Source organism: Euzebyales bacterium, from assembly GCA_036374135.1.
Lineage (GTDB): Bacteria > Actinomycetota > Nitriliruptoria > Euzebyales > JAHELV01 > JAHELV01.
The window spans coordinates 1-48,543 of the sequence record DASUUK010000103.1 but is presented as its reverse complement, the minus strand read 5'-3'; the positions used below and the strand labels follow the sequence as shown (position 1 = coordinate 48,543).

General features: G+C 70.7%; 43 protein-coding genes. 38 read left to right on the top strand and 5 right to left on the bottom strand.

The features are described 5' to 3' along the window. The 31 genes from VFZ70_16935 to hflX form a co-directional block, all read left to right on the top strand. Nucleotides 1-969: M50 family metallopeptidase (locus tag VFZ70_16935; GenBank protein ID HEX6257498.1), on the top strand; the 969-nt coding region annotated here is incomplete at its 5' end. A gap of 99 nt (nt 970-1,068) precedes the next feature. Beyond that, nucleotides 1,069-2,229 (top strand): flavodoxin-dependent (E)-4-hydroxy-3-methylbut-2-enyl-diphosphate synthase, encoded by a 1,161-nt coding sequence (gene ispG, locus VFZ70_16930; GenBank protein ID HEX6257497.1) that lies wholly within the window; start codon nt 1,069-1,071, stop codon nt 2,227-2,229. 49 nt (nt 2,230-2,278) lie between these two features. Continuing rightward, nucleotides 2,279-2,710 (top strand): PPOX class F420-dependent oxidoreductase, encoded by a 432-nt coding sequence (locus VFZ70_16925; protein HEX6257496.1) that lies wholly within the window; start codon nt 2,279-2,281, stop codon nt 2,708-2,710. A gap of 243 nt (nt 2,711-2,953) precedes the next feature. Further along, nucleotides 2,954-3,946: a potassium channel protein gene (locus tag VFZ70_16920; protein HEX6257495.1), complete on the top strand. Its 993-nt coding sequence runs from the start codon at nt 2,954-2,956 to the stop codon at nt 3,944-3,946. 217 nt (nt 3,947-4,163) lie between these two features. Next, nucleotides 4,164-4,625, top strand: a complete 462-nt coding sequence (locus VFZ70_16915; GenBank protein HEX6257494.1) for a hypothetical protein — start codon at nt 4,164-4,166, stop codon at nt 4,623-4,625. Between the two features lie 102 nt (nt 4,626-4,727). After that, nucleotides 4,728-5,822: a transcription termination factor NusA gene (gene nusA / locus VFZ70_16910; GenBank protein HEX6257493.1), complete on the top strand. Its 1,095-nt coding sequence runs from the start codon at nt 4,728-4,730 to the stop codon at nt 5,820-5,822. Nucleotides 5,823-6,290: 468 nt separating this feature from the next. Then, nucleotides 6,291-9,179, top strand: a complete 2,889-nt coding sequence (gene infB, locus VFZ70_16905) for a translation initiation factor IF-2 (protein HEX6257492.1) — start codon at nt 6,291-6,293, stop codon at nt 9,177-9,179. Nucleotides 9,180-9,244: 65 nt separating this feature from the next. Continuing rightward, on the top strand, nt 9,245-9,541 hold the full coding sequence (locus VFZ70_16900) for a DUF503 domain-containing protein (protein ID HEX6257491.1): 297 nt from the start codon (nt 9,245-9,247) through the stop codon (nt 9,539-9,541). 38 nt (nt 9,542-9,579) lie between these two features. Next, nucleotides 9,580-10,026, top strand: a complete 447-nt coding sequence (locus tag VFZ70_16895; protein ID HEX6257490.1) for a ribosome-binding factor A — start codon at nt 9,580-9,582, stop codon at nt 10,024-10,026. Continuing rightward, complete coding sequence (locus VFZ70_16890) at nt 10,023-11,060, top strand: bifunctional oligoribonuclease/PAP phosphatase NrnA (protein ID HEX6257489.1); 1,038 nt, start codon at nt 10,023-10,025, stop codon at nt 11,058-11,060. The genes VFZ70_16895 and VFZ70_16890 overlap by 4 nt, the downstream gene beginning before the upstream one ends. Beyond that, the gene (gene truB, locus VFZ70_16885; GenBank protein HEX6257488.1) at nt 11,057-11,998 is read left to right on the top strand and encodes a tRNA pseudouridine(55) synthase TruB; all 942 of its coding nucleotides are present in this window, start codon (nt 11,057-11,059) and stop codon (nt 11,996-11,998) included. Before VFZ70_16890 ends, truB begins: the two co-directional genes overlap by 4 nt. A gap of 22 nt (nt 11,999-12,020) precedes the next feature. Further along, the gene (locus tag VFZ70_16880) at nt 12,021-12,992 is read left to right on the top strand and encodes a bifunctional riboflavin kinase/FAD synthetase (GenBank protein ID HEX6257487.1); all 972 of its coding nucleotides are present in this window, start codon (nt 12,021-12,023) and stop codon (nt 12,990-12,992) included. A gap of 253 nt (nt 12,993-13,245) precedes the next feature. After that, nucleotides 13,246-13,518, top strand: coding sequence for a 30S ribosomal protein S15 (gene rpsO, locus VFZ70_16875; GenBank protein HEX6257486.1), 273 nt, complete (start codon nt 13,246-13,248; stop codon nt 13,516-13,518). Between the two features lie 181 nt (nt 13,519-13,699). Beyond that, nucleotides 13,700-16,111, top strand: a complete 2,412-nt coding sequence (locus tag VFZ70_16870) for a polyribonucleotide nucleotidyltransferase (protein HEX6257485.1) — start codon at nt 13,700-13,702, stop codon at nt 16,109-16,111. Between the two features lie 90 nt (nt 16,112-16,201). Then, nucleotides 16,202-17,521, top strand: coding sequence for a pitrilysin family protein (locus VFZ70_16865; protein HEX6257484.1), 1,320 nt, complete (start codon nt 16,202-16,204; stop codon nt 17,519-17,521). A gap of 3 nt (nt 17,522-17,524) precedes the next feature. Continuing rightward, on the top strand, nt 17,525-18,235 hold the full coding sequence (gene dapB / locus VFZ70_16860) for a 4-hydroxy-tetrahydrodipicolinate reductase (GenBank protein HEX6257483.1): 711 nt from the start codon (nt 17,525-17,527) through the stop codon (nt 18,233-18,235). 309 nt (nt 18,236-18,544) lie between these two features. Beyond that, complete coding sequence (gene dapA, locus VFZ70_16855) at nt 18,545-19,441, top strand: 4-hydroxy-tetrahydrodipicolinate synthase (protein HEX6257482.1); 897 nt, start codon at nt 18,545-18,547, stop codon at nt 19,439-19,441. Further along, nucleotides 19,438-21,090 (top strand): ribonuclease J, encoded by a 1,653-nt coding sequence (locus VFZ70_16850; GenBank protein ID HEX6257481.1) that lies wholly within the window; start codon nt 19,438-19,440, stop codon nt 21,088-21,090. The genes dapA and VFZ70_16850 overlap by 4 nt, the downstream gene beginning before the upstream one ends. Then, nucleotides 21,087-23,480 carry a DNA translocase FtsK gene (locus VFZ70_16845; protein ID HEX6257480.1) on the top strand — a complete coding sequence of 798 codons (2,394 nt, stop codon included), beginning with the start codon at nt 21,087-21,089 and terminating at the stop codon, nt 23,478-23,480. The genes VFZ70_16850 and VFZ70_16845 overlap by 4 nt, the downstream gene beginning before the upstream one ends. Before the next feature lie 7 nt (nt 23,481-23,487). Further along, nucleotides 23,488-24,564: a UDP-N-acetylglucosamine--N-acetylmuramyl-(pentapeptide) pyrophosphoryl-undecaprenol N-acetylglucosamine transferase gene (locus VFZ70_16840; GenBank protein ID HEX6257479.1), complete on the top strand. Its 1,077-nt coding sequence runs from the start codon at nt 23,488-23,490 to the stop codon at nt 24,562-24,564. Between the two features lie 88 nt (nt 24,565-24,652). Next, a complete protein-coding gene (pgsA, locus tag VFZ70_16835) occupies nt 24,653-25,207 on the top strand; it encodes a CDP-diacylglycerol--glycerol-3-phosphate 3-phosphatidyltransferase (protein ID HEX6257478.1) in 555 nt (184 codons plus the stop codon). Continuing rightward, nucleotides 25,194-26,477 carry a competence/damage-inducible protein A gene (locus VFZ70_16830; protein ID HEX6257477.1) on the top strand — a complete coding sequence of 428 codons (1,284 nt, stop codon included), beginning with the start codon at nt 25,194-25,196 and terminating at the stop codon, nt 26,475-26,477. The genes pgsA and VFZ70_16830 overlap by 14 nt, the downstream gene beginning before the upstream one ends. 1 nt (nt 26,478) lies before the next feature. After that, nucleotides 26,479-27,039 (top strand): RNA 2',3'-cyclic phosphodiesterase, encoded by a 561-nt coding sequence (gene thpR, locus VFZ70_16825; protein HEX6257476.1) that lies wholly within the window; start codon nt 26,479-26,481, stop codon nt 27,037-27,039. Nucleotides 27,040-27,238: 199 nt separating this feature from the next. Continuing rightward, nucleotides 27,239-30,640, top strand: a complete 3,402-nt coding sequence (locus tag VFZ70_16820) for an LAGLIDADG family homing endonuclease (GenBank protein HEX6257475.1) — start codon at nt 27,239-27,241, stop codon at nt 30,638-30,640. 68 nt (nt 30,641-30,708) lie between these two features. Next, nucleotides 30,709-31,284 carry a RecX family transcriptional regulator gene (locus tag VFZ70_16815; protein ID HEX6257474.1) on the top strand — a complete coding sequence of 192 codons (576 nt, stop codon included), beginning with the start codon at nt 30,709-30,711 and terminating at the stop codon, nt 31,282-31,284. A 136-nt stretch (nt 31,285-31,420) separates the two neighbouring features. Beyond that, nucleotides 31,421-31,693, top strand: coding sequence for a hypothetical protein (locus tag VFZ70_16810; protein HEX6257473.1), 273 nt, complete (start codon nt 31,421-31,423; stop codon nt 31,691-31,693). Between the two features lie 22 nt (nt 31,694-31,715). Then, nucleotides 31,716-33,125 carry a tRNA (N6-isopentenyl adenosine(37)-C2)-methylthiotransferase MiaB gene (miaB, locus tag VFZ70_16805; protein HEX6257472.1) on the top strand — a complete coding sequence of 470 codons (1,410 nt, stop codon included), beginning with the start codon at nt 31,716-31,718 and terminating at the stop codon, nt 33,123-33,125. Further along, complete coding sequence (locus tag VFZ70_16800) at nt 33,126-33,875, top strand: hypothetical protein (GenBank protein HEX6257471.1); 750 nt, start codon at nt 33,126-33,128, stop codon at nt 33,873-33,875. Further along, nucleotides 33,872-34,780 carry a tRNA (adenosine(37)-N6)-dimethylallyltransferase MiaA gene (gene miaA / locus VFZ70_16795; protein HEX6257470.1) on the top strand — a complete coding sequence of 303 codons (909 nt, stop codon included), beginning with the start codon at nt 33,872-33,874 and terminating at the stop codon, nt 34,778-34,780. The genes VFZ70_16800 and miaA overlap by 4 nt, the downstream gene beginning before the upstream one ends. A gap of 50 nt (nt 34,781-34,830) precedes the next feature. Further along, entirely contained in the window at nt 34,831-35,676 is an 846-nt protein-coding gene (gene dapF / locus VFZ70_16790; GenBank protein ID HEX6257469.1) for a diaminopimelate epimerase, read from the top strand. 23 nt (nt 35,677-35,699) lie between these two features. Continuing rightward, nucleotides 35,700-37,082 (top strand): GTPase HflX, encoded by a 1,383-nt coding sequence (gene hflX, locus VFZ70_16785; protein HEX6257468.1) that lies wholly within the window; start codon nt 35,700-35,702, stop codon nt 37,080-37,082. A 10-nt stretch (nt 37,083-37,092) separates the two neighbouring features. Here hflX and lexA read toward each other — a convergent pair whose 3' ends face one another. After that, the gene (gene lexA / locus VFZ70_16780) at nt 37,093-37,731 is read right to left on the bottom strand and encodes a transcriptional repressor LexA (protein HEX6257467.1); all 639 of its coding nucleotides are present in this window, start codon (nt 37,729-37,731) and stop codon (nt 37,093-37,095) included. A gap of 283 nt (nt 37,732-38,014) precedes the next feature. On the opposite strand from lexA, the gene VFZ70_16775 reads away from it, so the two are divergent. Further along, the gene (locus tag VFZ70_16775; GenBank protein ID HEX6257466.1) at nt 38,015-38,440 is read left to right on the top strand and encodes a hypothetical protein; all 426 of its coding nucleotides are present in this window, start codon (nt 38,015-38,017) and stop codon (nt 38,438-38,440) included. 31 nt (nt 38,441-38,471) lie between these two features. On the opposite strand, the gene nrdR is transcribed toward VFZ70_16775, so the two are convergent. Further along, nucleotides 38,472-38,945: a transcriptional regulator NrdR gene (gene nrdR / locus VFZ70_16770; GenBank protein HEX6257465.1), complete on the bottom strand. Its 474-nt coding sequence runs from the start codon at nt 38,943-38,945 to the stop codon at nt 38,472-38,474. A 407-nt stretch (nt 38,946-39,352) separates the two neighbouring features. Here nrdR and VFZ70_16765 point away from each other — a divergent pair, with 407 nt between their 5' ends. Beyond that, complete coding sequence (locus VFZ70_16765) at nt 39,353-42,139, top strand: vitamin B12-dependent ribonucleotide reductase (GenBank protein ID HEX6257464.1); 2,787 nt, start codon at nt 39,353-39,355, stop codon at nt 42,137-42,139. 153 nt (nt 42,140-42,292) lie between these two features. Here the strand turns inward: VFZ70_16765 and VFZ70_16760 are convergent, their stop codons facing one another. Continuing rightward, entirely contained in the window at nt 42,293-43,048 is a 756-nt protein-coding gene (locus VFZ70_16760; protein HEX6257463.1) for a GNAT family N-acetyltransferase, read from the bottom strand. Further along, nucleotides 43,045-43,887: a sulfurtransferase gene (locus VFZ70_16755; protein ID HEX6257462.1), complete on the bottom strand. Its 843-nt coding sequence runs from the start codon at nt 43,885-43,887 to the stop codon at nt 43,045-43,047. The genes VFZ70_16760 and VFZ70_16755 overlap by 4 nt, the downstream gene beginning before the upstream one ends. A 97-nt stretch (nt 43,888-43,984) precedes the next feature. Here VFZ70_16755 and VFZ70_16750 point away from each other — a divergent pair, with 97 nt between their 5' ends. From VFZ70_16750 to corA, 5 genes are all read left to right on the top strand, one after another. Further along, nucleotides 43,985-44,794, top strand: coding sequence for a hypothetical protein (locus VFZ70_16750; protein HEX6257461.1), 810 nt, complete (start codon nt 43,985-43,987; stop codon nt 44,792-44,794). Between the two features lie 230 nt (nt 44,795-45,024). Further along, on the top strand, nt 45,025-45,612 hold the full coding sequence (locus tag VFZ70_16745) for a hypothetical protein (protein ID HEX6257460.1): 588 nt from the start codon (nt 45,025-45,027) through the stop codon (nt 45,610-45,612). Beyond that, on the top strand, nt 45,609-46,349 hold the full coding sequence (locus VFZ70_16740) for a serine protease (protein ID HEX6257459.1): 741 nt from the start codon (nt 45,609-45,611) through the stop codon (nt 46,347-46,349). Before VFZ70_16745 ends, VFZ70_16740 begins: the two co-directional genes overlap by 4 nt. 97 nt (nt 46,350-46,446) lie before the next feature. Then, complete coding sequence (locus VFZ70_16735) at nt 46,447-47,112, top strand: lysophospholipid acyltransferase family protein (GenBank protein HEX6257458.1); 666 nt, start codon at nt 46,447-46,449, stop codon at nt 47,110-47,112. 97 nt (nt 47,113-47,209) lie between these two features. Then, nucleotides 47,210-48,181, top strand: coding sequence for a magnesium/cobalt transporter CorA (gene corA / locus VFZ70_16730; protein HEX6257457.1), 972 nt, complete (start codon nt 47,210-47,212; stop codon nt 48,179-48,181). A 15-nt stretch (nt 48,182-48,196) separates the two neighbouring features. Here the strand turns inward: corA and VFZ70_16725 are convergent, their stop codons facing one another. Then, nucleotides 48,197-48,400 carry a hypothetical protein gene (locus tag VFZ70_16725; GenBank protein ID HEX6257456.1) on the bottom strand — a complete coding sequence of 68 codons (204 nt, stop codon included), beginning with the start codon at nt 48,398-48,400 and terminating at the stop codon, nt 48,197-48,199. Nucleotides 48,401-48,543: the final 143 nt, after the last annotated feature.

Genomic DNA, 48,543 nt, shown 5'->3' with positions numbered 1-48,543 from the left:
AAGATCGCCGGCATGAACCGCTATGAGGAGATCGATCCCGCCGACCGGCCGCGGGCGTTCTTCTCCAAGCCGGCGTGGCAGCGCGCGATCGTGCTGGTGGCCGGCTCGTTCACCCACTTCGTGCTCGCGGCGGTGCTGCTGTTCGTGGCCATGGCGTCCTTCGAGCTGCCACGGCTGTCGGACGGCGCGCCGGTCCGGAGCAACCAGATCACCGAGATCGTCGCGGACTCGCCCGCCGCCGCGGTCGGCCTGCGGCCCGGCGATCAGGTCGTGGCGATCGACGGCCGGCCGACCCGCACCTTCGAGGACGTCCGCGACGCCGTCGAGTCGCGCCCGGGCGAGCAGATCGAGCTGACTTACGAGCGGGGCGACAGCACCCGCACGGTGGAGGTGACGCTGGACGAGCACACGGTCGACGGTCGCACCGTGGGCCTGATCGGCCTGGCGTCCAACCAGCTGGCGTTCCAGTCGTGGACGCCGGCGGAGGCGTTCGCCGGCGTCTGGTCGGGGGAGTACTCGCTGGGCACCCAGACCGCCCGGTCGATCGAGGGCATCATCGGCATCTTCACCCCTGACAGCCTCAGCTCGTGGCTCAGCCAGGCCAGCGGCGACGCACCGCGCACCGGTGACGGTCCGGTCAGCCTGATCGGAGCGGGGCAGGCGGCGTCGGCGCTGGCGGCCGTCGGCGCGTTCTCCTCGGTGCTGGTGCTGCTCGCGCAGCTGCAGATCGTCATCGGCACGCTGAACCTGCTGCCCCTGCCGCCCTTCGACGGCGGGCACCTGGCGGTGCTGGCCGTCGAGTCGGTCGTCAACGCGGTCCGCCGCCGCCGCGGCGCCGCGACCGACTGGCAGGTCGACCCTCAGGCGCTGATGCCATTGACGCTCGCGGTCCTGCTGTTCTTCGGCCTGTTCGCGCTGACGGCGATCTACGTCGACATCGTGAACCCGATCTCCGAGCTGATCCAGTAGCGCTCGGGGGGCACGGCGCTCGGCGTCGGCTCGGGCGCGCACGGCTAGGGTTGGTGCGGACCTACACCACCACCGCGTTCGACTGCGAGGACCGCGTCCATGGGCACGTCACTGCCGATCCTGAACTCCGCGCCGCCACAGCCGGCCGCGCACCAGCCGCCCGGGCGGCGTGCCTGTCGCACTGTCCACGTCGGTGACGTCGCCGTGGGCGGCGACGCGCCGGTCAGCGTGCAGTCGATGACGACGACCCCCACGCATGACATCAACGCCACGCTGCAGCAGATCGCGGCGTTGAACGCCGCCGGGGTCGACATCGTCCGGGTCGCCGTGCCCCGGCAGGAGGACGCCGACGCGCTCGTCGCCATCGCGGCCAAGTCCACAGTGCCGGTGATCGCCGACATCCACTTCCAGTGGAAGTACGCGATGGCCGCGATCGAAGCGGGCTGTGCAGGGGTGCGCATCAACCCGGGCAACATCCGCAAGCACGACAAGGTCAAGGTGATCGGTGACGCCGCCAGCCAACGTGGCATCCCGATCCGCATCGGCGTCAACGGCGGCAGCCTCGAGGACGTGATCCTGGCCAGGTACGGCGGTGTCACCCCCGAGGCCATGGTCGAGTCGGCGCTGAACGAGGCCCGCCTGCTCGAGGACGTCGACTTCTACGACATCAAGATCTCGGTCAAGCACTCCGACCCGTGGGTGATGATCCAGACCTACCGCCTGCTGGCGGAGTCGTGCGACTATCCGCTGCACCTCGGCGTCACTGAGGCCGGGCCGCCCAGGACCGGCATCACCAAGAGCGCCGTCGGCATCGGCACCCTGCTCGCCGAGGGGATCGGTGACACGATCCGCGTGTCGCTGTCGGCGGATCCCGTCGAGGAGGTCAAGGCCGGCATCGGCATCCTCGAGGCCCTGCACCTGCGCGAGCGCGGGCTGGACATCGTGTCGTGCCCGTCGTGCGCGCGGGCGGAGGTCGACGTCTACACGCTCGCTGAGAAGGTGCAGGATGGGCTCGAGGGCATCGACGTCCCGCTTCGCGTGGCCGTGATGGGCTGCGTCGTCAACGGCCCGGGCGAGTCGCGCGAGGCCGACCTCGGCGTCGCGGCCGGCAAGGGCAAGGGCCAGATCCTCAAGAAGGGCGAGGTGCTGTTCACGGTCCAGGAGTCCGACATCGTCGAGACCCTGGTGCACTTCGCCAACGAGATGGCCGACGAGATCCGCGCGGAGCGTGGCGAGGGCGCGCCAACCGTCTCCGCCTAGGCTCCGAGGTGCACGGACCGAGGTCCATGAGCGATCGAGGAGGACGGCAATGCCGCCGTTGACGACCGAGGACGCCCGCACGTTCGTCGCCGACCACCACTGGGGTGTGCTGGTCACGCTCAAGTCATCCGACGGACGTCCGCAGCTGTCCAACGTCGCCTATGCGCTGATCGGCGACGAGATCCGCGTGTCGTTGACCGACAGCCGGGCGAAGACGGCGAACGTGCGCAGCGACCCGCGCGTCAGCCTGCACGTGACCAGTGACGACTTCTGGACCTACGTCGTGGTCGAGGGCACCGCGCACCTCTCGCCGGTCGCCAGCGACCCCGGCGACGAGACGTGCCGGCGGCTGCTCGAGTTGTACGAGGCGGTCAGCGACAAGCCGCACGACGACCCTGACGAGTTCCACGCCGCGATGGTCGACGAGGGGCGCCTGGAGCTGTCGTTCGACGTCGGTTACATGTACCCGACGCGCGACTGACCGCGTGGTCGCCCGTCGTGATCCCGTGATGGCCGTGACCGTGGGCGTCCAGGCCGCCGCGGCGTGCCGCTGTGCGCGGCGCATCGGGCGCCCACGCCAGGCGCCCCGTCGTCCCTGCGCGATCGCCCGCTGGTAGAACTGGGGGGTCGACCACGCCGCGGACGACAGCTGCGGTCCGACCCGGATCCGACCTGCGACGGCTGCAGCAGCGACGCCGTCAGGCACACCACGAGGTAGCCATCGATGCGACGTTCCCCGATGCGCCGGCTGGTCGCCGCCTCGGGACTCGTGCTGGTCCTGACGGTGTTCGGGACGATCGGCTACGCCATCCTCGGCGACGCGTCGGTGCTCGACGCGCTGTACATGACGATCATCACGATCGCCGCGGTCGGGTACGAGGAGACCATCAAGCTGGAGGGCTCGGCCCGGCTGTTCACGATCCTCGTCATCGCCCTGGGCGTCGGGTCGATCACCTTCCTCGTGGTCAGTGCGCTGGACTTCGTGCTCGAGGGTCACCTGGAGGATCTGCTCGGAAGGCGACGAATGGATCGCGAACTGTCGCGGCTGGACGGACACACGATCATCTGCGGCTTCGGTCAGGTCGGCCGGCACGTCGCGATGTACCTGCTGGAGCAACGCGAGCAGGTCGTCGTGGTCGACATCGATCGCAGCCGCGTCGACGCCGCACGCTCGTTCGACCTGCTGACGGTCCAGGCCGACGCATCACAGGAGGACGGCCTGCTCAGCGCCAACATCGGCCGGGCCTCCGCGGTGGTGGCGTGCGCACATGACGACGCCGACAACGTGCTCATCTCGCTGACCGCCAAGGGCATCAATCCCGACGCGTTCGTCGTCGCCCGCATCAAGCGTGACGAGAACGAGGCCAAGGTGCGCCGGGCCGGCGCCGACCGCGTCATCGCGCCGGCGGCGATCGGCGGCCGACGGATCGCGGCGCTCGTGACACGGCCGGGGATCGTCGACTTCCTCGACGTGCTCACCCAGGGCAACGAACAGGACCTCATGCTCGAGGAGGTCAACGTCCGGACCGGTGGCTCCCTCGACGGGCGCAGCCTGCGCGATCTCGAGCTGCGCGAGCGCCACGGCGTGACCGTCCTCGCCGTGCAGGCGCAGGGGCGCAGCACCAACACGCGACCGACGCCCGACACCGTGCTGCACGGCGGTGACGTGCTGGTCGTGCTGGGTGGCCGGGAGGCGCTGACCACGCTGCGCACCTGACGGGGGCCGCGAGGCCTGTCTGACGCGTCGGCGGGTGGCGCTGCCCATTGCCCGGCACGGTCGCCGCTGCTACGTTGTGAGACACCACAGCGGTCTACAGGATTGGGCCGAACGAGCTGAACGTACAACGCGTGAACGCTGGACGGTAGAAGGTGCAAGTGGGCGCGGGCCGCCCACTTTTCTCTTCTGCCAGGCGGGTGCAGCGGAAAGGACGGCCATGGGCGACAGGCCAGCGTCGCTCATCCGCGACCTCGTCGAACGGCAGGCGGGCGAGCTGAACGTCGACGTGCTCGCCGTCGAGCACAAGGGCGCGGGATCGCGCCAGGTGGTGCGCGTCGTCGTGGACCGCAAGGGCGGGGTCGCGGTCGGAACGTGTCAGCGGCTGTCCCAGCGGCTGTCCGAGCAGCTCGACGAGCTCGACCCGATCGGCGGCCGCTACACGTTGGAGGTGACGTCGCCCGGCGTCGACTGGCCGCTGACGGACCGGTCGGCGTTCGACCGGGTGGAGGGCCGGCAGGTGCTCATCCACCGTCGCGTCGACGCGGACCGCGTCGACCAGGTGCGCGGGCGGGTCGTGCGCGCTGGTCCCGACGCGGTCGAGATCGACGACGGCGGCGACAGCGCGGTGCTCGTCGCCTACACCGACATCGTCACGGCGGCGCAGGCCCTGCCGTGGTAGCCGGCGGCAGGAACATGGACCGACCGGGGTAGGTCCTACGGACACCGACACCGACACCGCGAAGAGGGCGGGCAGTCGCAGACGAGGAGAGGAGCGCCGCCAATGCGTGTCGACATCCCAACACTGCGCATGATGGAGCGCGAGAAGGGCCTCGGGTTCGAGACGATCGTCGAGGCGCTCGAGAGCGCGCTGGCGAGTGCGTACAAGCGGTCCCACGCCGACGCCGAGGACGCGCGCGTCACGATCGACCGGGACAGCGGCGACGTGACGATCTTCGCCCAGGAGCTCGACGAAGCGGGCCATGTGGTCCGCGAGTGGGAGGACTCGCCGTCGGACTTCGGCCGCATCGTCGCGCAGACCGCCAAGCAGGTGCTGATGCAGCGCCTGCGCGAGGCCGAGCGGGAGCTGACCTACGGCGAGTACTCGGGCCGCGAGGGCGACCTGGTCACGGGAACCGTGCAGATCCACGACAACCGTGTCACCGTCCTCGACCTCGGCAACGCGGAGGCGGTGCTGCCGGTGGCCGAGCAGGTCCCGGCCGAGCGGACCGCGGGGCGTTACGAGCACGGCACACGCCTGCGTGCGTACGTGACCGAGGTCCGACGGACGCTCAAGGGTCCCCAGATCGTGTGCTCGCGCAGCCACCCGAACCTCGTCGAGGAGCTGTTCCGCCTGGAGGTCCCCGAGATCGCCGACGGGCTTGTGCACATCCGCGCCATCGCGCGTGAGGCCGGCTACCGGACGAAGATCGCGGTGGCGTCGAACGACGACACCGTCGATCCGGTCGGCGCATGCGTGGGTGCACGCGGCACGCGCGTGCTCGCCATCGTCGAGGAGCTGTCCGGCGAGAAGGTCGACATCGTTCCGTGGGCGGACGAACCGGCCGCGTTGGTCAGCAACGCGCTGTCACCGGCGAAGGTCTCCGAGGTCTACCTGTACGCGGACGAGCAGCCGCCCACCGCGGTCGTGGTGGTCCCCGACTACCAGCTGTCGCTGGCGATCGGACGGGAGGGCCAGAACGCCCGACTCGCGGCGCGCCTCACCGGATGGCGCATCGACATCAAGAGCGAGACCCAGTTCGCCGAGGAGCAGGCGGCGTTCGAGGCGGCCCTCGCCCGCGGTGAGATCGACGAGTACGGAAACCCGCTCGACCCGGGAGGGTCGACGTCGGACGTCGATCCGGAGCCGACGGGGTAGAGTGGATGTCCAGGGCGCGTCGTCGTCCACGGATCGCCCACGTCGCATGTGCATCGGGTGTCGCCGCCGCAGCCAGCAGCGGTCGCTCGTCAGGTTCACAGTCGCTGGGGGCGCGGTCGTGGTCGACGCCGACCAGCGGCTGCCCGGCAGGGGAGCCTACGTGTGTGGGCGGACGCAGTGCGCGACCCGGGTGATCTCCGACGGACGACGACTGGTACATGCGCTGCGAACCACTCGCGACCGCGTCATCGTCGACACGGAGGCACTGCTGCAAGACTGGAAGGTCAACCGGCGCGACGACGCCGCAGGATCGGCTCCGCCGAACGGGATGACCGTCGCGGAGCACACACACAATGCGGAGCGTGCGCAGGACCGGCTGCGCCGGACAGATGATCAATCGCAGGGCGACGAGCGCCGTCCCGACAACGGGCACGACCACGGCGCAGATCGCCGCGTAGGAGATGGCACGTGAGCAAGGTTCGAATCTACGAGCTCGCCAAGGAGACGGGACTTCCCAACCAGGAGGTCATCCGTCGGCTGTCCGAGCTCGGCATCGCGGCGCGGTCGCACTCGTCGACCGTCGAGAGCGTCGACGCGACGCGTTTCCGTGAGAGCCTCGGCCAGCAACGGGAGGCTCGGCGTCGCGCCGAGGAGGAACGTGCCCGCCGCGAGGCCGAGCAGTACGACGTGGAGGCCGTCCGCCAGGCCGCCGCGGAGTCCAAGGCGCGCCGGATCCTGCCGCCACACCTGCGCAAGGCTCGGGAGGCCAGGCAGCAACAGCCGGCGGCCGCGGCGCGGCGGTTCCGCCCACCGACGACGGCCTACCGTCCGGAGTCCGGCGGTGGCGTCAGCGTCGGTGGCGATGCGGCACCGACCGAGGCGCCCGTACCGCCGCAGCAGCCAGCGGCGCCCGCGCCGCTGGCGCAGTCCGCGCCGCCTGCGCCGCCGGCGCAGGAGCAGCCTGCCGAGACCAGCGAGCCGCCGGCCGCCGAGGCGCCCGTCACGCCCACCCAGGCGACGCCCTCCCAGCCAGAGCCCGCGCAGCCGACGGCACGCGCCGCGGACGCCGCACGCGCCGGCCTCGTGCGTCCCGCGCCACCCGCCAGCGAGGTGCGGCAGACACAGGAGCAGCCGGCGGCGCCGGCGGCACCGCCGGCGCCGGCCGCCCGCGCGCCGCAGCGCACCGATGACGAGCCGGTCGGCCAGCCCGGCGTCCCCCGGCCAGGAACGCCACCCCGGCCCGGACAACCCACGGTGCCGCGTCGGCCGCTGAGCCCGGCCGCGACCGGACGTCCCGTCGAGCCCCGGCGTCGCGTCGAGCACGAACTTCCCAAGGAGGGCACGGGACGCCGGGCCATCCCGCCTCCCGTCCGCGAGGCCCCCAAGGGCGGTCCCAGCCGGGCGCCGGGACGTCCCGGTGGCCCAGGCGGCCCCCCCGGTGGCCCAGGCGGCCCCTCCGGTGGCCCGGGTGGCCCCGGCGGTCCCGGCGCTCCCGGAACCCGCCGCAAGAAGGGCAAGAAAGGCCGGCGCAAGAAGGAGCCGACGCTCCAGGACCAGTTCGAGGAGCAGGCCCAGCCGCGGCGCCGTCGTGGCGAGCCGGTGCAGGCCGGCGTCGAGGGTCCGGTCGATGTGCTGCCGGGCATCACGGTCGGCGAGTTCGCCAAGCTGATCAACGTCAACCCGACCGACATCGTGCGGGTGCTGTTCGGCATGGGCGAGATGATCACCGTCACGCAGTCGATGTCGCAGGACCTGATCGAGGTGGTCGCGGCGGAGATGAACGCCGACCTCAACTTCGTCACGCCCGAGGACCTCGAGTTCGGCCCTGAGATCGAGGACAAGCCCGAGGACCTCAGGCCGCGTCCGCCGGTGGTGACCGTGATGGGTCACGTCGACCACGGAAAGACGCTCCTGCTCGACGCGATCCGCCAGACCGACGTCGTGAGCGGCGAGGCGGGCGGCATCACCCAGCACATCGGTGCGTACCAGGTGCGCCGTGACGGCCGGCCGATCACCTTCATCGACACGCCGGGTCACGAGGCGTTCACGCAGATGCGCGCCCGCGGCGCACAGGTGACCGACGTCGCGATACTCGTCGTCGCCGCCGATGACGGCGTCAAGCCGCAGACGGTCGAGGCGATCGACCACATCCGCGCGGCCGAGGTGCCGATCATCGTCGCGGTCAACAAGATCGACAAGGAGACGGCCGACCCGACCCGCGTACGCAGCCAGCTCACCGAGCACGAGCTGGTCGCCGAGGAGTTCGGTGGGCAGACCACCATGGTCGACGTGTCCGCCAAGACGGGTGCGAACCTCGACGAGCTGCTCGAGATGGTGCTGCTGCAGGCCGACGTCAGCGAGCTCCAGGCCAACCCCGACCGGGAGGCCCAGGGGGCCGTGATCGAGGCCAACCTCGACCGCGGCCGCGGCGCCGTGGCGACGGTGCTGGTGCAGACCGGCACGCTGCGCATCGGCGACAACCTCGTCGCGGGGATCGCCGACTGCAAGGTCCGGGCGATGTTCGCCGACGACGGCAGCCAGGTCACCGAGGCAGGACCGTCGCGTCCGGTGCAGGTACTCGGGTGGAGCGAGGTGCCGGCCGCCGGTGACGAGTTCCGTGTCGTGGCCGACGAGCGCACCGCGCGGGAGATCGCAGAGAACCGGCAGGCGCGCGAGCGGCGGATGGAGCTGGCAGAGCGGCGCACGCTGTCGCTGGAGGATCTGTCCGGTGCGATCGCGGAGGGCAAGCTCGAGACGCTGAACCTGATCGTCAAGGGCGACGTGGCGGGATCGGTCGAGGCTGTCGCGGACGCGATGGAGAAGCTCGAGCTGCCGGAGGTCAAGATCCGCATCATCCGCAAGGGTGTGGGCGCGGTGACCGTCGACGACGTCAACTTCGCCGAGGCGTCGGACGCGATCGTGATCGCGTTCAACGTGCGGCCGGAGGCCAACGCCCGTGCGGCGATCGAAGAGTCCGGGATCGATCTGCGGCAGTACTCGGTCATCTACAAGGCGGTCGAGGACATCGAGCGCGCGGTGGCCGGCATGCTGGCGCCCGAGTTCGAGGAGGTCGTCACCGGCCGGGCCGAGGTCCGGGAGGTCTTCAAGATCCCGCGTGGCTTCGTGTTCGGCTGCTACGTCACCGACGGCGCCGTCCGGCGCAACGGCGCGGTGCGGGTCATCCGCGACGGCGTCGTCGTCGCCGACGACAAGGTGGCGTCACTGCGCCGCTTCAGTGACGACGTCACCGAGGTCAGCGCCGGGTACGAGTGCGGCGTCGGTCTGGACCGCTTCCAGGACATCAAGGTCGGCGACGAGTTCGAGCTCTACGAGGAGCGCGAGGTGGACCGCACCTAGCCCGCGGGCAACGGGTAGGCGTCAGGCAGCCGACGGGTCGGCGGCAGACAGGAGGTCGGGCGGACGTGGTCGTCGCGATGGTCACCGTCTTCCTGCGCCTGCCCGCCGCGGGTTCGCTGAAGGACAAGCGCGGCGTCACGCGTCGGCTGATCGCTCGCCTGCGCCGCGAGCTGAACGTGTCGGTCGCGGAGGTCGGTGGTCTGGACTCGTGGCAGCGCTGCGTGCTGGGTGTCGCGGTCGCCGCCGGCAGCGAGACCGGCGCGCGCAAGGTCGCCCAGCAGGTCGAGAAGATCGTGCTGCGTGAGCATCGCGTCGAACTTCTCGACATCGTCGTCGAGATCACCGCTTCACAGCCCGCCTGACCATCGCCACCACGTCCACGACCCGAAAGGCACAGCCCGTGGGTTCCCCCCGAGCCAACCGCGTCCCCGAGCGGATCAAGGAGATCCTCGCCGAGCTCGTCGGCACGCTGAAGGATCCCCGTGTCGGGTTCGTCACGATCACCGACGTCCGCACGACCGCCGACTTCGGCAAGGCGACCGTCTACTATACGGTGCTCGGCGCTCCTGATGACAGTTCGCCTTCTGACCGCTCAGCCGCCCACCCTCCAGGGTCCTCCGGCGACCCGTCATCAGTCGCGGTGGTCGCGGGTGACGACAAGGAGGCGGCACGGGCGCAGGAGCGGACGGCCGAGGGGCTGGCAAGCGCGACACCGTTGCTGCGGCGCGAGCTGGGCCGGCGGCTGCGGCTCCGGCAGGTCCCGGTGCTCGAGTTCGTCCACGATCCCGTCCCGGCGCGTGGTCGGCGGATCGAGGCGTTGCTCGACGAGGCGCGACCGGACAAGTGACCGTCAGCGAGTCCGCGTGGCGTCAGGCCGTCGACGCGCTGTCGGCTGCGAACGAGGTGGCGCTGGCGTGCCACGTCGACCCCGACGGTGACGCGCTCGGCTCCATGCTCGCGCTGCAGCGCTTTCTGAGCGGTCGCGGGGTGAGGACGGCCGCAAGCTGGGGAACCGTCGACGCCGATGCCGGCGACGAGCTCGCGGTCCCTCCGCAGTACGCGTTCCTTCCGGGCCTGGACACGCTCGTGGTGCCGGAGCGCTTCCCGGCCAGCCCGTCGCTGATGGTGGCGTTCGACACCGGGGCACCGGGACGCCTGGGATCGCTGCGGGCCGCCGCCGAGGCGGCCGACACGCTGATCGTGCTCGACCACCATGCCAGTGGTGAGGAGTTCGGCGACATCCGGCTGGTCGATGGCTCGCTGGCCGCGACGGCCGTGCTCGTCGACGAGCTGATCAGCCGGCTCGGCGGTGAGCTGGACCGCGAGACGGCGATCTGCCTGTACACCGCGCTGGTCACCGACACCGGACGGTTCCAGTACGCGAGCACGACGCCGGGGGTGCTGCGGCTGGCGGCACGGCTGATCAGCCTCGACATCGAACACGCGGAGATCAACCGACAGGTGTGGAGCACGCACAGCTTCGGCTACCTCAAGCTGCTCGCGAAGGTCCTGGAGCGCACGACGCTCGATCCGAGCACGGCGCTGCTGTGGACGGCGGTGACCCGCGAGGACCTCGAGCGGTTCGGGGTGTCGTGGCAGGAGACCGAGGGTCTGATCGACGTGCTGCGCAGCGTGGGCACGGCTCGTGTCGCGATGATCGCCAAGCAGCAGTCGGACCTGGCGTGGAAGGTGTCGCTGCGCAGCCGGGGCGATGTCGACGTCGGAGTGATCGCACGGGATCTGGGCGGCGGAGGTCACGCGTTCCTGGCGGGACTGGTCGCAGATGGACCGATCGAGGACATCGTGGAACGGGTGTCGGCGGCCATCGCCGCCCACGACGAGGTGCCGGCGGCCGCCATGTCCGGGAGGGGCGGCCGATGAGCGCGGGTACGTCGATGCCTCCCGACGGCGTGCTGGTGATCGACAAGCCCGTCGGGTGCACGTCGCACGACGTGACCAACCGCATCCGCCGCGCGCTGCGGCACGCGTACGGTGCGGCCGGTCGGCGCCACGGGCACAAGGTCGGTCACACGGGCACCCTCGATCCGTCCGCCACCGGCGTGCTGGTGGTGTGCCTGGGCAGGGCGACCCGCCTGGTGCGGTGGTTGCAGGCCGGGACGAAGACGTACGAGGCCCGCATGCAGCTGGGCCGGGCGACCACGACGCTGGACGCCGACGGTGAGATCACCGAGGAGCATGATGCGTCGCACCTCGACGAGCGCACGGTGTGCGAGGCGTTCAAGCGCTTCGTCGGTCCGATCGAGCAGATCCCTCCCATGGTGTCGGCGGTGAAGGTGGACGGCGAACGCCTGCACGCCCGCGCGCGGCGCGGCGAGGTGGTCGAACGGGAGCCGCGTGCCGTCGTCGTCCACGATCTGGTCCTCGTGGACTTCACCGCCGGGGTCCTGCCCGAGGTCGAGTTCCTGGTGAGCTGTTCGGCGGGCACCTATGTCAGGTCGCTCGCGGACGACGTCGGCCGCGCACTGGGAGTCGGCGGACACCTCACCGCGCTGCGCCGCCTGGCGTCGAGTGGCGCACGCATCTCACAGGCGGCGGCGCTCGATGACGCCCTGGCCGCCATCGCGCGCGGGGACATCGGCGAGCTGCTGCTGACCCCGGCGGCGGCCCTGGCGCAGGCGCACTACCCTACGGTCGTGATCGCCGCTGACGCCGTCTCCCAGCTGTCCCGCGGTCGTCCCATCGACCCGACCGGCCACGACGGTCCGGTCGCGGTGGTCGACGGTGCGGGCGAGCTCATCGCCGTCGTGGAGGAAACCGACGGCCGGGCGCGTCCGTTGATCGTCTACTCGCCGGCATGACCGCGCACGACAGGCACACCTCATGAGCGCGCCCGACGTGGTCGTCGGTGACCTGTCAGCCGTCGCCCTGACACCGTCCGCGGTCTCGGTCGGCTTCTTCGACGGCGTGCACCGGGGCCACCAGGCGATCATCGGTCGTTCCCAGGACCACGCCGCCCGTCACGGACTGCGCAGCGTGGTGGTCACCTTCGACCGCCACCCGCTGCAGATCGTGCGGCCGGACAAGGTCCCGCCGCTGCTCATGACCACGCCGCGGCGTGCGCGCACGCTGGCCGACCTCGGGGTCGACGCCGTCGTCGTCCTACCGTTCGATGAGCGGCTGCGCATGCTGTCGGCCGAGACCTTCATCACCCGGGTGCTGCGCGGGGCGTTGGATGCGCGTCACATCGTGGTCGGAGGCAACTTCCGCTTCGGGCACGGCGCGGCGGGCGACGTCGATCTGCTGACCCGGGTCGGCGCGCGTGACGGGTTCACCGTCGACGGCGTCGACCTGCTGACGGCCGATGGCGAGGAGATCAGCTCGTCGCGCATTCGCGCCGCGCTCGGCGACGGAGACGTCGATCTGGCCGCGCGCCTGCTCGGCCGTCCGTTCGGCATCGACGGGACCGTGATCCACGGCGACCACCGTGGCAAGGGCCTGGGCTATCCGACCGCCAACCTCGAGGTCGACGACCGGGTCGTGGTGCCCGCCACGGGCGTGTACGCCGGGGTGCTGACGCACCCGGACGGGCGCGAGTTGCCCGCCGTGACCAGCATCGGCACGAACCCGACGTTCAACGGTGCGACGCTGCGGGTCGAGACGTACGTGCTGGACTTCGATGAGGACCTGTACGGTCTGGACGTCATGGTCGACCTGCGCCGGTTCCTGCGCGGTCAGCAGCGCTTCGACGACGTCGCCGCGCTGATCGCCGCGATGGACGGCGACGTCCGCCGGGCGCGACGGGTGGGCGCCGACGACCACCTGCCGGGTGGCGTCGGCGGCCGGATGACCTGACGCGGGCGGTGGCCACACGACCGTCGCCCGACACGCCTCCGTGTGGCGCGGTCCGCGGGCCATCGATGGTGGTGCGGCGAGGGTGCTAGCATTGGACGCTGTGGTGTGCTCGGAGCTTTTCTGAGCGCGTGACAATCCCACCGGGCCCTCGGACGGGCCACTGGCGTGCGCCGACACCGCAGCCACGACGCCGACGACCGGGCACGCACCGGCGCGCAGGCGTCCACCGACGAGGAAAGCAAGAAGACGAGACATGAGCAGAGCGGTCATCGCTGACAAGCGCAAGATCATCGAGGAGTACGCGACCGACGAGCACGACACCGGCTCGCCGGAGGTGCAGGTCGCGCTGCTGACGGCGCGGATCAACCATCTGACCGAGCACCTGAAGACCCACGCCAAGGACCACCACTCGCGCCGCGGCCTGCTGCAGATGGTCGGCCGCCGCCGGCGCCTGCTGGGGTACCTCCAGCAGACCGACGTCGAGCGGTACCGGACGCTGATCAAGCGTCTCGGCCTGCGTCGGTGACACCCACGCCGAGCCCACCGACGGGCTCGGCGTCATCGCATTCCCGGACCGTTGTGTCGTTCCCGCGTGCGCGTCAGCTGTCAGTGGAGGGAGCAGTGCCGTCGGTACTGGTCGGTCCACTGGGAACTGGCGCGGTCGGGGGCGCACCGGCCACAGCCACAATGAGAGGTTCCCACGAATCATGAGCAGACTCGGCAGTACAGATGTCGTCGGCACGATCGGCGACGCACAGATCCGCTTCGAGACCGGCGCGGTCGCCCAGCAGGCCGGAGGCGCGGTCGTCGCGTCGATCGGTGAGACGATCCTGCTCGTCACGTCCACGGCGTCGGGCCGTCCCAAGGACCACCTGGACTTCTTCCCGCTGACGGTCGACTACGAAGAGCGCATGTACGCCGCCGGCAAGATCCCCGGCGGGTTCTTCAAGCGCGAGGGTCGTCCCAGCGAGCAGGCGATCCTGACATGCCGTCTGATCGACCGCCCGATGCGGCCGACGTTCGCCGACGGCCTGCGCAACGAGGTCCAGATCCTGATCACCACCCTGTCGGCCGATCAGGTCAACCCGCCGGACGTGCTGGCGATCAACGGCGCGTCGTTGGCCACGCTGCTGGCCGGCATCCCCTTCGACGGGCCGGTCGCCGGCGTGCGCATGGCCATGGCGCGCGACGGCTCCTGGACCGCGTTCCCGAGCTTCGCCTTCCTCGAAGAGGAGGCGGTGTTCGACCTCGTGGTGGCCGGACGGCTCAACCACACCAGCGACGAGATCGACATCCTGATGGTGGAGGCCGAGGCGACCACCAACGCCGTCGACATCATCGAGACCGGTGGCACGAAGCCGACCGAGGATGTCGTGGCCGCCGCGATCGAGGAGTCCAAGACCTACCTGCGCCAGCTGTGTGACCTGCAGATGAGCCTGGCCAAGCAGGCCGGGCGGTCCGAGGACACCTTCAAGCGGTTCCTGGCGTACGACGACAAGGTCATGGCCGCCGTCGACAGCGCCGTGTCGGCGGACCTGCAGGCGCTGCTCGCCGACGGCGAGCTCGACAAGGCGACGCGCACCGAGCGCACCGTCGCGCTCCGCGAGCGGGCGCTGGACGCCGTCTTCAACGAGGCCGGTGACGTCGACGTCACCGACGAGGAGCTCGAGAAGCAGGGCCGCAACGCGTTCCGCTCGCTGGAGAAGCGTCTCATCCGTCAGCGCATCGTGCGCGACGGCGTGCGCATCGACGGCCGTGGGCCGCGCGACATCCGTCCGCTGTCCGCCTCCGCCGGCGTCCTGCCGCGTGCGCACGGGTCGGGCCTGTTCTCGCGGGGCGAGACACAGGTCCTCAACATCCTCACCCTGGGCATGCTGCGGGAGGCGCAGCGGCTGGACAACCTCTCGCCCGACGACGAGAAGCGCTACATCCACCACTACAACTTCCCACCGTTCTCGACCGGCGAGACGGGGTTCATGCGTGGCCCGAAGCGCCGGGAGATCGGGCACGGTGCCCTCGCCGAGCGTGCGCTGCTGCCGGTGATCCCCGACGCCGACGCGTTCGCCTACGCGCTCCGGCTGGTCAGCGAGGTGCTGAGCTCCAACGGCTCGACGTCGATGGCCAGCGTCTGCGCCTCGACGCTGTCGCTGATGGACGCCGGGGTGCCGATCCACGCGCCGGTCGCGGGCATCGCGATGGGGCTGATCTCCGAGGACGACAGCTACGTGACCCTGACCGACATCCAGGGTGCCGAGGACGCCTTCGGCGACATGGACTTCAAGGTCGCGGGCACGCCTGAGTTCGTGACGGCGCTGCAGCTGGACACCAAGCTGTCGGGCGTCCCCGCCCGCGTGCTCGGTGACGCGTTGAGCCAGGCCCGCGACGCGCGCATGGAGATCCTCCAGGTCATCACCGACGAGATCGCCGAGCCCCGCAGCGAGATGAACCCGCACGCCCCGCGGGTCATCGTCGAGTACATCCCCGGCGACAAGATCGGCGAGGTGATCGGGCCGAAGGGCAAGATCATCCGCGAGATCACCGAGGAGTCCGGTGCCGACGTCGACATCGACGACGTCGACGGACGCGGCGTGGTCAAGATCTACGCCGCCGACGCCAGCAAGGCCGAGCTCGCGCTGCAGCGTGTGCGGGCCATCGCCAACCCCGTGATCCCCCGCGAGGGCGAGCGCTACTTCGGCACGGTCGTCAAGACCACCGACTTCGGTGCGTTCGTCACGCTCACGCCGGGATCCGACGGGCTGCTGCACATCTCGAAGCTGGGCGGCGACAAGCGACTGGCCCACGCTGACGAGGCGGTCAGCGTCGGCGATCAGCTGTGGGTCGAGGTCGTGCAGGTCCGCGACGGGCGGAAGTTCTCCCTCGATCTCGTCGAGGACGGCGGTGACGACGACGTCGCCACCGGCGACGCCGCCACCGGCGACGCCGCTGCCCAGGCACCGAGCGAGCCGACGGCGAGCCGGACCGACGACGCCGGCGGACGCCCACGCACCCGCGGCCGTGACGGCGACGGGGAGGGCGACGAACGTCGGCGCACACGGGAGCGCACCCGCGGTGACGACGACGGGTCGACCGTGCGTCGGCGGCGCCGCCGACGCATCTGAGCCGGCCCACGGATCGGGCGGCGGGGCGCGCGCGTCCCCTCCGCCCGGGCAGACGATGACGATCTTGCCGTAGCGACGACCAGGACGACGATGCACGACGACCCAGCGCAGGGACAGACCCTCGCGCGGCAGGACATCCGCCAGGTCACGCTCCCGTCGGGCGTCCGGCTCGTGACCGAGCGGATGCCCGATGTCCGCTCGGTCAGTGTCGGCTTCTGGATCAACGCCGGTGCGCGTGACGAGGAGCCGCAGGTCGCCGGAGCGAGCCACTTCCTGGAGCACCTGCTGTTCAAAGGGACGTCCCGGCGCTCGGCCGCCGAGATCGCGGGCGCGTTGGAGGCGGTCGGTGGTGACCTGAACGCCTTCACCAGCAAGGAGTACACCTGCTTCTACGCGCGGTGCCTCGACCGCGACCTGGCGTTGTCCGTCGACGTGCTGGCGGACATGGTCACGTCCGCGCTCGTCGCGGCGCCGGATGTCGACGCCGAGCGGTCGGTGGTGCTCGAAGAGATCCGCATGCACCGCGACACGCCCGACGACCTGGTGCACAGCGTGTTCAGTGAGGCACTGTTCGGGACGCATCCGCTCGGGCGCGAGGTGCTGGGCACCGCGGGCACCATCTCATCGGTGCCCCGCGACGACATCTACGCCTACTACCGGTCGCGGTACGTGCCGTCCAACGTGGTCGTGGCAGTCGCGGGCAACATCGAGCACGACGAGGTGGCCCGTCTCGTCGAGGCCGCGCTGACCGGCTGGGCACCCGCGGACGCGCCGCCCCGCCGTCAACTGCTCACGATGGACCGCCCGGCCCGGCCCGTCGGGCTGCGCAGCCGTCCGACCGAGCAGGCGCACGTGTGCTTCGGCGGCGTCGGCTTCGCCCGCGACGACGAGCGCAGGTTCGCCGCGCGCGTGCTGGAGCAGGCGGTCGGCGGTGGCATGGCGTCGCGGCTGTTCCAGGAGGTCCGTGAGCGCAGGGGGCTGGCCTACTCGGTGTACAGCTACCTGTCCTCGCAGGCCGAGGTGGGCTACCACGCGGTCTACGCCGGCACGGCCGTCGAGCGGGTCACCGAGGTGCTCGACGTCGTACGCGAGGAGTTGGCGAGGGTCCTCCGGGCCGGTCTGGGCGATGACGAACTGGCGGCCGCGAAGGGCGCGCTGACCGGATCGTTGATCCTCGGCCTCGAGGACACCGGCAGCCGCATGACCCGCCTGGGCCGCGCCGTCGTGTGTGACCTGCCGCTGCTGTCGCTGGATGACATCATGGCGGCGATCGATGCGGTCGACCACGCGGCGGTCGGTGACGTCTCCCGCGCGTTGTTCGGCCACGACTGGTCGCTGGCGATCGTCGGCCCGTTCGAGGATCGCGACATCGATCGCTTCACCGGCTACAGCGACCGCCTGGCGGCCTGACCGATGCGTGTCGCAGTGATCGGTGCCCACGGCCGGATGGGCTCGCTGACGTGTCAGGCGATGGCCGAGGCCGCGGACCTCGAACTGGTCGCCCGCGTGGGATCGGGTGACGCGCTCGACGAGGTGGTCGACGGCGGCGCCGACGTGGCGGTGGAGTTCACGACCCCGGCCACGGTCCACGACAACGTCGTGTGGCTGCTCGACCGGGGGATCCACGCGGTCGTCGGTGCGTCGGGCCTCGACGCCGCCCAGCTCGAGGACCTGTCGCGGCGGACCGGCACGGCGCACTGCCTGGTCGTGCCGAACTTCGCCATCGGTGCCGTGCTCATGATGCGCCTCGCCGAGCAGGTGGCCGCGCACATGCCCCAGGCCGAGATCATCGAGGCCCACCACGAGCGCAAGGCCGACGCGCCCAGCGGCACCGCGCTGCGCACCGCGGAGCGCATCGCCGCGGCCCGCCGTGGAACCGTCGCGGTACCGGGGCCGGTCGACAACGTCGCACGCGGCATGATCCGTGACGACGTGCCGGTCCACAGCGTCCGGCTGCCCGGCGTCGTGGCGAGTCAGGCGGTCGTGTTCGGCGCGACCGGGCAGACGCTCACGATCCGCCACGACTCGATCGATCGGCGGTCGTTCATGCCGGGCGTGCTCATGGCGGTGCGCGCGGTCGGCGATCTCCCGGGCCTGACCGTCGGGCTCGACGCGCTGCTGTGATGTGACCGCCGGGGAAGATCCTCAACGCCCGGCGCGCACATGTTCCCCAGTCGCCGTAGCCGGGCGCGTCGATGCGCCGGCGTCGTGCACGCGGGTGGGGGGATGGCCCGCCGGCCGTGTGGTCCAGCCGGGATCGTGGTGAGGTGCACCGGTCGTGGAGGCGCCGCCAGCTAGACTGCGGGACGCGGCGGAGCGGCGTGCGACAGCCGTCGGGCCGACCGGCGAGGTCCGCGGAGCCGGGTTCCGCGGGACATGCGGCGGGCCGGAAACGCCGGACCACGAGCGACACAGTGATTGCAGGTGATGACCATGCCCGCGTTCGGACACGTGCTGACGGCGATGGCGAGTCCGATGCTGCCGGACGGCACGCTCGATCTCGATGGGGCCCAGAAGCTGGCTCACCACCTCGTCGAGCACGGCAACGACGGTCTCGTGGTGGCCGGGACGACCGGCGAGTCGCCGACGCTCTCGCACGACGAGACGCTCGATCTGTTCTCGGCGGTCGTCGATGCCGTCGGCGGCCACGCCAAGGTCGTGGCGGGGGTCGGCAAGAACGACACGGCCGAAACCGTCGCGCTCGCGGCCGAGGCGGCGCCCCGCGGCATCGACGGCATCATGCTCGTGACGCCCTACTACAACCGGCCGCAGGTGCGCGGGTTGGAGGCGCACTTCACGACCGTCGCGGCCGCCGTCGACCTGCCGGTGCTGCTCTACAACATCCCGGGGCGCACCGCGGCGGAGATCCCGCCGGCGTCGCTGCTGGCGCTCGCCGAACGCGTCGACAACATCGTGGGCGTCAAGGACGCCGTCAAGGACCTCGACAAGGCCGCGTGGCTCGTCTCTCGCAAGCCGGACGACTTCGATGTCTACGCGGGCAACGACATCGACCTGCTGCCGCTGCTGGCGGTCGGCGCCGTCGGCGTGGTCAGCGTCGCGGGGCACTTCGTCGCGGACCGGCTCGCGCGCATGATCGAGGTCTTCCCGCGCGATCCGGCTGCTGCGCGCAATGATCACCTCGCGCTGCTCGGGCTGTTCACGGCACTGTTCATCGAGTCGAACCCGGCACCGCTGAAGGCAGGCCTCGAGCTGGTCGGTCTGCCCGGTGGCGCCGTGCGGCCCCCGTTGGCCGCCGCGAGCGATGCCACGATCACGGCGATGCGCGCCGCCCTGGGCGCGGCCGGCGTCGTCCTCGCGGGAGCGCCATGAGCGGTCGACCGGTCGAGATCTCCTTCTTCGGCGGACTCGGTGAGATCGGTGCCAACATGGCGGCGATCGAGGTCGATGGCCGCATCGCACTGATCGATGTCGGGCTGATCTTCCCGGACGCCGAGCACTACGGCATCGACCTGATCCTGCCGGACTGGTCCGTCCTGCGCGACCGCGCCGACGACGTGGACTGCGTGGTGCTCACCCACGGCCACGAGGACCACATCGGAGCGCTGCCGTTCTTCCTGCGCGAGTTCGGTCCGCTGCCGGTCTACGGCAGCCGGCTGACGTTGGGGCTGGTGCGCGCCAAGCTCGAGGAGCATCCCGACGTCACGGCGGAGATGGTCGAGGTCGAGGCGGGGGAGCGCATCGAGGCGCCGCCGTTCGATCTCGAGTTCGTCGCGATGAACCACTCGATCCCCGACGCGCTGGGCGTCGCCTTGCACACGTCGCACGGAACGGTCCTGCACTCGGGTGACTTCAAGCTCGACCAGACGCCGATCGACGGGCGGCCCACGGACCTGCCCCACCTGGCGGCGCTGGGCGACGCCGGCGTCGCACTGCTGCTCGCCGACTCGACCAACGCAGAGGTCGGCGGACTGATCCCCAGCGAGCGTGTCGTCGGCCACACCCTGCGCGAGGTGTTCGCCGAAGCGACCGGCCGCATCGTCGTCACGACGTTCGCGAGCCACATCCACCGCGTGCAGCAGGTGCTGTCGGCGGCGCGCGAGGAGGGTCGCCGCGTCTGCTTCGTCGGCCGGTCGATGGTGCGCAACACCGCGATCGCCCGCGAGTTGGGCTACCTGGACTACGACGACACCGAGATCATCGAACTGGATCAGGTTGACACGCTGCCGGCGGACGACGTCGTGATCATCTGCACGGGCTCGCAGGGCGAGCCGTTCGCCGCCCTGTCGTTGATGGCGGTCGGCCAGCACCGGCAGGTCACCGTCGGCGAGGGCGACACGGTCGTCATGGCGTCGTCGGTCATCCCTGGCAACGAGCACGCCATCTACCGCTCGATCAACAACCTGTTCAGGCGAGGCGCGCGCGTCGTGCACAAGGGTGTCGCCGACATCCACGTGTCCGGCCACGCGTCGGCCGACGAACTGCGCATGGTCCACAACATCGTGCGCCCGAAGGCTGTGATCCCGGTGCACGGCGAGTACCGCCACTTGGTGGTCCACGCGGGGATCGCGCGCGAGACCGGCGTCGATCCGGCGCAGGTGCTCGTGTGCTCCGACGGCGACCGCGTCGTGCTCGAGGACGGCGTCGTGCGCCGGGGGGAGGGCTTCACCGCCGGGCGCGTCTTCGTCGACGGTCTCGGCGTCGGGGATGTCGGCAACGCCGTGCTCCGCGACCGTCACCGCCTGTCCAACGAAGGCATCTGCGTGGCCACCGTCGTCCTCGACTCGCGCGGTCGGGTGGTCGGCGACATCGACGTCACGCAGAGCGGGATCATCTACGAGAAGGAGCACTCCGACCTGCTGACCAAAGCGGCGGGAGTGCTGCAGGGTGAGCTCGCGGACCGCGGTCATGAGGGGGATCCGAGCGTCGTGCGCCGCCTCGTCGTGCAGACGTTGGCGCGCTTCTGGCGCGACGAGGTCGGTCGCCGTCCCGTCATCCATCCGCTGATCGTGGAGGTGTGACGATCGCGACGCGCTCGCAGTCCACGAAGCGCTCGTCGACGCGCACGTCGGGCACGCGCTCGAAGCGCACGCGCAGCACGAAGCGCGCTTCGCAGGAGCAGCGCGACCTGTGGCGTGACGGGTGGGGCGTCGCGCTGCTCATCCTCGCGGTGCTGTCGATGCTCGGCGTGTACCTGCACGCCGCGGGGCTGGTCGGCAGCTTCCTCGAGCTGCTGTTCCTCGGGCTGTTCGGCGTGTTCGGGCTGCTCGCGCCACCGGCGCTGGCGGCGGCCGGCATCATGCTGCTGCGGCCGGCGCGCCCACGCAACGTGCGGGTCGTCGCGGGCTGGCTGATCACCGTGTTCGCGCTGGCGGGGCTGTGGCACCTCGCGCGCGGCGCCCCGTCGTGGCGGGCGCCATTGTCACAGCTGCACGCCGCAGCCGGCTGGTTCGGTGCCACGGCGGCGGTTCCGCTCATGACCGTCGCCGAGATGTGGGGCGCGGTGGTGGTGCTCATCGCACTGCTCGCCGTCGGCGTGATGGTGCTGACCTCCACGCCGCCGCGCGAGATCGTGGGGGCGACCGCGACCATGTGGTCGGCACTGCGCAAGCGGATCGGTGAGCGGCGGGTCGGCCGGGGTCGCGGCGAGGTGGCGGATGGTGACACGCTCGAGCGGGACGGGCTGGTCGGCGATGCGACGACCCAGGTCGATGCGTCCGTCGCCGCCACGGCCGAGGTGCCGCCGCCCGACGACCCTCCGGAACCCGACGTCGACGAGGAACTGCTCGACACCCGGCTGCTGCCACGCCGCATCGATGTCACGAGCGACGCCGCGGCCACTGCCGCAACCGGCGCGCGGCGGCTCGCCCCGCCGGGCTCCGACGACCCGTGGGCCGACTACCAGCTTCCGCCGATGGAGCTGCTGCGGACCGGCCGGGTCGCGACCGGCAACAAGCGCAGCCGCGACCAGATGCGGCGGTCGCTCGAGCGCACGCTGTCGCAGTTCAATGTCGACGCGGCGGTGTCGAAGGTGGCGCAGGGCCCGACGGTCACGCGGTTCGAGATCTCGCTGGGCACAGGGGTCAAGGTCGCGGCGGTCACGAGGCTGGCGGACGACATCTCGTACGCGCTGGCGACACCCGAGATCCGCATCGTCGCGCCGATCCCCGGCAAGTCGGCCATCGGGATCGAGGTGCCCAACCGCGAGCGGGACCTGGTGACGCTCGGGGACGTGCTGCGCTCTCCGGAGGCACAGATCGAGCCGCATCCGCTGGCGGCCGGCATCGGTGTCGACATCTCGACGAACCCGGTCATGGTCAACCTGGCGACGATGCCGCACCTGCTGATCGCCGGCGCGACCGGCTCGGGCAAGTCGGTCACGATGAACTCGATCATCTCGAGCATCGTGATGCGGGCGACGCCGAACCAGACGCGGATGATCCTTGTCGATCCCAAGCGCGTCGAGCTGTCGAGCTACGAGGGCGCTCCCCACCTGCTGACCCCGGTGATCACCGACCCCAAGCGCGCGACCGAGGCGTTGCAGTGGACGGTCGAGGAGATGGAGTCGCGCTACGAGGTGCTCGCCGAGCGCGGCTACCGCAACGTCGACTCGTACAACAAGGCCGTGGTCGAGGGCCACGTGCGGTCGCGGCCGCTGCTGCCCGGTGCCGGCGCGGCGTCCGATCCGCAGCGACCGGTCGCCGCCGACGACGAGGCCAAGCCCTACCCGTACCTGTTGTTCGTCATCGACGAGCTCGCCGACCTGATGATGATCGCGCCCCGCGACGTCGAGTCCCACATCGTGCGCATCGCCCAGATGGCCCGCGCCGTCGGCATCCACCTGGTGGTCGCGACCCAGCGTCCGTCGGTGGACGTGGTGACCGGCCTGATCAAGGCGAACGTGCCGTCGCGCATCGCGCTGGCCATGGCCACCCATGCCGACAGCCGCACGATCCTCGACCAGGGGGGCGCCGAGAAGCTCGTCGGTGACGGCGACATGCTGTTCATGCCGGCGAACGCGTCGAAGCCGCACCGCCTGCAGGGCTGCTTCGTGTCGGAGACGGAGGTGGAGCAGGTCGTCGCGTTCTGCAAGGAGCAGCGCGAGGCGGAGCATGTCGACGGCATCATCCGTGAGGGCCAGGACGCGATGATGGCCGACGTCACGGGTGACGACGCGACTGACCAGGACCTGGTCAAGGCTGCGCGTGAGCTCGTCGTGCGGTCGGGGCTGGGGTCGACGTCGATGCTGCAGCGCAAGCTGAAGATCGGCTTCGCCCGGGCGGGCCGCATCATGGACGAGCTCGAGGAGCTCGGCGTCGTCGGTCCGTCGGAGGGATCGAAGGCGCGGCAGGTGCTCATGACCGTCGATCAACTCGAGTCGGCCGTCGGCGACGTCGGCGCCAAACGGTAGGCGTCCCATGCGACTGGTCATCTGCGGCGGAGGCACCGCCGGACACGTGTACCCGGCCCTGGCGATGCTCGACGGCTGGCCGGGTCCGGCACCAGACGTCACATGGGTCGGCACCCCGGACGGGATGGAGCGCCGGATCGTCACGGCGGCGGGGCTCGACTACGTGACCGTGCGCGCGGGAGCGATCCGCGGACAACGGCCCGACCGGCTGCTGCGGTCGATCGCGCGGCTGACGGTCGGACTGGTGCAGGCCCTGCGCGCCCTCCGGCGGCTGCGTCCCGACGCGGTGCTGACCACGGGCGGGTACGTCAGCGTGCCCGTGGCGATGGCCGCGTGGCTGCTGCGCGTGCCCGTCGTCGTGTTCCTGCCCGACATCCGGCCCGGCGTGGCCGTGCGTGCGCAGCGACCCCTGGCCACGAGGATCGCCTGCGCGTTCGACGCTGCCGCAGACCTCGTGGGACGCGACCGTGCCGTGGTGACCGGCTACCCGTTGCGACAGGCCTTCCTGGTCGGCGACCGCCAGACGGCGCGCAAGGCGTTCGACGTCGGGGACGACCTGCTGCTCGTGCTCTACGGCGGCAGCCGCGGTGCGCGGACGCTCAACCGGACCGTGGGCGCCGATGTCGAGCGGCTGCTCACGCGCGCCCGGTTCGTCCACGTGTGCGGCGATCTCGATCACGCCGAGATGGTCGAACGATGGTCACAGCTGCCCCCCGAGCTCCAGCGCCGGTACGAGGTCCACGCCTATCTGGGCGAACGGCTCGTCGACGCGTTCCTCGCGGCGGATCTGTGCATCGCGCGCGCCGGCGCGTCGACCATGGCCGAGCTGCCCGCGGCGGGCGTCCCGGCGGTGGTGGTGCCCGGTCCGTTCTCGGACCAGCGTTCCAACGCGGAGTGGCTCGCCGGTCAGGGCGCCGCCGTCATGGTCGACAACGAGACGGCGCCGACCGAGCTCGTGGACCGGGTCGTGGCGCTGCTCGACGACCCTGTGCGGCGTGAGGAGATGGCGGCGGCCGCCCGCGCGCTGGCACGGCGCGACGCCGCCGGTGCGCTCGCTCGTGTCGTGCTGGACGTTGCGTCGTGATCGACACGTGGCAGGATGCCGTCGAGGCGCCCACATGGGTCGCTCGTCATCTGCCTGAGCACCCGCGGCGTTGGGTAGGCATGTGAGCGTGTCGACCTCATCTGGCTCGCGGACGTTGAACCCTGCGAACGTCATGACTGCGCTGCGGGTGCTGCTGGTGCCCGTCATCATCGTGCTGCTGCTCGTGGACACGACCTCGGCGTCGGTGTGGGCGTTGATCGCCTTCATCGTGGCGTCACTGACCGACACTGCCGACGGCTGGCTCGCCCGCCGCCGCGGTGAGGTCACCCGCTGGGGCAAGCTCGCCGATCCGGCGGCCGACAAGATCCTGGTGCTCGGTGTGCTGGCCGCGCTCGTCGTGACCGGCGACGTGCCCTGGTGGGTGTTGGCCATCATCGCGTTGCGCGAGCTTGCGGTGACGGTCCAGCGCCAGGTGCTCCTGCGCCGCGACATCGTGATGGCGGCCAGCATCTGGGGCAAGCTCAAGACCGTGTCGCAGCTGATCGCGATCTGCCTGGTGATCGCGCCGTTCGTGCCCGACCGCAGCGGTATGGCGGCGTTGTACGTCGCCGTGGCGCTGACCATCGGCAGTGGGCTCGACTACGCGGTGCGCGGCGCCCGCAGGGCCAGTGCCGCCTCCTGACGCGTCCGGCCGCGATCTGCGGGCGTGGCTGGTCGCCGTCGGCTCCGAACTGGTCGTCGGTGACGTCGTCGACACCAACTCCGCATGGCTGGCGCAACGCCTCACGGAGCTCGGCATCGACGTCCGCCGCGTGGTCGACGTCGGCGACGACCTCGACGACATGGTGCCGGTGCTGCGGGCCGCGATCGCCGACAGCGACGTGGTGGTCGTCACCGGAGGGCTGGGCCCGACGGCCGACGACGTGACCCGCTACGCGATCGCCGACGTCGCGGGCGTCGAGCTCGAACGTCGTGCCGAGCTGGCCGCCGGGCTGGAGGCGTACTTCGCCGAGCGCGGTCGGTCGATGCCCCCGGTCAACCTGGTACAGGCCGACCTGCCCGTGGGCGCCGACGTGCTGCCACCGGTCGGCACCGCGCCGGGGTTCGCGGTACACATCGACCGCACGCTGGTGCTCTGCCTGCCAGGGGTGCCCAGCGAGATGCGCCGGATGACGCAGGACGCGGTGCTCCCGCTGCTGCGTGAGCGCGGCGGCCTCGCGGTCACGTTGCGCCGCACCGTCCGCACCGCCGGCATCACCGAGTCCGAGGTCGCACAACGGTGCGCCGGTCTCGTCGAGCGGCTGGCCGACGGGGACACGCCGCAGATCGCGTTCCTGGCGTCGGGCGGTCAGGTGCGCGTGCAGGTCGCGGCCCGTGCGCCGGATGCCGCAGCCGCCCACGCGCGCGTGGACCCGGTGGTGGACGAGATCGTCGCGCTGCTGGGCAGGGCCGTGGTCGGACTCGACGACGAGGACGTCGAGCACGCCGTCGCGCGGCTGCTCAACGATCGCGGGTGGACGCTGGCGGTCGCCGAGTCGGTCACCGCGGGCGGCATCGGTGCGCGCCTGGCCGTCGTGCCGGGTGCCAGCACGTGGTTCGCCGGTGGTGTCATCACGTACGCCACCGCCGCGAAGGGCAGGCTCGCCGATGTGCCGGAGGACGTCCTCGGCACCCACGGGCCCGTCAGCGAACCGACCGCGCGCGCGATGGCCGACGGCATCCGCCGGCGGTTGGGCACGGACGCCGCGGTCGCGGTCGTCGGGGTGGCGGGACCCACGACGCAGGGGGACCGGCCGGTCGGGACGGTGTGCCTGGCCGTGACGATGCCGGGCCTCGATGACAGCCGCACCGTTGAGCTGCCGCCACGCTCACGCGCCGAGGTGCAGCACTTCGCCGTGGCCGCCGCGCTCGAGTTCCTCCGCCGCCGCCTGGTCCGCGCGGCGGCCCCGTGACGTGCGGCTGTTCGCGGCGGTCGATGTGCCGACCGGAGCGCGCGCATCGCTGGATGCGGCGGTCGCGCCGCTGCGGGACCGGCACGACGCGGTCCGTTGGATCCCGGCACGCAACTGGCACATCACGCTGGCGTTCCTGGGGGAGCTGACGACGGCTCAGCGGCTGCGCACGCAGGTGGCGCTCGGCATGGCGGCCCGCGCGTCGGCGCCCTGCGACCTGACCCTCGACGGGACCCTCGGGCGGTTCGGCGACCGTGTCCTGTGGGCACACGTGGTCCACGACGACGCCCTGACCGCCCTCGCGGCGGCCGTCCGCGGCGGGGTGGACGCCGCGGGCGTGACGATCGACCCGCGGCCGTTCCGCGCACACCTGACCATCGCACGCGGCCGCCGTGGACGCGCCGTCCCGCGGGTGGGCAACCTCGGTCACGGGACCGGCCTGCCGGTGTCGTGGACGGTCGCGACCCTCGTGCTCTACGCGTCCCGGCCGACTTCGTCGGGCAGCCGCTACCGGTCCGTCGCGGCGTGGCCGCTGGCCGGACGAGGGCGCGGACGTCCGTGACATCCGAACACCCGTTCGTCTAGGATGCCGTCCACACCCGCCGGGCGACGAGATGGGCGGCTGCCCGCTAGATGATCTACCGTGAGCGTCACGGATCCATCAGAGCCCACCGGTGTGGTGATGTGACGGACGCCCGTACGGCGCGAGTAACCGACGGCAGGTCGACGACACGATGGCACGCAAGCGCGAAGGAGCACCCGTGGAGCGCGACAAGGCGCTGGACTTGGCCCTCGGCCAGATCGAGAAGCAGTTCGGCAAGGGCGCCATCATGCGGATGGGCGACGACACCCAGGTCGCCGTCGCCGCCATCCCCACCGGGGCGCTGAGCCTGGACATCGCCCTCGGCGTCGGTGGCCTGCCACGCGGCCGCGTCGTGGAGATCTACGGACCGGAGAGCAGCGGGAAGTGCCTCACCGCCGACACCTACATCTGGACTGATCGCGGGCTCGAGACCGTGGAGGAGCTGTTCGCTCGTTGCGGCCAACCAGCGTCATGCACGTCGCGTGTGACGGACATCACCGAACTCGGTGTGCGGCTCGTCAACGAGCGTGGTGAGCTCGAGCAGGTCGCCAACCTGACACACAACAACCGGCGAAGGGTGCGCCGCATCCGGCTCCGCTCGGGTCGAACGGTGTCGGTCACCGACAATCATCCGCTGCGCGTCATCAACGACCGCGGGTTCATCGTGTGGCGCACCGCCGGCGCGCTCCGCGAGGGTGACCACATCGTCTCGGCCGGCTTCGGCGCTGTCGACGCGTCCGAGGGAGACGGGCTCAGTGAGGACGAGGCTGTCCTCATCGGCTATCTCGTGGCGGAAGGAAGCCTGTCGAGCCGGTCGGCGATCCGTTTCACCAACTGGGACGCCGAGGTCGGTCGCGAGTTCACCGCACTCGTCGAGCGGTTGTTCGATCGTGAGGCACGGTGCTACGACGACAAGGAGTACGCGGTTCACGACACGGCCCTGCGCGCCGAGCTCGCACAGCGATACGGCCTCGATTACGTCACCGCTGCGCAGAAGACCGTGCCGCACTGCGTACGGACGAGCGGTCACAAGATGCAGCGCGCGTTCCTGTCAGCGCTGTTCGAGAGCGACGGCTGGATCGACACGAGTTCCACGGTTGGCCTCGGTACCGCGTCGGAGCAGCTGGCTCGGCAGGTGCAACTGCTTCTGTACGGGCTCGGGGTTCCCGCCACCGTGTCGTCGTCGTTCAACACGAGTGACGAGCGCGACCACTGGACGGTCACGATCAACCCGAGCGTCGTGCACCGCTTCCTCGACGAGATCGGCTTCCGTTCCACTCGACGCGCCGCGCAGGTCGCCGCAAACTTCCATCGAGCGTCACGCGATGTGCAGTTCGAAAACGTCCCCAACATCGTGGGACTGATCCGCGACCTCCGCGACGACCTCGGTGGTGACCGCGCACTCGATCGCTGCGCGGGTGATCTGTTCCGCACCGACATGGCGCTCGCGTGCTCACGGCAGCGACTTGCGAAGATCGTTGCGTGGGCCGATGACCGCATGACCTCATGGACGCCGACGAGCCGGGCGATCGTGGAGTACCTGCAACACCTGTTGGACCACCGCTACACGTTCGAGCCCGTCGATGCGATCGAGGACGCCGGTCTGCAGCCAACGTTCGACGTCGTGCTGCCGCGAACCCACAGCTTCATCGCGAACGGGATGCTGTCGCACAACACGACCGTGGCACTGCACGCCATCGCCGAGGCGCAGAAGAACGGCGGGATCGCCGCGTTCATCGACGCCGAGCACGCCCTCGACCCCAAGTACGCGGCGGCACTGGGCGTCGACATCGAGTCGCTGCTGGTGTCCCAGCCCGACACCGGCGAGCAGGCGCTCGAGATCACCGACATGCTGGTCCGCTCCGGCGCGGTCGACATCGTCGTCATCGACTCGGTCGCGGCACTGACGCCCCGGGCCGAGATCGAGGGCGAGATGGGCGACAGCCACGTCGGCCTGCAGGCACGTCTGATGAGCCAGGCCCTGCGCAAGCTCGCAGGGACGCTGTCGAAGTCCAAGACCTGCGCGATCTTCATCAACCAGATCCGGGAGAAGATCGGCGTGATGTTCGGATGTTTTGATTGGTCAACGCAAGTGACACTTGCGGACGGCTCTAAAGAGTTCATTGGTAAGATCGTCGATCAACGCCTGCCCGTCGAGGTGTTGTCGTATGACGAAAGGCTGGGCCAACTCGTCCCGCGGAAAGTCACCGATTGGTTCGACAACGGCGAAACCGAAGAGTTCTTGAGCATCACGGTTCAGCGTCCGGGTGGCAACGGCCGAGCCAACTTCGCGGCAACTCCGAACCACTTGGTACGCACCCCGGACGGATGGCGTGAGGCGGGGAACTTCGAGGTCGGCGACCTCGTCGTCCAGGTGACTTCGTTCCACCTTTCCGACTTTCAGTGGGAGGTCGTAGTGGGCGGCCTGCTCGGTGACAGCGCACTGTCACCGAACCAGAACGGTCACAGTGCACAGCTGCGTTGGGGGCACGGCGCGAAGCAGGCTGAGTACGCCGACTGGAAGGCGTCGCTGTTCGCCAACGTCGGTACGAGCCGCTCGACGAATGCCACGGGTGCCGTCTTCCATGACATGCGACCACTGCCCGAACTCGCCGAACTCCGCGAAGCGGTCTACATCGGCGGGAAGAAGGTCATCAGCCACGACTACCTCAAGCGGCTGACACCGCTGTCGTTGGCGATCTGGTACACCGATGACGGCACGTTCACGCTCCGGTCGAAAGGGCTGCAGGAACGAACCCGGGGCGGATCCGGACGTTCGGAGATCTGCGTGGAGGCGCTCGACCCCTCATCGCGGATCCGCTTGCAGGCGCACCTGCGTGACGAGTGGGGCATCGAAGCAGAGCTGGTCACGACGGCGGGCAATGCGATCCTGCGGTTCTCGACACCCGCGACCGCCAAGCTGCACCGTCTGATCGCGCCGTACGTCCATCCCTCGATGGACTACAAGCTTCTGCCGTCGGAACGCGGAAAGTTCGCGGTCGCGCCAGTCTTCGAGGACGGTCGATATCAACCGATCGTCATGCCGATCAAGGCGATCAGGAAGCGTGGCCCATTAGCGGGTCGACGGCACCGGTACGACATCGAGGTCGACGGCACACACAACTACTTCGTCGACGGTGTGATGGTGCACAACTCACCCGAGACGCAGCCGGGTGGGCGGGCGCTCAAGTTCTACTCCTCGGTGCGGCTGGACGTGCGGCGGATCGAGTCACTCAAGGACGGCACCGACTTCGTGGGCAACCGGGTGCGGGTCAAGGTCGTCAAGAACAAGGTCGCCCCGCCGTTCCGGCAGGCAGAGTTCGATATCCTGTTCGGCGAAGGCATCTCGCGGGAGGGATCGATCCTCGACGTCGGCGTCGACGCCGGGTTCGTCCGCAAGGCGGGCGCCTGGTACACGTACGACGGCGAGCAACTCGGGCAGGGACGCGAGAACGCGCGCAACTTCCTGCGTGAGCACGACGATGTGGCCGCCGAGATCTACAAGAAGGTCACCGAGCACCTCGGTCTGACACCCAGCGAGGAGACCGGCGACGACGGCGACCCCGACGGCATCCTGTGACTGATCCGGCGCCTGCGGGTGGCGCAGCGGCGTCCGTTCGCGACCAGCTCGCGGCGCGGCTGACGGCGATGGGGCAGACCGTGCCGGGCTCACCAGCGCGCCGTGCGTCCGCGGACCGCCCCGGGCCCGCGCCGCTGATCGCTGACGACGCGACGTCCACGACGGACGACGCGGTGCGTCGCGCGTTCGCGTTCGTCCTGCGGTCGACGAAGGCCCGGCCACAGACGGCGGCCGAGCTGCGCGGCAAGTTGGTGGCCCGCGAGTACGACGCGGACGTCGTCGCGGCAGCGATCGATCGCGCGACCCGGCTCGGCGCGATCGACGACGCCGCCTTCGCCGACGCGTGGGTCGCCGATCGCGGCATGGTGCGCGGCTACTCGGCAGCGCGTCTGCGGCGGGAGCTCGAGCGGCGGCAGGTGCCCGACCCGCTGATCGATGACGCGCTGGCCCAGCTCGACGGGCGCGATGATCTGGCGGTCGCCTCCGAACTGGCACGCGAGCGCGCGCAGAAGCTGCCCACGAGCCTGCCGCCGGAGTCGGTAGCCCGCCGGCTGGTCGGCTTCCTGGCGCGTCGCGGCTACCCCCCAGCACTGGCGCGGCGCGTGGCCATCGACGTCAGCGGTCTGGACCGGCGGTGGGACTGACGGGCGGTCCGCCGCTCGTCAGCGCAGCCATCGCGGTACGCGGACGGGCCATCCGCGCTCCCGGGTACCGGACGCGTCGATCGACCGATGGTTCGGTTACGATGCTCCCACCGGCTGTCCTTGGCTGGGAGTCGACGTGAACGTGCTGCAGGTGTGGTTGTTGATCGGCGTGCCGGTGCTGTTCGTCGCGCTCGCGTTGTTCACGGCTCGATCCCCGGTGGTCGGGTCCCTGGGCGTGCTCGTCGCACTCGGCGGTGCGGTGGCGGTTTCGATCGTCGACCGTGCATCTGGTGCCGCGCTCGGCGTCATCGCCGTCCTCATGTACGCCGCCGGCAGCGCCGGCCGGGGAGCAGCCACCGGCGACGACCCGGTCCGCCGTCATGACGCGGACGGGGCGTCGCCCACCTGACGGACCGCTATCGTTGATCGCTGTGAGCGCGCGAACATACTTCATCCGCACCTACGGCTGCCAGATGAACGAGCACGACTCCGAGCGTGCGGCCGGAGTGCTCGAGACCATGGGCTACCGGGCGGCCGCCGACGTCGAGTCGGCCGACCTGGTGCTGTTCAACACGTGCGCGATCCGCGAGAATGCCGACCAGAAGCTGTACGGCCACCTGTCACAGCTCAAGCCGCTGAAGTTGGCCGATCCCGATCGGCAGGTGGTCGTCGGCGGCTGCCTGGCGCAGAAGGATCAGCACGTCATCGCCGAACGTGCGCCCTGGGTCGACGTCGTGTACGGCACCCACAACTTGTCGCGGCTGCCCGCGCTCCTCGCGCAGGCCGACTCGGCCGCGTTGCCGGTCGTCGAGATCCTCGAACAGACCGAGGCGTTCCCGTCCGCGTTGCCGGCGCGCCGCGAGGTCGCACACCACGCGTGGGTGTCGATCTCGATCGGGTGCGACAACACGTGTGCGTTCTGCATCGTGCCGTCGCTGCGCGGACCGGAGAAGTCGCGGCGGATGGGCGACATCCTGGCCGAGGTGCGCGGCCTGATCGCCGACGGCGTCCGGGAGGTCACGCTGCTCGGTCAGAACGTCAACTCGTACGGCCGCGACCTCGTGCGCCGCGGCGAGGTCGCGTCGCCGGGCCCACGCAACCGGACCCTGTTCGCCGAGCTGCTGCACGCACTGGGTGACCTCGACGGCCTCGACCGCATCCGCTTCACGAGTCCGCATCCGAAGGACTTCACATCGGACGTCTTCGCGGCGATGCGTGACATCTCCGCGGTCTGCGAGCATCTGCACCTGCCCCTGCAGTCGGGCAGCGACGTTGTGCTGCGGCGCATGCAGCGGGCGTACCGGGCCAAGCGGTTCCTGGGACTCGTGGAGGAGGCCCGGGCCACGATCCCGGGTGTGGCGATCTCGACCGACATCATCGTCGGGTTCCCCGGCGAGACCGACGAGGACTTCGAGCAGACGCTGGAGGTCACCGCGGCCGCCGCGTTCGACTCGGCCTTCACGTTCGAGTACTCCAAGCGTCCCGGCACGACGGCAGTCGAGCTCGACGGGCACCTCGATCCGGGCGTGGTCAACGCCCGCTACCAGCGCCTTGCGGCGCTGACACGCGAGCTGGCCGCTGCGTCGAACGCGCGACAGGTCGGCACCGTCCAACAGTTGCTGATCGAGGGGCCGTCCAAGACCGATGCGGGTCGCATGTCCGGCCGCACGCGCACCAACCGGCTCGTCCACGTCGACGCCGTTCCCGCCGCGCGGCCCGGCGCCAGGGTGCACGCGCACTTGGACCGGGCGGCTCCGTTCTACCTGCTGGGCACGGTCAGTGATGCACCGGTTGACGCGGCGGTCGGGACACCGCCGCCGTCGGCGCGCGTGCCTGCCTAGGTGGCACGGCGGCCGCTGCTCGGGGCGGCGAGCATCCCGAGCGCACCGGTGCTCGTGCCGGGCGTCGGGGTGGGCGTCGGCGCAGTGCTCGAGCAGTTGCGCACGACCGTGTCCCGGGTGGTGTCCCGCCTGCCCGACGCCGACGTGGCCGTCATCGTGGCTGCCGGTCAACCGGCGCTGCACGACACGGTGACCGTCGACCTCACGGGGCTGGGTCATCCGCAGGTGTCCCGGACGCTCGACGGCTGTCCGTCGGCCATCGCGGCGTTGTCGCGCATCACGCAGTATCCCCGCGTCCGTCGTCCGCGACTGCCGCTGGATCTCGCCGTGCTCGCGCTGCTGGTCGACCGGCGCCGCGTCCCGGTCGTGGCGCTTGAGGTCTCGGCGTCGGCCGAGTTCAGCGTGCTGTCGGCGTTGGGCACCAGTGCCGTCCAGGCGCTCGACGAGGCCGGATTCACCGGTGTGATGGTGGTGGCCGGAGACCTGTCAGCGGGCCTGAACAACGCCGCCCCGCTCGCCGCGCTGCCGGGCGCCGCGAGTTGGGACGCGGACATCGTCGAACTGTTCACGCGCGGAGACACCGGTGACCTCGCCGAGTACGGTCCCGATGCCGCCGCGGCGGTCGGAGCACGCGGGTGGGCGCCACTGTGCGTGCTGCACGGTGCCGCCGCGTCAGCGTCGCTGCCGCTGTCGGTGCGTCGCTACAGCGCTCCCCGCGGCGTTGGCTACCTGGTGCTGAGCACCCAGTGACCGTCACCACCGAGGTCACCGCGATCGTGGGGCCGACCGCGGCGGGCAAGTCCGCGATCGCGGCCGCGGTGGCGCCGTCGCTGGATGCCGAGATCATCGCGGTCGATGCCTTGACGATCTACCGCGGGATGGACATCGGCACCGCGAAGCCGCCTGCCGACGGTGGCGTCACCCACCACATGGTCGATCTGCTCGACCCGTCGCAGGAGTGCACCGCGCAGTGGTTCCAGGCCCGCGCGCGCACGGCGGTCAGCGACGTCGCGGCGCGGGGCCGCCACCCGCTGCTCGTCGGCGGCTCGGGCCTGTACTTCCGTGCCGTGGTCGACCCGCTGGAGTTCCCACCGACCGACCCGGAGGTGCGCGCCGAGATCGAGCGATCGCACCCGGACCCCACCGACGCGCACCGGGCCGTGCAGGTCGTCGATCCGCGGTGGGCCGAACGCCTCGACCCGTCGAACCGACGCCGCGCGATCCGCGCGCTGGAGGTCCACCGGCTGACCGGTCGACCGTACTCGTCGTTCCAGGCCGCGTGGGACCGGTACGAATCGGTCTATCCGGCGCTGCGAGTCATCGGCGTCGACATCGGCCGGGACGACCTGACCGCGCGCATCCGCGACCGCGTCGACGCGATGCTCGCGGCGGGTTGGGTCGAGGAGGCCGCGGGACTGCGCGACCGTGTGCTGTCGCGCACCGCGGCCGCCGCGATCGGGTACGCCGAGTTGTGGGAACACCTGGACGGCCGCTGCACGCTCGACGAGGCGCGCGAGCGTATCGTCACCAGGACCCGCCGCTACGCGGTCCGTCAGCAGCGCTGGTTTGCGACCGACCCCCGGGTACGCTGGATGGACGCCGCCTCCGCTGTCGATCTCCTTACACGCGACACGGACGGTGAGCGGGCGCGGTGATGGACCGCGGCCACGACCGTGATGGTCCCCGCGGGACGGCGAAGGTGAAGATGATGCAGGTGAGCAAGGTCCACGGATGCGGCAACGACTTCGTCGTGATCGCGGATCTCGACGGATCCATCGACCTCGGGTCGGTACTCGTCCGGGCGCTGTGCGACCGTCATCGTGGCGTCGGTGGCGACGGTGTGATCCGCATCGCGGCACCGCGGACCGATGATGCGGATGTGTTCATGGACTACCGCAACGCCGACGGCGGTGTGGTCGAGATGTGTGGCAACGGCGTGCGGTGCGTGGCGGCGTACGCGCTCGACCGCGGTCTGCTGTCGGGCGACACGGTGCGCGTCGGCTCGCGTGCCGGGACGAAGCACGTGGTGGTGACCGGTCGCGACGGCTCAGGTCGGGTCACCGAGACGCGCGTCAACATGGGTGTGCCGCAACCGACCGGGGAGGTCACCATCACCCTGCCGACCGCCGATGGACAAGGTGTGGTGCAGGTCGAGACGACGACGTTGTCGATTGGCAACCCGCACGCTGTCGTCGAGGTCGAGGAGGCCGACAAGGCGCCGGTCGCTGACTGGGGCCCGCGGATCGGGACGCACACGGCGTTCCCGGACGGCACGAACGTCGAGTTCGTCAGCGTTCCCCAGCCGGGTGTCGTCCACGGACGCATCTGGGAGCGTGGCGTCGGCGAGACGCTCGCCTCGGGGACCGGCGCATCCGCCATGGCCGTCGCGGCACACCTGTGGGGCCGCGTCGGTCGCCACGTCCGCGTCGAGGTGCCGGGTGGTGTCCTGCACGTCGACTGGGAGGATGACGCGTTGTACATCCGCGGCCCCGCGGTGACCGTGTTCGACGCGACGCTGGATGACGCCTGGCTGCGGGCGGCCTTCGAATGACCGACGGGGAACCCACGGCACAGATGCCACGGGCTGTGCAGCGCCGCGCGGAGGCCGAGCGGATCGGGGACGACGCCCCGCGCGAGGGTGTCGACATCATCCGGCCGGTCGAGCGCGCGATCCTCGTCGCCGTCCAGCTCGCCGACGACAGCTCCACCACCGTCGCGTCGTCGCTCGACGAGCTCGAGTTGCTGGTCAACACGGCCGGCGGCGTCACCGTCGAGCGCTTCGTCCAGCGCCGTGAGCGACCTGATCCCGCGACGTTCATCGGCAGTGGCAAGGTCGTCGAGCTCCGCGACCGCGTCCATGATGCGGACGTCGACGCGGTCATCTTCGACGACGAGCTCACGCCGGCGCAGCAGCGGACGCTCGAGGAGTCGCTCGCCGTCAAGGTGCTGGACCGCACGATCGTCATCCTCGACATCTTCGCCCAGCACGCCTCGTCCCGGGAGGGCAAGCTCCAGGTAGAGCTGGCCCAGCTCACGTACCTGATGTCGCGTCTGCGTGGCTGGGGGCAGGCCCTGTCACGACAGGCCGGTGGCATCGGCACGCGTGGTCCGGGGGAGTCGCAGCTGGAGGTCGACAGGCGCCGCATCGCCCGGCGCATCACCAAGCTGCGCGCCGACCTCGACGACGCCCGCCGCGCCCGCGCACTGAAGGTCCGCCGCCGAGAGCGCAACCAGGTCCCGGTCGTGGCGCTCGTGGGCTACACCAACGCGGGCAAGTCGACACTGCTCAACCGGCTGACGGGTGCGTCGGTCGGCGTTGCCGACCAGCTGTTCGCCACGCTCGACGTCACGGCACGGCGACTCGAGCTGACCGACGGACGCACCGCCATCGCGACCGACACGGTGGGGTTCATCCAGAACCTGCCGACCCAGCTGGTCGAGGCGTTCAAGTCGACGCTGGAACAGACGACCGATGCCCACCTGCTCGTCCACGTGTGCGATGCCGGCCACCCGCGCGTCGACGAGCAGATCCGCGCCGTTGACGCCGTGCTCGACGAGATCGGCGCCGGTGCGCTGCCCAAGGTCCTCGCGTTGAACAAGGTCGACGTCACCGATGAGGCGACGGTGCGCCGGCTGCTGCGCGCGCACGCCGACGCCGTCGCCGTGTCGGCCGCGACAGGCGAGGGCGTCGAGGCACTCGTCGCCGCGGTCACGGGCCGGTTGGCGTCGTCACGTCGCCTCGTCGAGGCGCTCGTGCCCTACCAACACGCCCACCTGGTCGCGCTGGCGCACCGTGATGGCACCGTGCTGAAGGAGGAGCACCGTCCCGAGGGCACGTATGTGGTGGCGCAGCTGGACCACAGCGCCGTCGCGTCGCTGCAGCGGTTCATCGTCGTTGACGGTGCCGCGATCGACGGCGCGGACGGTGGTGCCGCGGCTGACGGGTCCGATCGGTGATCGGGGTCGCCTAGAGGCTCCGCAGGACGGCGACCACCCGACCGAGGATCGACGCCTGCTCTCCCTGTGGGACAGGGATCGGCTCGTAGCCGTCGTTGGCGGGGTCGAGGAACAGGCGGCCGTCGCGTGTCCGCCGGAAGAACTTGACCGTCGCCTCACCGTCGATCATCGCCGCGCACATCTCGCCCTGCTCCACCGTCGGCTGCTGGCGGATGACGACGTAGTCGTCGGGCAGCACGCCGGCGAGCACCATCGATTCACCGCGAACCCGGAGCATGAACAACGTACCCTCGCCCACGAGGTCGCGGGGGAGCTGGTACAGCTCCTCGACCCGCTCCTCGGCGAGGATGGGCGCGCCGGCCGCGATCTCACCGACCAGCGGAACCGCGCGGACGCTCGCCGGCGTCCGGGCGAGCTCGCTGTCGGGGTCGAACCGCACCTCGATCGCGCGCGGCCGGGACGGATCGCGGCGCAGGTAGCCCATCCGTTCGAGCGAGGCGAGTTGCGCGTGCACGCTCGACGTCGACCGCAACCCGACCGCCTCACCGATCTCCCGGACGCTCGGCGGGTAGCCACGGTCCTCCACCGTCTGCCGGATCATGTCGAGGATCTGCTGCTGCCGCGAGGTCAGGTCGTTGCTGCCGGTCATCGGGCTCTCCTTGCCGAGCTGCAGGTCGGGCCCCACCGGGGTGGAGCGTCACTGACGAGGTTGGCTGCACGCTACCGACTACGGCCACACAAAGCAAACACCTGTTCGCTTCGTGGCCCAGCGTCCGGGTCGGACGACGCCGACGCGCGCCGTCGAACGTTTGTGCGAATCGCCGGTTGACAACGAACGGATGTTCGATCATGCTGGCCGTCCGGATCGAACACAGGTTCGCCACAGCTGGCTCTGGATTGGACCGCAGTACAGAGAGTCACAGGAGGACGGCATGGCAGTCGCGCTACGTGAGCTCGAGCAGCGGTACGACGACCGCCGCCGAGGGCTGCGCGTCCTGCCCACGCCGGCAGCATCTCCGCGCCCGCCCCGCCGGGTGTTCTGGTTGCGTCGGGCGCTGGTGCTGGCCGTGGTGTCGGCGATCGTGGTCGGCGGCGTGGTCGCCGTGCGGGCGCTGTCGCGCGGATCAGACGCCCCGGTGGCGCACATGGACGTGACGGTCGTGGTCCCCGAGGGCGGCACCCTGTGGGATCTCGCCGAGCGGTACGCCCCGGCCGGCGTGGATCGTGCGTCCTGGGTGGCCGAGGTCGCGGACCGCAACGCGATCGATCCCGCCGCGATTCGCCCGGGCACGGCCGTGTCGGTGCCGGTCGCGACGTCGCCCGTCGTGGCTGCCCCACGCTCGGCCGGGCAGCCGTAGGCCGTCGCGAACCGGCCGTGACCGCGGCGGGCTACATGCCTCCGATGGGTTCGCCGTCCTGCTCCAGATTCGCGAGCTCGCGCGCGAAGTCCTCCGAGGACGTGAAGCCCTTGTACACGCTCGCGAACCGCACGTAGGCGACGTGATGGATGTCACGCAGCACATCGAGGACCGCACGTCCGATGTCCTCGCTCGTCACGGTGCGCTGTCCGGTCTGGCGCAGTTGCACCTCGACACGTGCCGCGCTCGTGCGCAGGGCGTCGCCGTCCACGTCCAGGTTGGCCAACGCCCGCGCCATGCCCAGGTGCAGCTTGTCGCGCCGGAACGGTTCGGTAGTGCCGTCACGCTTGCGCACGGTCAGTGCCTCGTGGGCTGTCCGTTCGAACGTCGTGAAGCGCTGCTGGCACGCGCGGCACTCGCGTCGACGGCGCACCGACATGCCGCCGTCAGCGGGGCGGGAGTCGATGACGCGATCGTCGTCGGCTGCGCAGTACGGGCAACGCACGGATGGCCTTTCAGGGGTACGCCAGAAAATCTACCCGTCGCTGTCCACCCTCTGACCACAGATGTGGCCGGGTTTTCCACCGGTTGTCCACGGTGTGCGACCACACGCTCCACAAGCTGTCCACAGGTGTGCACGGGCGTGTCCACAGCTGGCGTCGGACGCCACAACATGTCGTGGTCAGCGCGCACCGGCGTTGTCAACAGGTCCCACCACGACAGTCGATCGCCCGCACGGTAGTGTTGCGCATGGCAGGAAAGCGTTACGGCGCACCACAACATGTTGTGGAGTCATTCCTGCGTACAGCCTGTATCTAGCGGTTGTCGCGGTGGCGAACCCTTGACCCCGGCGGGCGGAGGAGGCAAGTTACACACTTGAAGTTTCACGCCGGGGATCCACAGGAGCTGTTGATGACCACCATCCGTCACGCCCTTGAGGCCACGACCACCACCGATGCCGAGGTCCGACCCGGCCTGCGCGTCGAACCGCACTTCACGACCCCTGGCGTCCACCCGTACGACGACTTGGACTGGGAGACCCGGGACGCGGTGATCACCGACTACCGCACCGGGGAGGTCGCCTTCGAGCAGCGCGACGTCGAGTTCCCGGCGACCTGGTCGATGAATGCCACGACGATCGTCGCCCAGAAGTACTTCCGGGGCACCCTGGGCACGCCCGAGCGTGAGCGCAGCGTCAAGCACATGATCGACCGGGTCGCCGACACCATCACCGGGTGGGGGCGGTCCGACGGCTACTTCGCCGACGATGGGTCGGCCGACGTGTTCAGCCGCGAGCTCAAGCACCTGCTCGTGCACCAGAAGGCCGCGTTCAACTCTCCTGTCTGGTTCAACGTCGGCGTTGAGAGCGAACCGCAGTGCTCCGCGTGCTTCATCCTGTCGGTCGAGGACGAGATGTCGTCGATCCTGAACTGGTACGTCGAGGAGGGCACGATCTTCAAGGGCGGGTCCGGATCGGGTGTCAACCTGTCGCGTATCCGCTCGTCGAAGGAGCAGTTGCGCGGCGGGGGCCAGGCGAGCGGCCCGGTCAGCTTCATGCGTGGCGCGGACGCCTCGGCCGGCACCATCAAGAGCGGTGGCAAGACGCGGCGTGCGGCGAAGATGGTCATCCTCGACGTCGACCACCCCGACGTCGAAGAGTTCGTCTGGTGCAAGCAGCGCGAGGAGCTCAAGGCGCGGGCGCTGCGCGAGGCCGGCTTCGACATGGACCTCGACGGTCGCGACGCGGCGTCCGTCCAGTACCAGAACGCCAACAACTCGGTGCGGGTGACCGACGCGTTCATGCGGGACGTCGAGCGAGACGGGCAGTGGGGCCTCAAGGCGGTCACGACCGGTGAGACCATCAAGTCGTTGCCGGCGGCCGAGCTGATGCGTCAGATCGCACGGGCGGCGTGGGAGTGTGCCGACCCCGGCATCCAGTACGACACGACGATCAACGACTGGCACACCACGCCCGAGGCGGGGCGCATCAACGGCTCCAACCCGTGCTCGGAGTACATGCACCTCGACAACTCCGCGTGCAACCTGGCCTCGCTGAACCTGCGGAAGTTCGAAGAGGGTGGGGTCTTCGACATCGAGTCGTTCCGCCGCGCGGTCGAGATCGTCTTCACAGCGCAGGAGATCCTGGTCAGCAACTCGAGCTACCCGACTGTTGCGATCGGCGCCAACGCGCGCGCCTACCGCCAGCTCGGGCTCGGCTACGCCAACCTCGGCGGCCTGCTCATGAGTCAGGGCATCCCGTACGACTCCGACGAGGGTCGTGCCTGGGCCGGCGCGATAACGGCGCTGATGACCGGGCAGGCGTACCGCACGTCGGTGGAGCTGGCGAAGGTGCAGGGACCCTTCGACGGCTACGCCGCCGACCGCGACGGCATGCTGCGCGTGCTGGCCAAGCACCGCGACGCGCTGTCGGTCATCGACCGCGACCTGGCGCCGACCAGCGTCCTCGACGCTGCACGCTCGGCGTGGAGCGAGACGGTCGACGAGGCCCACGACCACGGTGTGCGCAACGCGCAGGCGACCGTGCTGGCACCGACGGGCACGATCGGTCTGATGATGGACTGCGACACGACCGGCATCGAGCCCGACCTCGGACTGGTCAAGATGAAGAAGCTGGTCGGTGGCGGTTCGATGAAGATCGTCAACCAGACCGTGCCGGTCGCGTTGGCCCACCTGGGCTACCAGCCGGAGCAGGTCGAGGCGATCGTCGCCTACATCGACGACCACGCGACCGTCGACGGCGCACCCGCGTTCAGGCCCGAGCACCTCGAGGTGTTCGACTGCGCGATGGGGGAGCGCTCGATCGCTCCGATGGGCCATGTCCGCATGATGGCCGCCGTGCAGCCGTGGATCAGTGGCGCGATCTCGAAGACGGTCAACATGCCCGAGTCGGCGACCGTCGAGGACGTCGAGCACATCTACATGGAGGGCTGGCGGCTCGGGCTGAAGGCGCTGGCAATCTACCGCGACAACTGCAAGGTCGCCCAGCCGCTGTCGGTCAGCAAGAAGAGCTCGACCGCCGAGAAGCCGTCGACGACGACCGACGAGGTGGCGGCCCAGGCCGGCATCGTGCGGCGACGGCTGCCGCGCCAGCGGCCCGCGCAGACGTTGTCGTTCACGGTCGGTGACGCCGAGGGCTACATGACGGCGGGGGAGTACCCCGGTGACGGTCTGGGCGAGATCTTCGTCAACCTCGGCAAGCAGGGCTCGACGCTGTCGGGTGTGATGGACGCGTTCGCGATCAGCGTCAGCATCGGCCTGCAGTACGGCGTGCCGCTCGAGGCGTTCGTGTCGAAGTTCATCAACATGCGCTTCGAGCCTGCGGGCATGACCGACGACTCGGAGGTCAAGTTCGCGTCCTCGATCGTCGACTACATGTTCCGGCGGCTTGCAATCGAGTACCTGCCGCCCGAGACGCGCCACCAGCTGAACATCTACACGATGCAGGAGCGGATGGCCCAACTCGACGCCGGTGGCGGTCACGCCGCGCCGGTGCCGACCGACGACACCTCGCCGAGGGCGGACGCCGAGGGGCAGACGGTCCTGCCGGTCACGCCGGAGCACCCGATCGACGACAACTACAGCAACGCGCCGATGTGCTACCAGTGCGGCGTGTCGATGGTCCGCGCCGGCTCGTGCCACTGCTGCCCGCAGTGCGGGACGACCAGCGGGTGCAGCTGACAGCGACCCGCACGCTCTCATCCGGCTCCACGCCGCCACCCGGTGGGAACCAGTAGTGACCAGCCCCCGGATCATCGGGGTCGTGGCCGCGGAGCAGCAGCACGCGGTCACTCGCGTCGACCACGATCACCTTCGCCGAGACCCGCGGCGGCTTCACACCTGCCCTGCGTTGCTGGCGTCCGTCTCGTCCGCGACGACGCCGGCGGCGGCACTCGTCGGGTACTCCTCGGCGGTCATGCGCCAGTGCAGGGCCGTGCCGGACTCGCGTGGCGCCTCCGGCTCGCGTTCGACGGTCTCGACGTGGCGGTACCCGAGACGGGCGGGGATGCGCCGGCTCCGCTCGTTCGCCCGATCGTGGCGGATCTCGACATAGCTGACGTCGTCGAGCGCCAGCGCTGCCGCCGTCGCGAGCGCGCTCCCTCGGGTCGCGTAGCCGTGCCCGGTCACGTCCGATCGCACCCAGTAGCCGATCTCCAGACCGCCCACGCCCAGGCGGGGGTGCATGCCGAGGCTGCCGACGATCTCGTCGTCGGGGCTGCGGATGGCGTACCCGAACGTCGTGCGGGCGTCCCATTCCTCCTGCGATCGCCGGAGGAAGTCGGCACCGACGTCGCGGTTGTAGCCGGGCGCCCACGGCATCCACGACGTCAGTTCGTCGATCGACGACAGGATCGCGTCCAACTTGGGCTCGAGGTCGTCGTCCCGCCAGCGCTGCAGGACCACCGTGCGCCCGACGATGCGCTGCGGCGGTGTGCCGCTCAACCACGCGACATCGGCGCCCATGGCGCGACGGTACGAATCCCCGGCCGCGGTCGCAAGCATCGTGGGGAACCGATCGGGGTTGGGCGTTGAGATGTTTCCCCGGATGGACGGGGAGACGACGTCGCGCGACGCGGTGCGCGCGGTCATGCGTCCGGCTCGTCACCGGTCGCGGCCGGGCGTGCCGGGTCGGCGCTCCACTGCGACCACGATCCCGGGTAGAGGCGCGCCCCGACGAGGCCGGCGTGCTCCATCGCGAGCAGGTCGTGGCAGGCCGTGACGCCCGATCCGCAGTAGACGATGGCGCAGGACGGATCGTCGACGCCGGCGTCGCGGTACCGGTCGGCGAGGGCGTCCGGGCCGATGAAGCGTCGGGTCGCCTCGTCGAGGTTGCCGACGAACGGGACGTTGACGGCGCCCGGGATGTGCCCCGCCCTGGGATCGACGGGTTCGACGCGCCCGGCGTAGCGGTCGGCGGCGCGTGCGTCGACGACGGTGCCACCCCGGTTCCGCGCCTCGGCGACCTCGTCCGCGCTCGCCAGGTGCTCCTGCGGCCAGCTGTCGAGCACGAACGTGCCGGGCACGACCACCGGTGGCACCCGGGACAGCGGTTCGTCCCAGGCGGCGACGCCGCCGTCGAGCAGGGCCGCGGACACATCGCACGCCCGCAGGAGCCACACCAGCCGGGCGGCGTACGCTCCGCCCGCGTCGTCGTAGGCGACGACCGCCATGCCGGGACGCAGCCCGGCGCGACGCATGCCCTCGGCGAACATGGCTGGTGGCGGCAGCGGGTGCCGGCCGGCTGCGGGGGAAGCCGGCGCCGCCAGCCAGCGGTCCAGGTCGACGAACACCGCACCGGGCAGATGGCCGGCCTCGTACGCCGCACGGCCGGAACGGCCGTCGAGGTACCAGCGGACGTCGCACACCAGCGTGTCATGTCGGTCGCGCAGCCGGTCGGCGTCGACGAGCACGGGGTGGGTCTGGCGCATGTGCTGGCCAGTCGTCGGGGCGATGACGGATCTCGGTGCGGCGACCGTGTGCGGAACGCCGACAGGTACCATTGCCCAGATCGTGAACGGTTCTCCAGTGCGTGATGGCGTCGCCCGCGACCTGCGGGTCGTCCTGGGGATCGCAGCCTGGATCGCTGCGACCGCCGTTGCGGCCATGACCGCGATCGCCACCGACGCCATCGCCGGCCCCGTCCTGCTGGCCGGCACGGGCCTGATGGGGCTGATGGCCATCGTGCCGGGCGTGTTCGGCCGACGGCGTGCCCGCGAGCGCCGGCAGTTGCTGCGGCGCGTCGGTGAGCCCGCGGCGCTGACGGGCGTGTGGCGGCGGAACCTGGCCGCGGCATGGAGCGCACGTGAGGCATTCATCGGCGTCGCGGACGATCTGACGGGATCGCCGCTCGGCGACCACGTGGCCGGGTCGCAGTACACGATCGACGCCGCCCTGGAGCGCTGCGGGGTGCTCGCCCGCGAGGGCGACCGTCTCGCGCGCCTGCTGCCAGGCTCCCGTGTGCGCGCCCTGCGCCGTGATCTGCGTGCGGCGCGGCGCCGCGATCCGCATGGCGAACGCGCGCGTGCGCTGACGGTGCGGGTCGACGAGGTCGCTCGGTTGACCGCATCGATCGACCGGCTCCGCGGCCGGCTCGAGGCAGCGGTGCACGACCTGCAGACCGCCGCCTGGCGCGCGGCGGAGCTGCGGACCGCGTCCGCGGTGGATGCCGACGCGACGCTGGACGAGTTGCTCGAGGACCTCGCGCACCTGCGTGCCGCACTCGTCGAGGTGGACCAGCCGATGCCGCAACCGCCCACGCGACGGCCCTCCGGCGCACCGGGGCGCGGCGGCACGACGGAGCAGGCACGGGCCATCGGCCTCGGCTACGATGCGTGAGCGCTGTCTGACGCAGATGATCGGCGGGGAGGGTCGCCGCGGCGACGTCGGAGCGGACGGTGCGGCGGGAACGACGACCTTCTGAGAGGCGGTCTGGCGCTGTGCGTGCGCGTTCGTCACGGCTCCGACCAGACCGTGCACATCGTCCGTGGGCGAGGACTGCGCACGACGTGGGGGCGGAGTTCGATCACCCCGTGGCATCGGCACACCGACCGGGAGGTGATGTCGGCGTGGATGGACGAGCACGATCGTCGTGGCCGGGCGGCGACCACGATGGGGGCGCACCACGGCGTCGGCGGGGGGACGCTGTCATCGCCGCGGCCACGGCCGCGGCGTTGATCATCGCGGTCGGCGTGGCCGTGGCGAACGGGTCGACGGCACTCGCCTGGCGCGATCGGGCGCTGACCGCTGAACAGTCCGCGGCGCGGGCGGTCGCGGCCGCGAACGTCAGCCGGCAGAACGAGCAGGACGCGCGACGCCAACAGCGCATCGACCGTGGGCTACGCCGCGCGATCGCGAGCCAGCTCGCGGCCTCCGAGGCTGACGCCGCCGCGCTCGAGGCTCGGGTCATCGCGCTGGCCGGAGACCGTGCCCGTGACGAGGACGTCGGTCGTGCGGCTGGGACGACGGCGCCGGTCGACCGCGTCAGGACGCTGCAGGCGCAGGTCGACAACTGCGTCGCCCAGGTCGACGCCGCCCGGGTCGCCGTCGCAGCCGACGCGGAGGCCGACGACTGGCAGGCGGCGCTGACGGCCGCCCAGGCCACGTGCGAACAGGTTGCCGCCGACGTCGACGCGCTGGCGGACGGGGCGCGGTGAGCTCCGGCGACATGCGTGCCGTGATGGTGGCGGCGGCCGTCTTGCTGGCGGGGTGCGCACCCACCGCCACGGAGCCTCCGTCGGCCACCTACGTCGTCAGCACACCGACGGAGGACGCGGTCGCCGACGCGAGACCCATACGTCTTGACGTGCTGCACGTCACCTCCGCGGAGCGGGTCGCGCGACAGTTGACCGTGCGCGTCCGTGCGCGTGCATGCGGGCGTCTGGCCACGGCGTCGGGCGTGGCCGTCGGGCCCCGACTGCTGGTGACCAACCGGCACGTGGTGCAGGGCGCGGAGGTCCTCGAGCTCAACCACTGGGACGGCACGCGCGCCCGCGCGCGACCGACAGGGCTCGCCGTGGCCGACGACCTCGCTCTGGTGCGCGTGTCGACGCGCCTGCCGGCGGTTGCGCGCCTGGCCCCCGTCGACGTCGATGAGCAGACGGAGGTGCTGGTCGTCGGCTACCCCGACGGTGGCAGGCAGACCGTCGAACGCGGTGAGGTGGTCGAGTACGCCCGCCTGCGATCACCGGCCGACGCGAGCCCGGTCATCCGGATGGCGGTGGACATCGCGCCGGGCAACTCGGGAGGAGCGGTGGTGGACCGCACGGGCGCCCTCGCCGGTGTGGTGTTCGGCGTCGAGACCGGGACGGACTACGGCCTGGCGATCCCGGCGTCGGCGGTCGCGGATCTGCTCGACGACGGCGGGACCGCCGCGCCCGCTGGCTGCTCGTGACGGCGTGCGCTCTTGTCTGCGGGCGGTGGGGATGGCATCGTGAGTGCGACACCCTCGACGCCGGCACGGCAGATCTGGACATATGGCCACGATAGGGATGGACGACGAACGTCGGCGACGCAAGTGGCTCGGGTCGTCGCTGTTCGTCGGTCGGTTGCGCGGGGCGGGCAAGTTCGGTCGCATGATCATGCGCTGGCTGGTGTGGTGGCCGATCCGCATGCTGTTCTGCAGCCCACTGACCGTGCACCATCGGGTCGCACTGCCACGTGAACCCGTCGTGTTCGTCGCGAACCACGCGAGCCACGCCGACACGGTGGTCCTGCTGGAGGTCCTGGCACGCGGTCGGCCGCTGGCGGTGGCGGCCGCCGACGACTACTGGTTCAAGGACACGATCAAGGGTCTGGCGCTGGCGGGATCGCTCGGTGCGTTCCCGTTCCCCCGCGAGGGCAGCCGGGGTCTGCGCCGCACGGAGGAGCTGCTGGCCGCCGGCTGGTCCGTGCTGATCTACCCGCAGGGTACGCGTGGTGGAGGCAAGTTCCGGTCGGGCATCGGCCGCCTGGCCGCGGCCGGCGCCGTGCTCGTGCCGGTCGGCGTCGTCGGCACGCGCCACGTCCTGCCCAAAGGCGCCACGTGGCCGCGCAGGCACCGCGTATCGGTCCACATCGGCGAGGCCATCCGCGTGCGGGACACCCAGGAGGCGGTGCGTCGCGCAGAGCAAGCGGTCGCCGAGCTGTCGCATGACCCCGAGCTGGGTGCCGCCTGAGCGTCGTGACACCTCTGCGACCGTGGATGAGGGCGCGCGGGATCGAGCCGGTGGACCGCGAACCGTGTGATGGACGCCCGACCGTCGTGGCCGCACCGTGATCGTCGACTGCGGCCTCTACGAGGGTGGGAAGCGCGTCAAGGAGGACCTGACGCTCGATCAGGCCTACGAACGCGCCGGCGACGGTAAGGGCTTCGTATGGGTCGGGCTGCACAACCCGTCCCCGGACGAGTTCGATGACGTCGCGCGCCGCTTCCATCTGCACGAACTGGCGGTGGAGGATGCGATCAAGGCGCACCAGCGCGCCAAGCTCGAGGTGTACGGCGAGAGCCTGTTCGTGGTGCTCAAGCCCGCCCACTACGACGACGCCGCCGAGCAGATCACCCTCGGTGAGATCATGCTGTTCGTCGGCGAGCAGTTCGTCGTCACGGTGCGCCACGGCGACATCACCTCGCTGGGCCCGGTGCGCGAACGGCTCGAGGGGGACCCCTCACTGCTGTCGATCGGACCGGCCGCGGTCCTGTACGCGGTGCTCGATCGCGTGGTCGACGAGTACCTGCCGGTCGCGGTCGATCTCGACCGCGACGTTGAACAGGTCGAGGAACAGGTCTTCAGCGCTGACGTTGGCAACCCGACGGAGCGCATCTACCGGCTGAAGCGCCAGATCGTGGGCTTCCACCACGCCACCACCGGGCTGATCGAGCCGCTGGATCTCCTGGTGCGCAACCGCGTGCCCATCGACACCGAGCACCTGGCGGAGTATCTGCGTGACGTCGCCGACCACGCCCGACGTGTGGATCAGCAGGTGGACGCCCACCGGGACCTGCTGACCAGTGTGCTGCAGGCCAACCTGGCACAAGTCGGCATCAGGCAGAACGAGGATGCTCGGCGCATATCCGCCTGGGTGGCGATCGCTGCGGTGCCCACGCTGATCGCGGGCGTCTACGGGATGAACTTCGACCACATGCCGGAGCTCGACTGGCGCTGGGGCTACCCGCTGGCGCTCGTCGCCATGGTCGCGATCTGTGTCGTCCTGTACCGCGGCTTCCGGCGCAACGGCTGGCTGTGACGCCGCGTGGGTCACTCACGCGTGCGAGCGTTGGCGCGTGTCCCTCCACCCCGCGTGCACGCCGCACGTCGACGACGGGTTGTAGCGCGACAGCACGGTCGTGCACTCGTCGGCTGCGCAGGTGCGTCGATCGCCGTAGTTCTCGATGCGGTCGCCGCCGACGACCCGCTGGTGACGGGACTGGCGCAGATGCGGCTGCGCCTGCTCGGCCGTGCTCATGATGCACGCGCCGACGGGTCGACGGGCCGCTCGCGCACCATCGTGGGCGCGGCGTCACAGACGGGGCAGCGCAGGTGATCGGTCGCGTGCGCTGACTGGTCGCCGTAGAACCAGCGAATGCAACGCTCGCAGAAAGCCCATTG

Coding starts and splice junctions, on each gene's coding strand:
- truB (HEX6257488.1), top strand. CDS start 11,057: ATGAGCGCGGGTACGTCGATGCCTCCCGACGGCGTGCTGGTGATCGAC.
- VFZ70_16775 (HEX6257466.1), top strand. CDS start 38,015: ATGGCAGTCGCGCTACGTGAGCTCGAGCAGCGGTACGACGACCGCCGC.
- VFZ70_16915 (HEX6257494.1), top strand. CDS start 4,164: ATGGGCGACAGGCCAGCGTCGCTCATCCGCGACCTCGTCGAACGGCAG.
- rpsO (HEX6257486.1), top strand. CDS start 13,246: ATGAGCAGAGCGGTCATCGCTGACAAGCGCAAGATCATCGAGGAGTAC.
- VFZ70_16760 (HEX6257463.1), bottom strand. CDS start 43,048: ATGACCGCGCGCACCGCGTCGCGCGACGTCGTCTCCCCGTCCATCCGG.
- ispG (HEX6257497.1), top strand. CDS start 1,069: ATGGGCACGTCACTGCCGATCCTGAACTCCGCGCCGCCACAGCCGGCC.
- VFZ70_16850 (HEX6257481.1), top strand. CDS start 19,438: ATGAGCGGTCGACCGGTCGAGATCTCCTTCTTCGGCGGACTCGGTGAG.
- VFZ70_16865 (HEX6257484.1), top strand. CDS start 16,202: ATGCACGACGACCCAGCGCAGGGACAGACCCTCGCGCGGCAGGACATC.
- hflX (HEX6257468.1), top strand. CDS start 35,700: ATGCCACGGGCTGTGCAGCGCCGCGCGGAGGCCGAGCGGATCGGGGAC.
- lexA (HEX6257467.1), bottom strand. CDS start 37,731: ATGACCGGCAGCAACGACCTGACCTCGCGGCAGCAGCAGATCCTCGAC.
- VFZ70_16725 (HEX6257456.1), bottom strand. CDS start 48,400: ATGAGCACGGCCGAGCAGGCGCAGCCGCATCTGCGCCAGTCCCGTCAC.
- VFZ70_16815 (HEX6257474.1), top strand. CDS start 30,709: ATGGGGCAGACCGTGCCGGGCTCACCAGCGCGCCGTGCGTCCGCGGAC.
- VFZ70_16735 (HEX6257458.1), top strand. CDS start 46,447: ATGGACGACGAACGTCGGCGACGCAAGTGGCTCGGGTCGTCGCTGTTC.
- VFZ70_16765 (HEX6257464.1), top strand. CDS start 39,353: ATGACCACCATCCGTCACGCCCTTGAGGCCACGACCACCACCGATGCC.
- nusA (HEX6257493.1), top strand. CDS start 4,728: ATGCGTGTCGACATCCCAACACTGCGCATGATGGAGCGCGAGAAGGGC.
- VFZ70_16925 (HEX6257496.1), top strand. CDS start 2,279: ATGCCGCCGTTGACGACCGAGGACGCCCGCACGTTCGTCGCCGACCAC.
- dapB (HEX6257483.1), top strand. CDS start 17,525: ATGCGTGTCGCAGTGATCGGTGCCCACGGCCGGATGGGCTCGCTGACG.
- VFZ70_16870 (HEX6257485.1), top strand. CDS start 13,700: ATGAGCAGACTCGGCAGTACAGATGTCGTCGGCACGATCGGCGACGCA.
- VFZ70_16880 (HEX6257487.1), top strand. CDS start 12,021: ATGAGCGCGCCCGACGTGGTCGTCGGTGACCTGTCAGCCGTCGCCCTG.
- VFZ70_16755 (HEX6257462.1), bottom strand. CDS start 43,887: ATGCGCCAGACCCACCCCGTGCTCGTCGACGCCGACCGGCTGCGCGAC.
- dapF (HEX6257469.1), top strand. CDS start 34,831: ATGATGCAGGTGAGCAAGGTCCACGGATGCGGCAACGACTTCGTCGTG.
- VFZ70_16840 (HEX6257479.1), top strand. CDS start 23,488: ATGCGACTGGTCATCTGCGGCGGAGGCACCGCCGGACACGTGTACCCG.
- VFZ70_16920 (HEX6257495.1), top strand. CDS start 2,954: ATGCGACGTTCCCCGATGCGCCGGCTGGTCGCCGCCTCGGGACTCGTG.
- dapA (HEX6257482.1), top strand. CDS start 18,545: ATGCCCGCGTTCGGACACGTGCTGACGGCGATGGCGAGTCCGATGCTG.